Here is a 56296-nt window from a genome sequence, read left to right as displayed (position 1 = left end):
CCTCGGTGCGCCGCGTGATTGTAACGGAGCACCTGGGCTGGCCCGTGCACATGCAAGAAGGCCGCGACGTATGGTACCACGAGGAAGCCGAGGGGGTAGCCAAAACCTGCCCCGCCGAGGAAATGGACGCCGAAGATCCGCTGTTCATCCTCTACACCTCGGGCAGTACGGGTAAGCCCAAGGGGGTAGTGCACACCACGGCCGGCTACATGGTGTGGGCCGATTACACTTTCCGCAACGTGTTTCAGATTGAGGAAAACGACGTGTACTGGTGCACCGCCGATATTGGCTGGGTGACCGGCCATACCTACCTGCTCTACGGGCCGCTACTGGCTGGTAGCACCTCCCTCATGTTCGAGGGCGTGCCGACCTACCCCAGCCCCGGTCGCTTCTGGGAGGTAATCGACAAGCACTCGGTTACTATTTTCTACACCGCGCCCACCGCCATCCGGAGCCTGATGGCAGCTCCGCTCGACCACGTCCTGAGCTACTCGCTGGATTCGTTGCGGGTGCTGGGCTCGGTAGGGGAGCCGATTAACGAGGAAGCCTGGCACTGGTACCACACCCACGTAGGCAAGGAGCGCTGCCCGGTGGTGGATACCTGGTGGCAAACCGAAACCGGCGGCATCATGATTTCGGCCCTGGCCGGCATTACGCCCTCGGTGCCAGCCCGCGCCGGCCTACCCCTACCCGGTGTGCTGCCCGTGCTGCTCAACCAGGATGGCTCCGAAATTGAAGGCAACGACCAGGAAGGCTACCTCGCCATTAAGCAGGCCTGGCCCGGCATTATCCGCACTACCTACGGCGACCATGAGCGGGCCCAACAAACCTACTTTGCCCCGTACCCCGGCTACTACTTCACCGGCGACGGTGCCCGCCGCGACGAAAACGGCCTCTACCGCATCATCGGCCGCGTGGATGACGTGATTAACGTATCGGGCCACCGCTTCGGCACCGCCGAAATTGAAAACGCCATCAACCAGAACTCCCACGTGGTGGAGTCGGCGGTAGTAGGCTACCCCCACGACGTGAAGGGACAGGGCATCTACGCCTACGTTATCTGCCCCGAGGGCGTGCCCGAGGCCGAGGTGGAGCGCCAGCGCATTGAGGCCAGCATTATAGAAACCATTGTGGCGGAAATCGGCAAAATCGCCAAGCCCGACAAGATTCAGATTGTCTCGGGCCTGCCGAAAACCCGCTCCGGCAAAATCATGCGCCGCATCCTGCGCAAAGTAGCCGAGGGTGACACCACCAACCTCGGCGACACCACTACCTTGCTCGACCCCCTGGTAGTGGACGAAATAATCAGCGGCCGGAAGTAGACTTCTCTTCTCTTTGCTTACAGCGCCGGCCTGTACAGGCCGGCGTTTCGCATTGTAACGCTCTGCCTTCTCGCTAAAAGGAGCTGTTTGTTCGAGCGGAAAAAAAGAGTGAATTTGAAATTAAATGAGCTGATAGATAATGACTTATATTTTATAGTTGAGATTTTTTGCAAGCTGCTTCCGTATGCAGAGTTACCTAGTAGTACTGCAGTATGAAATCAGAAAATGCACAAGCAGCTGCACCTCCGGCCGGTAAGCCTAGTATGGCGCGGGTGGTGGAGCGCAATATTGAGGCGCTGCTAAAACGGCAGCAGGAAGAGGACCAGCAGAAATGCTGGCAAGACCGCCTGGCCGATGCCGTTACGGCCTTTACGGGCAGCATTACCTTCGTTTTTATTCACCTGGTATTGTTCGGCCTCTGGATCTTTTGGAACCTGGGCTGGCTGGGCCTCAAACCCTTCGACCCCTCATTTGTGGTGCTGGCTATGTTCGCATCGGTAGAGGCCATTTTCCTGTCCACTTTCGTGCTGATCAGTCAAAACCGCACGGCAGCGCTGGCCGAAAAGCGGGCGGAGCTGAACCTGCAGGTAAGCCTGCTGGGGGAGCACGAAATCACGCGGCTAGTGATTCTGGTAACCGAAATGGCCCGCAAGATGAACATTGAGGCCGCTAATGACCCTGAAATACCTGAGTTGGCAAAGGACGTGCAGCCCGAGCACGTTCTGGAAACCATTGAGAAGAAGCAGGAGCAGATGGAGCAAACGAAATAAGCTACTCGCATCACCCGCACGGTAGCCTGACCCAGGCGGCCGCTCTTACCTACAGCAGACATGCTCGGATACTATAGAAACGCCCGCCCTGCGTAATAGGGCGGGCGTTTCGGTATAGGTTAAAAACTCTTCTTTCGTCTACTGGCCCTGCACCCCCGTAAGGGCTCTTACAGCTGCGGAGCAGGTAGGACTTTGCCGGTTACTTCGCCAAACCCGATGCGCAGGCCGTCCCGCTCGCAGTAGCCGCGCATGGTCACGGTGTCGCCGTCGAGCAGAAACTTGCGCTCCGAGCCATCAGCCAGGGGCACGGGGCGGGTGCCGCGCCAGGCCAGTTCCAGCATGGACCCGAGCGAGTCGGGGGTAGGGCCCGAGATGGTACCCGAGGCATACAGGTCGCCGACCTGCATATTGCAGCCGTTGGAGGCGTGGTGGGCTAGCTGCTGGGCCATGCTCCAGTACATGAGGCCAAAGTTGGAGCGCGACACGGTGGTTTCGGGGCCGGCTTCGGGCTGAATGGCTACCTCCAGGTTGATGTCGAAGTTGTGCTGGTCGAGTTGGCGGAGGTAGAGCAGGGGCTCGGGCTCCTGCACGGGGCCCGCTACGCGGAAGGGCTCCAGGGCATCCAGCGTAACTACCCACGGCGACACGCTGCTACCGAAGCTTTTGCCCAGGAAGGGCCCCAGCGGCACATACTCCCAGCTCTGAATGTCGCGGGCGCTCCAATCGTTGAACAACACCAGCCCGAAAATGTAGTCCTCGGCGTTTTGCACCGGCACTGTGTCGCCAAGTTGAGTACTGCGGCCTACCACGAAAGCCATTTCCAGCTCAAAATCCAGCTGCTGCGACGGGCCGAAGGTAGGAGCTGCGGCATCAGGGGCCTTGCGCTGCCCGTTGGGCCGTCGGATGTCGGTGCCGCTCACTACAATGGAGGAGGCCCGGCCGTGGTAACCAATGGGAATGTGGCGCCAGTTGGGCAGCAGGGCGTTGGCCGGGTCGCGGAACATCATGCCCACATTGGTGGCGTGCTCAATGCTGCTGTAGAAATCGGTGTAGTTGTGGGGCTTCACGGGGCGCAGCATCCGCACCTCGCTCTGGCGCACGAGGCAGGCGCGCATTACCTCGTCGGAGCGCAGGGCGTCATTGTCGTGGCGCAGCAGCTCCGAGACGCGCTGGCGCACCGCTCGCCACACCGGCCGGCCCAGGGCAATAAACTGGTTGAGCGAGCGGCGCCGGAAAATCTTCGGCATCTTCGGCCCCAGCTCCAGGTCCTGGAAAAAGCCGAACTGCGACACGGCGTACAAATCCAGCACGTACTCGCCAATGGCTACGCCCAGGCGCGGCCCGCGCTCCTCGGTTTCAAACACCCCAAAGGGCAGGTTCTGAATGGGAAAGTCGCTGCCGGGGGCAATATCAATCCAGGAATGCAGGCTCGGGTCGTTGGGGTTGGCCATAGAAGGTAGGGTAGTGGATGGTCCGGCAAAGGTAGCGGGGTAGGGGGAATGAGGCCCCACGCCCGGGCTCATCCGAAAATTCCGCAAAGCTGCTACCTTGAGCCGCTGCTCCTATTTCGGCTTACCGCCACAGGCGCGCGGGTAGCAGCCTCAGTAATTCATCTGCCGCTGGTTGGGTTGACGATACTAACGATGCGTTAAGTTTCGTCAAGATAAATGTTGCCTATAACTCTACTATAACGAACTGAGATAATGAAATTTATCAAGCGACTATTGCTGGCAATTCTAGTTCTGGTGGCTATTGGGTTGTTGTTTCGCGGGTGGTTATACAGGCATTTGGTGACGTATAGATCTATTGGTCAAAGAACAAACTATTCAGTGGTAGACGACAAGCTTGTTGAATACATAAACGAAAATACTCATAAGACTATCGATAATAATATTGAGCAAGTTGTTAAAACAGGTCTTTCCATAACCTCGAAGCAGTTAAACTTTACTGCAGCCAAAAACGACGTAGATCCAAACAAACTCATAACGTCCAAGTCAGCACATTGCGTTGGGTATGCTGCATTCTTCGCTGCAACTTGTAATCATATGTTAAGCAAGTATAATCTTGCAGACACATGGACGGCGAAGCCCCAAGTAGGACAGCTTTACTTTCTTGGTACTAACATTCACAAGTATGTAAATACGGCCTTTCTTAAGGACCACGACTTTGTGATAATTGAGAATAAAAAGACTGGAGAGGTTTATGCAGTTGACCCTACACTAGATGATTACCTAAGCATTGATTTTGTGACCTATAGAAATGGTCAGTAAGGAAGAATAGTAAGCAGTAGGGAGTATCGATTTTTCTTGTCTATATATTTATAACAATAGTTGATAATTCGTTTTTGTTTAGGCGCATTGTAAGCTTCCCCGTGCGGTAGGCCAGTGAAAAGTAGAGGAAGGGGATATCTTTTCTCTTTCTTTCCCTACTGCCCCATGAAAAAGAGCCGCTTTAGCGAAGCCCAAATCATCGGCATCCTGCGCCAGCAAGGCCAGGGCCAGACGGTGACCCAGATCTGCCGCGAACACGGCATCAGTGAGCCCACGTTCTACCAGTGGAAAAGTAAGTACGGTGGCCTGGAAGTCACCGAACTACAGCGCCTCAAACACCTGGAAGAAGAAAACCGCCGCCTCAAGCAGCTGGTGGCGGACCTGAGCCTGGAAAACCAAGTAGTCAAGGAGGTACTGCGAAAAAAGTAGTAGCCCCAGCCCAGCGGCGGGCCGTGGCCCAGCACGCGGTAGCCCAGGGGCTAAGCCGACGCCGGGCCTGCACCCTGGTAGGTCTGGCGCGTGCGAGCTACGCCACGCCGTCCGGTCGGGGCGACCAGAGCGCCCGGCAAACGGCCGATGCGGTGGTCGTAGACGCGTTGCTGGCACTGGTCAACCGCCATTTGGGCTGGGGCTTCTGGAAGTACTACCACCGCCTGCGCAAAGACGGGCTGCTGGTCAACCACAAGCGGTTGTGGCGCCTTTACCAGGCCCAGCGCCTGCAACTGAGCCAGCGGCGGAAAAAGCGCCGCTTGCCCAAGCGGGTCAAGCAGCCGCTGCAACTGCCCGAGGGGCCGAACCAGTGCTGGTCGATGGATTTCATGAGCGACGCCTTAACCGACGGGCGACGTTTCCGCACGCTGAACGTGGTCGAAGATTGGAACCGCGAGGTGCTCGGCATCGAGGTAGACTTCTCCCTGCCCGCCGCCCGCGTCGTGCGCCTGCTCGTCCAGTTGGTCGAGCGCCACGGCCCGCCCGAGCGGCTACGCGTGGACAACGGCCCGGAATTCATCAGCCAGGCCTTACAGGATTGGTGCCGCAGCCAAGGCATCACCCTGCACTGGATTCAGCCGGCTAGCCCTACCCAGAACGCCTATGTTGAGCGCTTCAACGGCTCGTTCCGCCGCGAACTGCTCAACGGCTATCTCTTTGCTACTTTGCAGCGGGTGCGTGAACACTGCCGCTTGTGGCAGTACGATTACAACCACCTGCGCCCCCACCAGGCACTGCATTTTATGACCCCAACCGAGTTCCGTCAAGCCGCCTGACCTCTACTTTTTCGCTGGACTACTTGCTGGGGAAACTTACTTCTAAATCCTACCCTCTCTACAATGAGCACAACCTTGTCTCGGAAATTACTTTTGAAATACGTGCTCATCGCGGAAGCACTTTTGTATTTGACCGCTGAAGTTTTTGATAAATTTGATACAGCAAGGCCATTTATAGAACACATGAATGCCTGGCTTTTGGGCCCTGGGTTTCTAGGAACTATGTTTCTTTTGCTTTATCACGATCATGAAAATGCTATGATTTTTAAGAGATTATCAATGTTTTTTATGATTATTTCTGCGTTTGTATACGCACTTCTGCTCTACCCAGTATTGAAATTTGGATTTACAGAAACAACGCCTCTTAATATACCATTTATTATAATTCTGAATATTAATTTGATACTTAATATAGTAGTTGTATTTCAGTATAAAAAATAATTAAAATATATAAATTTAATAATAATTTTTATGTCTTGGAAGTTAATTACTGAACACTTGCCTAATCTACCATGGGTGTTGGCAGGCCCTATCGTTCGCCGGGTCGAAAAAAATAGTGTTTATGTGTGGGTAGCCCTTAAAGAAGGTCGTAATGCATCTACAGACTTACTTACCCTGACATTGTACAATGATGCTGATGAGTAATAACGGCTGTTCCTAGCACTTTATAACCCCAACCGAATTCCGTCAAGCCACCTGACCTCTACTTTTCGCTGGACTACTTGCTGGGGAAGCTTACAGCATAATGCTGCTTGTTTAAATAAAATAGTAGTACACAACTAACTTGAATACTAGATAAAAGAAGCCACATGACTGAGAGCAACAAAGCCGTTTTAGAAAAGGCAAACGCCGCCGTCACTGCGGGTGACAACGAGGGTTTCCTGTCTCATTGTACTGAGGATACCAAATGGGTATTTGTAGGCGAGAGAGTACTACAAGGCAAAGAAGCTGTTCGGCAATGGATGAAAACGGCGTATGCAGAGCCGCCCAAGTTCATGGTTGAAAACCTGATTGCTGAGGGTGATTTTGTTACCGCAATCGGCAAAATCAATCTAAAGGATGAAGCAGGAGAGGAGGCTAGCTATGCATACTGCGACGTATGGCGCTTCCAAGATGGCAAAATGGCCGAGTTGCAAGCTTTCGTCATTAAAACCAAAGAATAGAGCCTCTTACGGCTTAGCCAGAGCTTACAGAATATGAGCCGTTGTTACCACTGCCAAGCATTTTAACTCTAGCTACTAGAAAGGCCGGCTTCTCAGAAGAGAAGCCGGCCTTTTGACTTATTGGAACTCGGAAATTAAAACTGCGGAGTTGGCACCGGGTTAGGCTGCACGGGGCGGCCGGTTTGGCCGGCGGGCTGCTCGTCCATGGGGGTGGAGTTGATGGCCTGCACGGCCCGGATTTCCGGCACGGCCTTCTTTACTGATTCTTCTACCCCGGCTTTCAGGGTCATCGGCGACATGGGGCAGGTGCCGCAGGCGCCCAGGAGCTCCAGCTGGAGCACCATGTCCTCGGTGATATCCAACACGCGCACGTTGCCTCCGTCGGCGGCGAGGTAGGGCCGGATGGTGTCCAGGGCCTGCTCGATGCGAGGGAGAAGCGGGTGGTGTTCTACGGCGGCGGAATGCGTCATGGAGCTGGTGTTGGGCTGCTAATCCGGTCGGGAAACACGCGAATAGCAGCGGAGTAGTATGCCAAAGGTAACGCTTTTGGGGCGTATGAGGGCAACACGTGGTTTGCTGGTAAAGTTGCCTGATGCTAGGGTCGAGCTTACGCCAGCCCCCAGGCAAAGTTGCTGGCCACTGGTAGTTCTGCCATAAGCCGAGCCCCCAGCGGCCAGTTGCCGCTACGACTGCATCTGCACCACGTTGGTGCGGGGCGCTACGGCGTTACGGATGGATACCTGGCGGGCCAGGTCCTCGGCCAGCTGCTCGAACACGGCCGCGGCCGGGGAGCCGTCCTGCAGGATGGCGGGCGTGCCCTGGTCGCCGTTTTCGCGGATGCTCTGCACCAGCGGGATATGGCCCAGCAGGGCTACCCCGTGCTTGTCGGCCAGCTGTTGCCCGCCGCCTTCGCCAAAGATGAAATACTTGTTTTCGGGCAGCTCGGCGGGGGTAAACCAGGCCATGTTCTCCACGATGCCCAGCACCGGCACGTTGATCTGGGGTAGGCGGAACATCTGCAGGCCCTTCTCGGCGTCGGCCAGGGCTACTTTCTGCGGGGTAGTCACGATGAGGGAGCCGGTGACGGGCACGGTCTGCACCATCGTGAGGTGAATGTCGGAGGTGCCGGGGGGCATGTCCAGGAGCAGGTAATCCAGCTCGCCCCACTCCACTTCCGTGATGAACTGCTTCAGGGCCGAGGAAGCCATGGGGCCACGCCACACAATGGCCGACTCGGCCGGAGCCAGGAAGCCGATGCTCATCAGCTTCACGCCGTGGGCCTCTACCGGTTGAATCAGGTTGCGGCCCTGCTCGTTCTGGTACACGTGGGGGCGGGCATCTTCCACCCCGAACATCAGGGGCATGGAGGGGCCCGAAATATCGGCATCCACCAGGCCTACTCTGGCGCCGGTTTTAGCCAGGGCAATGGCCAGGTTGGCCGTCACGGTGCTCTTGCCCACGCCCCCCTTGCCCGAGGCAATGGCAATGATGTTTTTCACGCCGGGCAGCACATCCTGGTTCTGGCGCATGGTAGTCACGCGCGAGGTCATCACAATCACCACCTCAGCCTCCGCGTCCACCATTGTGTGGATGGCCCGCTCGCAGGCGTCGTGAATAAGCTGTTTCAGGGGGCAGGCGGGGGTAGTGAGCACCACCGTGAACGAAACGCGGCGGCCCTCAATGGCCACGTCCTCAATCATGTTGAGGGTTACGAGGTCCTTGCCCAGGTCGGGCTCCTCCACGTAGCTCAGGGCCTTCAGGACGGCTTCTTTGGTTATGGTTGCCATTATAGTCAGGGGAAGAAAGTGCGAATGCAAAGCGCAAAGATAACCCGGAAACCGGGGCAGAAGTTGACTGGACCCGTCCTGGCAGCCACGGGCCGGGAGCCAGGGGCCCTTTAGAAAACAAAAACAGCCGCCGCAGCGCCAGAATTCTATCTTCGGGCCAGCTTTTTTCTGTCCGCTATTTCTGTTGCATGATTTCTTTCTGCTACCCCGCGCTCCGGCGCCGCTACTATCCGAAAGCCCTTGGGCTGGCGCTGCTGCTGGCCGGAAGCCTGGCCGCCCGCGCCCAGGCTCCCACCGATACCACCTTCGCGCGCTTGCTGCGCAGCAACCAGCTTACACTCACCGCCGAAGGAGCCCGCTACAGTGGCCCGGGCTGGGATAAGCTACGGGCCGACGTGCAGAAAAGCACCATGGTGCTGGTGGGCGAAGACCACGGCATGGCCCAGATTCCGCCCTTCACCCAGGCCCTGGCCCAGGTGCTCCGGCCCAAAGTATACGTGGCGGAAATTGACCGGTACCAGGCCCAGGACCTGACCCGGCTGACGGCCCAGTCCGGCCTGCCTACCGCCTTCAGCCGGCAGTACCCCATGGCTTTGTCGTTTTACAGCTGGGCCGAGGAGTTTGAACTGGCCCGTAGCCTACGCGCCCAGGGTGCGGCGCTGGTGGGTATTGAGCAAGCCGGGTTTGCTTCCACGGGCCGCCTGCTGGCGCTCATGGCCGACCAGGTGAAAAGCAGGACTACCCGCGACTACCTCCGCCGGCAGGCCACTGCCATCCAGGCCCACGACCGGGCCGCGCTGGTGGCCGGCGACTACGGCCGCGTGAGCGTGAACACCCTGCGTACCACCCTGCTTGATAGTGTGCGCCTGCTCACCCGCGCCGAAAGCCCCCAGGTGCAGCAGGTACTGCAGGACCTGGAAGCCAGCGTGGCCATCTTCAAGACCAACGCCGCCGGCAAGCCCGGCGGCCACCAGGCGCGCATCAACCTGATGAAGCGCAACCTGCTCCGGGAGCTGGCGCCCTACCAGCGAACTGAGGAGCCGCTGCCGCCCATGCTGTTCAAGTTCGGGGCCAACCACATGGGGCGCGGCCGTAGCGTGTGGGGCGACATCTACGACGTGGGCAACCTGGCTGTAAACCTGGCCGACGCCCACGACCAGAAAACCCTGCATATTTTCATTATCGGCAAGCAGGGCACGCAGGTAGGCGGCCAGAATCCCGAAGATTTCAGCAAGAACGTAGCAGCCTATTCCAACGCCGAGGCCGCCATGCTCCGGCCCTTCATGGCAGCTACTCCCACAGGTCCCGCCTGGCAGGTATTTGATGTGCGCCCCCTGCGCCGGGCCCTGCTCCGCCAGGGGATGATGGTGGCCACGCCTCAGCTGCAGGCTACCATCCTGGGCTACGACTACGTGGTCATTATTCCGGAAACCACTGCCAGCCACAATTACTAGGCATGACAACAGCCATAGCTGATACCTAGCCTGAGTATGTCCTGCCCGATCTGGCGTCCGCGCTGCCGAAGCAGCTCTACCGTCCCCTGCTCACGGCTAAGAGGTAGCCGGCGCCATAGGAGCTTCGGCAAGCCCAGCAGGACGTTCGTTTTAATCCACTCCTGTAGCTTTCGAATCATCCTACGATCTACGAAGCAGGTCATGCTGCGCGAAGACGCGGCCGCAGTCGACGAAGCCTGTAGCCCTCTGGCTACCTCAACTCGTTCAGGGCTAGGCGCTCCGTAGGGCAGGGGATACACCTTGCCTTGCCCTACGGAGCACCCGCGCGCAGCAGCAGAGGCAGCAGAAGCTAGGCAGGCCGTGATGCTGGGGGCAGATTGGCAGCCCTGTGCTGAAGGTGGAGAAGCTTCGCGCTACTTCCTGCCTACCTTTGCGGGTAGTATGGCCCGCATTCCGAAAGAAACCGTAGATCAGATCATCCACCACGCCGATATTGTGGAGGTAGTCGGCGACTTCGTGTCGCTCAAGCGCAAGGGCCAGAATATGTGGGCCTGCTGCCCCTTCCACCACGAAAAATCGCCGAGCTTCTCGGTGGCCCCGGCCAAGGGCTTGTACAAGTGCTTTGGCTGCGGCAAGGCCGGCGGGGTAGTGCAGTTCATCATGGACATTGAGGGCACCAGCTACGTGGAGGCCCTGAAGTACCTGGCCAAAAAGTACGGCATTGACGTTGAGGAGGAAGAAAAGACTCCGGAGCAGCAGCTGGCCCAGAACGAAAAAGACTCCCAGTTCATCGTCTCGAACTGGGCCAAAGACCACTACCACAAGCTGCTGCTCAGCACCGACGAGGGCCAGGGCATCGGGTTGAGCTACCTGCGCCAGCGCGGCCTCAACCAGGCAACCATCAAAACCTTCGAGCTGGGCTACTCCCTCGACCAGTGGGACGATTTGCTGAAGTCGGCCACGGCGGCAGGCTTCGAGCAGAAATACCTGGAAAAAACCGGCCTCATCATCCGGCGCGAGGACGACCAGGGCCAGGACACGGGCCGGCGCTACGACCGGTTTCGGGGCCGCGTAATGTTCCCGATTCACAACGTGTCGGGGCGCGTGATTGGGTTTGGGGCGCGCACGCTCAAGCCCAACGACAAAACGGCCAAGTACCTCAACTCGCCGGAGTCGGAAATCTACCACAAGTCCGATGTGCTCTACGGCCTTTACCAGGGGCGGCAGGCCATCCGCTCGGAGGAGCTGTGCTACCTGGTAGAAGGCTACCTCGACGTGCTGAGTTTGCACCAGGGCGGCATCAAAAACGTGGTGGCCTCGTCGGGTACTTCCCTCACCGACGGGCAAATTCGCCTTATCAAGCGCTACACCGATAACGTGACGGTGCTCTACGACGGCGACGCGGCCGGAATTCGGGCTTCGCTGCGCGGCATTGATATGCTGCTGGAAGGCGGCCTGAACGTGCGGGTGGTGCTCTTTCCCGATGGCGACGACCCGGACTCCTACATCCGTAAAGTCGGGGACCAGCGCTTTAAAGACCACCTGGAGCAAGCCAGCCAGGACTTCATCCAGTTCAAAACCGACCTGGTAAGCCGCGAGGCCGCCCAGGACCCGGTGAAGAAGGCCGAGGCCATCCGGGAGGTGCTGCAAAGCATTGGCAAAGTGCCCGACCCCATTAAGCGCCAGGTGTTTTTGCAGCAAACCTCCCAGGCCTTCAGCATTGATGAGCAGGTACTGATTTCGGAGTACAACAAGATTGTCCGCAACGCCACGGGCAAAGCAGCCGGCGGCAGTTCGGGCAGTGGGAGTGGGGTAGGGAGCGGGGCCGCCCCCAGCGGCGGGCCATCGGCGCCGGCTACGCCGCGCCCGGCCCCGCGGCCCATGAGCCCGGAGGAGGAAGCCGAGGCCCTGATGTACGGTGCCTCGCCCGAAGACCTGATGGGCGGCGGCGGAGACCTCCTGACCATGACGAAGGAGGAGCTGGAGCCCGTGCCCGACGTGCTGGAGCAGTGCGAGCGGGAGGTGGTGCGCCTGCTGCTGCTGTACTCGCCCCAGCCCTTGGCTCCCGACGTAAGCGTGGCCCAGTACCTGTTGCAGCAGCTTGATGACACGCCCTTCAAAACCGGTATTTATGCCGATTTGCTGCACCTGTGCCAGGAGGAGCTAAACCAGGGCCGCTGGCCCGAAGTGCGCACCCTCATCCAGCACGGCCGCTCCGATATTCGCGCCTTGGTGGCGGAGCTGGCCACCGAGAAGTACGAGCTGAGCCCCAACTGGACTACCCACCAGATTTACGTGCCCCGGGAGCTGGATCTGCTGCAAACTGCCTGCGACAACGCCATTCTGCGCCTGAACAAAATCAACGTGGAGCGGGAGTTGGCCACCCGATTGGAGGCGCTGCGGCATCCGTTGGATGATGCTACCATGATGGAGCACCTGCAAACTATCCGGTTACTCAAGCAGATGGACAATCAGTTGGCCAATATGCTGGGTACCGTTATTCCGCGAGCTGCCATGTAGGGCCCGCCCGGACGGGTTGGCATCCCCAACCCCGAGAGGAAGGTGTTTTCTACACCAGACGCCAGCCCAGATTCCTCACGGCATTCGGGTTGGCAGCTGTTCTATTTGGCAGCCCCACCCTGGGTGGCGTACCTTTGGCTATGCCCGAATCCCTATCTCCACCGCTGCGCTCAAATGCCCTGCGCTACGTGCGCGACATCTGGCACCGTTTTAACCTCAGCCGGTTTGTAGGAGCGCTGGTACTCACGGCGTTCAGCTTTGCCGTGGGGGTAGTCGGCTTTATGTGGATTGAGAAATTCACGTTTGTTGATGCCTTCTACATGACCATGATAACCGTCTCGACGGTAGGCTTCGGGGAGTTGCACCCGTTGTCGCCGCCCGGGCGGCTATTCGTGTCGTTGTACATTTTCTTTAACCTCTTAATGCTGGCCTACCTGTTGTCGGTGCTCACCACCTACATCTTCGACGGGGGCCTGCGAACCATGTTTTCTATGCTGCGCAACGACCAGGCCATCCGCGGGTACGCGGGCCACGTTATCGTCTGCGGCTTTGGGCGCAATGGCCGCAAAGCCTACCACGAGCTGCGCGCCAGCGGGGCCGATGTGGTGGTGGTAGAGCAAAACGAGGCCCTGGTGAAGGAAGACACCGACGCCACGGGCGAGGCTATTCCGGCCGTTTTCGGCGACGCCACCCTCGACGAAACCCTGCGCGCTGCCGGCGTGGCCCGGGCCCGGGCCCTCATCACCGCCTTGCCCAAGGACGCCGACAACGTGTTTGTGGCCCTCACGGCCCGCGAGCTAAGCCCCGACATTACCATCATTGCGCGGGCTAGCCTCAAAAGCTCGGAACCCAAGCTGCTGCGCGCCGGCGCCGACTCGGTGGTAATGCCCGATGAGATTGGGGGCTCCCACATGGCCAACCTCATTACCCGGCCCGAGGTAATTCGGTTTCTGGACATGATTTCGGGCCTGGGGCCCAACAAGCTGCGCCTGGAAGAGCTGCGCTACGAGGAATTACGGCCGGAGTGGCGCGGGCGCAGCATCCGCGAGCTGGATATCCGTTCGCGCACCGGAGCCACCGTTATCGGCCTCAAGCACCAGGTAGGCGGCTTCACCGTTAGCCCCGCCGCCGATACTGTACCCGACCCCGGCGACGTGCTACTATTTCTGGGTACTGACGCGCAGATTATCAGCCTACTCGACCAGTTTCGGCAGGTAGGGTAGCGCCCTTTGGCTGCCTCCTGCGCCGCTCTGGCTGCTGGTCCGCCGCCGGGGCCGTGTCCCGCTGCCCAACTCGTAGCTGATGCCGTGCAGTCCGAGTGCGCCTCGTGCAGCGCGGTAGGAAGCGGTAGCTTCGCCCTACCGGCCCCGCCACCGGCCTGTGGTTCTACTGCCGACATTCGTAGCTTTGCCGCGCTAACCCTGCTTTCCGTCTGTGCATATTCTCCAGCTCTGTCCGCGCGTTCCGTATCCGCCCACCGATGGCGGGGCCATTGCCATGTACGATGTAACGGCGGGCCTGAGCCGGGCCGGGCACCGGGTAACCGTGCTGGCCCTGAACACGCCCAAGCACTACCAGCCCACCGACGTGCTTGACCACCTGGGCCCGCTGGTGCGCTTGGTGGCCGTGGACGTGGATACGCGCCTTTCGCCCGTGAAGGCCCTGCGTAACCTGCTCTTCAGTGAGCTGCCCTACAACATTGAGCGCTTCGTGAGTGCGGCCGTGGAGGCCCAGCTCCAGGAGCTGCTGCGCACCGAACCTATTGATGTTATTCAGGTGGAAGGCGGGCTGGTGTCGTGGTACGTGGACGCAGTGAAGCGCCTGGCCCCAGGCGTGCCCGTAGTGCTGCGGGCTCATAATGTGGAATACACCATCTGGCAGATGCTGGCCGAGCGGGAGCGACATCCGCTCAAGCGGCTCTACCTCACCCACCTGGCCCGCCGGCTGCGGCGTTTCGAACACCGTACGCTGCCGCGTTTCGATGCCGTAGCCGCCATTACCGAGCCCGACCAGCGCCGCCTGCGCCTGCTGGGCTGCCAGGAGCCTGTGGTCTTTGTACCCGCCGGCGTCGACCTCAACCGCTTTCAACGGGACCCGGCCGTGCAGCCCCGGCCGCGCACCCTGTTTATGATTGGCTCCCTGGACTGGCTCCCAAACCAGGAAGGCGTTGACTGGTTTCTGCGGGAGGTGTGGCCCCAGGCCCGGGCCCTGTACCCCGAACTGGAGCTGCACATTGCCGGCAAGGAAACGCCCGCCCATATTCGTAACCTCAGCTTGCCCGGCGTGACGGTGCACGGCTTCGTGGAGTCGGCCGCCCGGTTTATGCAGCAGTACGAGGTGATGCTGGTGCCCCTGCTAAGCGGGGGCGGCATGCGCATCAAGATCATTGAAGGCATGGCCCTGGGCAAGTGCATCATTAGTACGGGCCTGGGCTCAGAGGGCATCCACGTGCGCGACACGGTTGATATTGTGCTCTGCGACGAGCCCTCGGAGTGGGTGGAGCGTCTGGGACGCTACTACCGCGGGGAACTGCAGCAGCAGGACATTGGCCAGGAGGCCGCCCGCACCATTGCCCGCCTCTACGACAACCGCCGGGTGGTGGAAAGCTTCCTGGACCTGTATGCCATCCTGATGCCCCAGCACCGTGCCGCCACTCGTTGATGTTCTGGTAGCGGCAGTGCTTTGGGGCAGCCTGTTGCTGGTGGCGCACACCTACGTGCTGTTCCCGCTGCTGCTGGCCCGCCTGGCCCGCGGGCGGCGGCAAAACCAGCAGGTTTACCTCCGCACCGACCCCGACCTGCCCCGCATCGATGTGCTGCTGGCCGTCTACAACGAGGAGCAAGTGATAGAAGAAAAGATTCGCTCTACGTTCACTACCACCTACCCCCTCGACAAGCTTACCTTCTACATTGGCTCCGATAATTCCCGGGACCAGACCAATGCGCTGGTACAACGCTTGGCAGCCGAGCATCCCGGCCTGCAGTTCCGGCCCTTCCATCAGCGCACGGGCAAGCCCGGCGTGATGGAGGCGCTGTCAGCTGAGGCTACCGCCCCGGTGTTGGTACTCACCGACGCCAACGTGTTTTTCACCCCCGATACGCTCTATCACCTCGTCAAGCACTTTCGTAATCCTGGCATCGGGCAGGTAGGAGGCCATATCCTCAACCTCGACCACCGTCCCGCCGGCATTTCGGGTCAGGAAAAAGCCTATCTGAAGCGCGAAAACCAGATCAAATACCAGGAAGGCATCGTGTGGGGCGCCATGATGGGGGCCTTCGGAGGCTGCTTTGCCGTGCGCCGGAGCTGCTACCACCCGGCCCCACGCTCCTTTATCGTCGATGACTTTTTTATCTCAATGGCCGTGCTTCAGGACGGCTACCAAGCCATCAACGAGCTGGATGCCATTTGCCACGAAGACGTGTCGGACAAGCTGCCGGAGGAGTTCCGGCGCAAGGCCCGCATTTCCACCGGCAACTTCCAGAACCTGGTGGCTTTCCGGCACCTGCTGTGGCCGCCCTGGCGGGGCCTGAGCTTCGCCTACTGGTCACACAAAGTGCTGCGCTGGCTTACGCCCTTGCTGTTACTGCTCATGCTGCTGTGCAACGTGGTGCTGGTAGCGCGCGGGGCCGGCTGGTTCTACCAGCTGCTGCTGCTGGGGCAGGTAGGCGCCCCGCTGCTGCTGCTGCTCGATGGCGCCCTACACCGCGTGGGGGTGCATTCGCGCCTGCTGCGCTTTATTACTCACTTCTACGGCATGAATGCGGCGCTACTGCTGGGGCTCTGGCGTTTTTTAGGTGGGGTGAAAACCACCGTCTGGGAGCCTACCCAACGCTTTCAGCATAAGCGGTAAGGCAGAGCCGAGGAAGTAAATCCGAAAGCGGAATGCGGTTCTCCTTTGCTTCCGTATTCTGCAGGACCCGGGTAGATTTTGTTACTTACTGCCTCACTACCTCTGCCACGCATGAAAACCCTGCGCATTGCCATCCTGGGCTGTGGAAATATGGGCATGGCCTTCGCCAAAGCCTTTCTGCACTATGACCTGGTGGCCCGTCCTGATTTGCTGCTGCTCGGCCGCCACCAGGCGCACTGCCAACGCTTGGCCGCAGCTCATCCCGGCTTACCGACGGCCGAGCTGACGGCGGCCGTGGGCACTTATGATGTAGTGCTGGTAGCTGTGAAGCCCCAGGATTTTGGCAAGGTAGCCGAAGAGCTACGCCAGGTAGTGCAGCCCGGGCAGGTGGTGGTTTCCATCATGGCCGGTATTCCCATTGGGCGGCTGCAGCGGGAGCTGGGCCACCAGCAGGTGCTGCGGGCCATGCCTAATACGCCAGCCCTGCTGGGCATGGGCATCACCGGGTTTTCGGCTGCGCCGGAGGTAGAGCGCAGCCGCCTGCACCAGGTCGAGAACCTGCTCAATGCCACCGGCCGCTCTATTTTTCTGGAGGATGAAAGTCTGCTCGACGCCGTAACGGCCGTGAGTGGGAGCGGGCCGGCCTACTTCTATTACATTGTGCAGGCCATGATGCGGGCCGGGCAGGAGTTGGGCTTTTCCGAGTCGGTGGCCGGGCTGCTGGTGAAGCAAACCATGCTCGGGGCCTACCACCTGCTCAACACCTCCGACAAAACCCCCGACGAGCTGATTGCCGCCGTAGCCTCCAAGGGCGGCACCACCGAAGCTGCCCTGCGCGAGTTCCGCGCCGGCCAACTCGCCGAAACCCTCTCGGCCGGCATCAAGGCCGCCCAGCACCGGGCCACGGAGCTGGCGAAGGAGTAGGCAGCCAACAGGTGAGGTTGCCGTTCCACTGGCGCTGAGTGCGCAGACAGAGCGGCAAACTCACCCGTTCCTTATTTCACCATCTCACCTTTCGTAACTTCGGGCGGCCGTTGCTGGTTGTAGCAGCAGCTTCGTACTTGTTCCTGCCGGAACAGCCCCGCGAAATCCAATTCATCTGTTTATATCCGCTATTCATGCTGGATTCCATCGAAGACGCCATTGCCGATATCCGCGCCGGAAAGGTAGTGGTAGTTGTGGACGACGAAGACCGTGAAAACGAAGGCGACTTTATCTGCGCCGCCCGTTGTGCCACCCCCGAAGTCATCAATTTTATGGCCACCCACGGCCGCGGCTTGGTGTGCGCCCCGCTCATTGAGCAGCGGTGCGAAGAGCTGGGCCTGGAGTTGATGGTCGGCCGCAATACGGCGCTGCACTCCACGCCCTTCACCGTCAGCATCGACCTGCTCAAGAATGGCGTAACGACTGGTATTTCCGCTTCCGACCGCTCGAAGACCATCCTCGCCCTCATCGACCCGGAAACCAAGCCCGAGGAGCTGGGCAAGCCGGGCCACATCTTCCCCCTGAAAGCCCGCAAGGAAGGCGTGCTGCGCCGGGCCGGCCACACCGAAGCAGCCATCGACCTGGCCCGGCTGGCTGGTTTTGAGCCGGCGGGGGTGCTGGTGGAAATTCTGCGCGAAGACGGCGAAATGGCCCGGTTGCCGGAGTTGCGCGAGGTAGCCACCAAGTGGGGCCTCAAGCTGATTTCGGTGCAGGACCTGATTAAGTACCGCCTCGAAAAAGAAAGCCTGATTGTGCGGGAGATTTCTGTGAAGCTGCCCACCGACTACGGCGACTTCGACCTGATTGCCTACACCCAGCGCAGCACCAACGCCCAGCACCTGGCCCTGGTGAAAGGCGACATCTCGGGCCCCGAGCCCGTGCTCGTGCGCGTGCACAGCTCCTGCGTGACTGGCGACATTTTTGGCTCCTGCCGCTGCGACTGTGGCCCCCAGCTACACCGCGCCATGCAGCAGATTGAGCGCGAAGGCCGCGGCGTTATCGTGTACATGAATCAGGAAGGCCGTGGGATTGGCCTCCTGAACAAGCTGCGCGCCTACAAGCTGCAGGAACAGGGCCGCGACACGGTAGAAGCCAACATTGAGTTGGGTTTCGGCATGGACGAGCGGGATTACGGGGTAGGCGCGGCCTTGCTGCGCGACCTGGGCATCTCGAAGATGCGTCTGCTTTCCAACAACCCGCGCAAGCGCACCGGCCTGATGGGCTACGGCCTCGAAATTGTGGAGTCGGTGCCTATTGAGGTGGAGCCCAACGAGCACAATGAGCGCTACCTTACCACCAAGCGCGACAAGCTGGGCCACACCATCCTGCACAAAGACCGTACCCCGCACCCGGATGTTGACGCTACCGTGACCGGGCTATAAGCGAAAGGTGTAGCAGAAACCAGGTAAGACAGGCCCCTGGCGGAAATATTTCCGCCAGGGGCCTGTCAGTTACCAGAAATCGGTGACTATTACATCTGAAGACCCAAAGTGCAACCCTTATTTTCTTATGACCCGATTATTTACAGTCTGTGCCGTGGTAGGTGGGCTGCTGGCTTCCCCGGCGCAGGCCCAACAAACCGCCAGGAAAACACCAACCGCCAGTGAGGTGAAAAAGGCCGTCGAACATCTGGCTAGTTTGCCGCATGGAGAAGGGGATAATGGAGAAGCGGTAGGGTACGTGGCTCGAAAGGTAGTGGCTTACCTGAAAGCACATCGGCTTGATGATGATCAAGCCAATGAGCTAGGCCTTACAATATGGGCCGCATCAGACGATCAGGCCCAGTTATGTGTGTACTATTTCTCGCACGACTCTGGTGGTACCCGCGGCACCGTGGATAACGTGGTGCTGCAGTGGCAAAATGCGGCGGGTAAGCTGTTTGCTTATCACTTGCCGGTAGAATGTGCCTTTACTGAATTGCATCCGCTTAAGACTTCAGGCCGCAGGATGTATTTGTTGCTAGGTCGTGAAAAAGCCAACACTTTTTGCCTGGCCTTCACGGCCTACGTGCTGGAGCTTAAAGGAGACTATCTGATTTTAGATAACCAGGTATTCAGTGTAAACGGATATAGCAACAAGAATGAGTTGTCGGCCTGCAACGTGGAAATGACCTTTGACCCGGTCCAGCAGCTTCTGTCAGTGGATATAGATGACGGTATTCCGGAAAGGGAAGAGGGAGACGGCTATTCCACCGAGCCGTTTAAGCCCTTTAAACTTCTCTTTCAGCACGGACGGTTTGTGCCGCTGCGGTAGCCGACAGTGAGCTGATTTTCGTATTCTTCCAGTATGAAACGAACTCTTGGCTATCTAGTGCTCCTAGCGCTCCTTCCCGTTTCCGCCCAGGCTCAGCGCAGTGGGCAGGGGTTTACCCAGCAGTTCAACCACGCCACCGTGTTGCTGAGCACCGGCGACACCATTGCTGGCCCGCTGGCCCTGCACCGTTCGGAGGAAATACTCACGATGACGATGGCCGACAATACGGTGCGTACGCTACCCGCGGTAAACGTGCAAAGCTTTGCCGTGCAGGGCGAGCGGTACGACCGAAGCCGGGAGCGGTATTACTACGACGACTTTTACTCCATGCGGCAGGGCTACTACTACGGCAACCCCTACTTCAACACCCTGCCGCCCCCGCGCCGCCGCGAGCGGCCCGATACGGCGCTGGTGCGCGTGTTCCGGACCTACCGCTGGAACCGCGACAACGACTACAGCGACTTCCGTGCCCCCGGCTTCTTTGAGCAGCTTAGTGGCGGGCCCATTATCCTGCTGCGCCGCGAAGGGCTAGTTGAGCGCCCCGTTACCTACAGCGGGCCGTACGGCTACGGTGGCTATGGGTACGGCATGCCGGGCCGCACTATGGGCTATTATACCGATGTGAAGGATAATTTCTTCCTCGGTCTACCCAATGGGAATGTGCTGAGCCTGCGTAATCCCAAGAAGGACCTACTGGCTTACTTCCACGCGCACTCCCGCCAGATTGAGCAATACGCCAAGCAAAACAAGCTAGACTATACGGATGCCCGCGAGTTGGCCTATATCGTGAACTATGCCAACTCACTGGGGGCCGCCAAGAAATAAATAGTGCTACCCCCTTACCAGCGTGAAAGGGCCCCAGTACGCAAGAGCAAGGTCGTTCGTACGATCTTATTTCTTGGGTAGTGGGGCCCTTTCTTTGCGGGAAGGGGGTAGAGCGAACCTTACCCTATAACACTCGCAATACGGGGTAGCGCAGATGGCTGGCCTCATAGTGGTCAGAGTGGCGGTACACCCAGTCGAGTTGGGCCTGGGCGCTGGCGGCAAAGGCAGGCTCGGCTTTCTTCTTGGCCTCTAGCTGGGCCCGCAGGTCGGGCTTTTGGCGCAGTAATTCGGCCGCTACGTCCTCGAAAACATAGTCAGAGAAGTACTCTTTCTGCTGCAGGATGCTGTCAAAAAATCCCCAGGCAAAAAAGGAATCCGTGGCCTGAGGTTCCAGGGTTTCGATGAGGTAGCGGGCGGCGGGTTGGGCCAGAGTGACCACGTAGTCGCCGCGCAGGAAGGGGCGGGCTTGGCGTACTGTGCGCACTTGCACTTGGTTATGCAGGTAGTGACCTTCGTAAGGACGCGGGCCGGTTTTATAGTCTTGAATGTAGTAGACCTCGCCGGTAATAGTAGAATCGGTGGTGAGCTCTCGGAGCTGTACGCCGGAGAGGCGCAGGCGGTCGACTACCTCGCTCCAGGCTTGCGGAATAACATAGGCCGTAGGCCGCTGGATGGTGATAAGAGGGCGGAACGTGTTGTAATAAGGAATAGAGGTGGTGTAGGGGGCTTTCCGGTCGTAGTATAAGCGGGGCAGGCCGCTTACCTCACTGGCCTTGGTTTTGCCCTCGAAGCCCCGGAAGCTGAAGCGCTCGGCCTGGGTAGTATCTAGCCGCCACCCGAGGGCAAATTGCTGCTGGGTGCGGGTTTGCTCGGCGGCGGTGGCGCGGGCCTGGCCAATGGCTGCCCCGTCCTGGTGCACGGTTTTAATCAGCAAGTCCAGGAAGTCATAGGTAGCTTTTACCCGCGGGGTGTACGTTTTCAGCATGTGGGTTTCCGTCACGAACCCAATGGTATTGAAGAGGGTAGTGTAGCCGGTAGAATAGCGCGGCGTTTCCAGGAAACCAACCAGACCGCGGGCATCGGGGGTGCGGCCCTCAAAATCGACGTAGGGCGTTAGGTACCACTTTTTCTTGTCCATGCCGCCGTAGAGCGCGGGCAGTAGCTTCTGCTGCATATACTGGCTCAGGGCGGGGTGCAGCTTGTCCTTCTGCGTGGCAATGAGCGTCATGGTGTACTGGTAATCAGCGCCGTTGGAGGTATGCGTGTCCACGTAAATGTCGGGCTGCCAGCGCTGGAACAGTTGGGCAAAGGAGCGGGCGTTGCGCGAGTCCTGCTTGATGTAGTCCCGGTTCAGGTCGAGGTTGCGGGCGTTGCCGCGGAAGCCGTAGCTCTCCGGTCCGTTCTGATTGGTGCGGGTAGTGGAATTGCGGTTCAGGGAGCCATCGACGTTATAAATCGGAATGAACACCAGTACCACATCGGCCAGCTGGCGGCGCAGCTCCTTTTTCTGCACGTAGTCGCGGGCCAGCATCATGCTGGCATCAATGCCCTCCGGCTCGCCCGGGTGAATGCCGTTCTGGATAAACACAATGCGCTTGCCCTTGCCGCGAAGGGAAGCCGGCTCAAAATCACCATCTAAGGACACGACTACCTCGTGCAGTGGCCTTCCGCTGTCGGTGAGGCCGGCTTCCCGCACCTGAATTTCGGGGTAGGCGGCGTCGAGCTGCTGGTAGTAGCTGATGCACTCGGCGTGGGTGGTAGTGGTGTTGCCGTTGCCCTTCTCGAAGGGGGTTCGCCAATCGGTAGGGGGTAGGGCGGGCCCGGCAAAGAGCACAGCGGAGAGCAGCAGGGAAAGCATAGAAGAAAGGCTGACGAAGAATCTAAGGCTGCAAATAGCCTAAAAAACACGTCATCCTGCACAAAAGGTAGGATCTTCTTCCCTGAGCTTCAGCCGCAGCAGTGGCCGGTTCATATGGAAGAAGATCCGGCCTTTTGCGCAGGATGATGCCATTGCAGCCGCCGGGGCTACTACTTCCTGTACCTTAGTATAAACGTCGGGGGGCAGGAAACAGCAGCTGATCAACGCTGTATTTACCAGGGCCAGCAAAGGCTAGGCCCAGAAAGAGAAAAGCCGCTTCCAGCGCGTGCGAGTACGTATTGAAGTCGTGGCCGCTGCTCAGGTGCATGAGGGTTGCCATCAGCATTGTACCCAGCAGAAGTACGCAGGCAACCCGGAAAAACAGGCCAATGGCAATAAGCTGCCCGCCTACTGCCTCGGCCACCGCCGCCAGAAACCCCCAGAACGCGGGCGCGAAATTCAGGCCAACGAGCTTCATGGTTCCGCCTACCTGCGTCCAGGCCTCGGGCCCGCCTATTAACTTCGGATACCCGTGAATGGTAAACATAACCCCAATTCCCACGCGCAGGATAAGCAAGCCAAGGTCGTGGGTGCGGTAGCGGTTTTCAAACAAGGCCATAGGCAGGTAAGATGGCAGGCCCGGCAGGTAAGGTCGACAGGAAGGAGGTAAGCTACTAGGCCAGGCGTTGCCAAAGTACAAGATTTGCGGCGTAATGCAACGAACTCAGCAAGTAAGCTACTGGTAAAGTAATACCCCCGTGATACGCGCCGCCGGCGGGATTTCCGCCGAGCTGATTTCTTCCGGGTGCTTAGCCGGCAAAGAGTTGGGGTCAATTACCCAGGCCATCTGCACCTCGCCCGACACGGCTGCAAAACCAGCCGGGGTGTTGCGCACCTTGGTCAGGCCCAGGTTTTGGCGGGCGGCCCCGAACGGTGAGCCGACCCCGATGCCTTCCGCCGTTCGGTACTGGGGGTCGTAGATACGGATGCGGCGCAAGCGAAACCCAGTGGCGGAGTCGCCGATGAGGTGCAGAATAGTTGGCGGCGCATCGGGCCGCTGGGCATCGCGCATTTCGTAGGCCGGCAGCGTCTTGGTGCCATCTTGATAGGTAGTAGCCCGCAGCAAGTGGGCTGGCACCAGGGCCGTGATGCGGTCTGCGCGCATACCCAACCGCAACCGGCCTGCCCGGCCTGGGCTAAGCAAATGAAGCGAGTCGGGGGTGGGGGCTCCGGGGGTAGTACCGGGGATGCTGGCATTCTGTGCAACGGCCGACGCACCAGGCGAGGCGGTGGCTCCAGTGCCAGCTGCCGATGTAAAGGGCGGCGTGCCAGGGTCAGTGGCATTGCGGGTAGTAGAGGAGTCGCACCCTACAAGGCTTGCGGCTAAAAAGCTAATGACCAGCGCGGTACTTGCTGGCGAAATCGGATGTTGCATGCTGGCTATACGCAGCCTGGAGCGTTGGTGTTGAAAACCCGCTTGGCTGTAGGGGCGTTAGTGTTGCAGGTAGGAGTGGGGTAGCGCCGCTATGCCAGCCTGATTTCTACCTTTGCCCAGCCTTCCTCTCATTTAACTTTCCTTGCCCGTGCCTGCTGAAGCCCGCAAACCATTAATTCTGATTTCCAACGACGACGGCATCACGGCCCCCGGTATTGCTACGCTGGTGCGCGTGATGCGCCGCTTGGGCGAGGTAGTAGTGGTAGCGCCCAACTCGCCCCAGTCGGGCATGGGCCACGCCATTACCATTGGCACTTCTTTGCGCCTCGACCCCAGCACCATTTTCGAAGGCATTGAGGCGTATGAGTGCAGCGGAACCCCCGCCGACTGCGTGAAGCTGGCCAAACACCATGTACTGAAGGACCGCCGCCCCGACTTGGTGGTGTCGGGTATTAACCACGGTTCCAACTCTTCCGTGAACGTGTTGTACTCCGGCACTATGTCGGCGGCTATTGAAGCAGCAATTGAAGGCTTGCCCGCTATTGGCTTCTCTCTCTGCGACTATGGTCACAGCGCCGACTTCTCGCACGTGGAAGAATGGGTGGAGCACCTCACCCGGCAAGCCCTGGAGCACGGCATTCCGAGCGGTACCGCCCTGAACATCAATATTCCCAAAAAATCGGCCCAGCCTATTGCTGGCGCCCGGCTGTGCCGCCAGGCCCGTGCGAAGTGGCAGGAAGAATTCGACCTGCGCTATGACCCCTACAACCGGCCGTACTACTGGTTGCTGGGCAACTTCGTGAACGAAGACCAGGGCCAGGACACCGACGAGTACGCCCTGGCCAATAACTACATTTCCATCGTACCCTGTCAGTTCGATCTTACGGCCCTGCACGCTTTGCGGGAAATGAATACCTCTTGGCAGCTTAGCTCCGGCCCAAAGGCAGCCGAGGTTCCGGCCCCGCAACTGGGTAGTGCCCAGCCCGGGCCGGGCGAGTCAGTGGACGGGTTGGGGTAGAAAATTCGGCCCAGTATGGAATCCGTCGATGCCCGGTACGCCTCGGCAGCTTCCGGGCCAGCCTCGGGCACCAGGCCGCACCCCACGGATTGGCAGGATGGCGCCGCCTTTCTGCGGCGTGGTGGCGCGAAATCCAACCGGGCGCCCGAAGAAACGGATACCGCGGGGCTACTTCGGCCACTGCCGCTGGCGCGCCGGTACGCTTCCACCGAAACACGCAAATACCCGCCTCGTAAATAAAGGCCCCGACCAGTACTGGTCGGGGCCTTTGTGCGGAAAAACTCCTGATTAGGGAATGCGCGGGCACGTTCGGGGGTGATGCGGCGCTAGTGCGGAAACGTGCTTATGCGGTTCCGGAACGTGCCGCCGAATAACGGGGACCGAGGCCAGAGGCCGGACTGGGGCTGGGGGCTGGTACCAGCCCCGGAGGCAGAACAGTACGGCTGCTACCAGCAACGCCCCCAACAGTAACTTTTTCATAACGAGCACGTCGTAGGATAGTCGTCAAAGCTACTCCCGGCCGTATGAAGACCGCGTGAACTCCAGCCCGACTAGCGGGAGCCGCTGTGCCGCACGGTGTTGGTGGTGCGCCGAACAGTAGTTTGCTTTTTCACGGGGGGCACTGCTTTATTAACCGTCTGGGTGCGGGTAGTAGTGTGGGTGTTGCCGCTGGGCGTAGCTACGCTGTGGGTGCGCGCCGTAGTCTTCGACGACTGGGTGGCAGTAGCAGTGCTGCGGGTGGCCGTGGTTTTCTGCTGCACGGCCTGGGCGTGAGCGGCACCGCCGAAAGCAGATAGAAGCAGGAGGGCGAGAAGCTTTTGCATGGATGGGAAGGGGTAAGAGTGAAACTACCCCTTGTACGCAGCCCCCGCCCTACGGATGTGCTTGGGCACCACCTATGGAAACCGGAGGGTAAACGTAGTGCCCTGCCCAACTTCCGATTCTACGGTCAACTCACTCTTGTGAAACTCGGCAATGGTTTTGGCAATAGGCAGGCCCAGCCCGTAGCCTTCCGGGGCCGAGGCCCCGGCCTGGAACCGCCGGAACCGGTCGAAGAGGTGGGGCAGGTGTTCGGCCGCAATGCCGGGCCCGGTATCCGTCACGCGGAGCAGGTAGCCGCCCAGGGGGCCGGGGCGGCCCTCCACCGTAATGCTACCCCCCCAGCGGTTATACTTAATGGCGTTGCTGATCAGATTGAACAACAGCGTAAACAGCAAGGTGCGGTTGGCCTGGGGTACCACGTAGTCGGGGCGCAGGTCTTCCAACAGCCGCAGTTCCCGCTGAGCCAGGCGGTCATCCAGCTCATTGGTGACGTCAGCCAGCACCGCAGCTACTGACACGGCCTCGTCGCGCAGGTACTGCTCGTTTTCAATGTTGGCTATCAACAGCAGCGTTCTTACCGTGTTGCGCAGACGGTAGAGCGTTTTCTGCGAGTCCACAATCTTTAGCGAGTGGGTGTGACTTAGCTCCGGGTCCTGGAGCATGTTCTCAAACCTGGACTGCAGGATGCTCACCGGGGTAAGCAGCTCGTGCGACACGTTGGACATGAATTCCCGCTCCTTCTCGAAGGCCGACTGGATTTTGCGCATCATCTCGTTGAGGCTATTATCAAGCCGGCGGAAATCGGTGGTGTCCGTATCCAGAGGGGCGTAGGAGAAGGCCGAGGGGTGGTGCACGCCGCGCAGCTTGCGCACAATAAGCTGGCGCAGGGGGCGCAGCAGGTAATGGGCAAAGGCGGCATCCGTGACAATGGTGAGCAGCGCCCCAATGACGAGCACCCACAGGGCCATGCGCCGGAGCGTGCCGGTCAGCAGCTCCACCGTGGCCAGGGAGGAGCCGATTTCCAGTCGGTAGCTACGGCCGCCCTCGGCAAACTGCTCGCTCAGAATTCGGAAGTCCTCGATTTCATTGTCGACCTGGCGCGGCTCGTTGAAGATGCGCGGGCTGTGCGCGACCGTGTCGGCGGTAGCGGGCAGGGGCGTGAGGGTAATGTACTCCTGCTTAAGAAGGTTATAGTCGGCGTAGGCCTCGCCTTGCACGAAGGTAGAAATGCCGCTGCGATGAATAAGCTGCACCACTTCGGCCTGCTTCTCGCGTAGACGCTGGTCAGTATGAGCCACGGCTACCCGGCTCACAATGGGCGGAATCACGACGGCCCCCAACAGCACCAGCAGCAGCTTAGACAAGGCATTAAACAGGGCCAGCTTGGCTTCGAGGCGCATTCTTTTGAATTCTGGAGTAAGAAGTAGAAGTTAAAAATTGACACTCGCCGATGCGCTGTGGCAGCGCATTGCTTTAGTGCGTAGGGAGCAAAAAGTCACCAATTTGTACTTCCTGATTTTTAACCAGCATCCGCCACTCTATACCCAATGCCGCGCACAGTTTCCAGGAAGTCAGTGGGCGCGAACTGGCTGAGCTTCTTGCGGATATTTTTGATGTGCACGTCGATGTAGTTGGAGTCAGAGTCATCCTCCAGCACGTTGCCCCAGAGGTGCTCGCCCAGTTGCAGGCGCGTGAGTACCCGGTTTTTGTGCAGCAGCAGGTAGTGCAGCAGATCGAACTCTTTCTTGGTCAGGGCCACGTCCTGATCTTGGTAGCGCAGAGTGCGGCCGGTAGCGTCCAGTTGAAACCCATTGCCGAAGGTCAGTTCCTGGCGCTTGAGCCCGAACTTGCGGCGCATGATGGCCTGCATGCGGCTTTGCAGCTCCAGCAGAGAAAACGGCTTGGGCAGGTAGTCGTCGGCTCCCAGATCCAGGCCTTTCACCCGGTCGTCGATGGCCCCGCGGGCCGTGAGAATAATAAAGGAAGCCTCCTGACGCTCATTCTGGCGGGCTTCGCGCAGCAAATCCAGCCCGTCGCCGCCGGGCAGCCCCAGGTCTAGCAGCACGAAATCGTAGCTGTTTACAAAGATTTTCTCTGACGCCTCCGCGTAAGTGTACGCCGAGTCGACGAGGTACTGGGACTGGAGCAGAAACTGCCGGACTTCCTGGTGCAGGCTTTTTTCGTCTTCTACAATGAGCACGTGCATAGCAAACGTCGGGGGCTAGGTGGTGCTGCAACATACGCAGCTCCGGGGTGAAGGGAGCATGAAGCGCCGGCGGCACAGGCGCCTGCGCCGCCGGCAGATCTTCATTTTCCTAACTTACCGGTTCTCGTGGCCTCAACCATTCTCTTCTCGTTGAATACCTCTCCCGTCTCGGTCAGCATCATCATCCCTACCTACAACGAGGCCACCAGCCTCGGGGCCCTGCTTGCCCACCTGCAAGCTGCCGCCGACGCAGCGACAGAGCTGCTGGTGGTAGACGGCGCCAGCCCCGACGGCACGGCCGCCGTGGCCGCTGCGGCCGGGGTGCGGGTGGTGCAGAGCCCCCGGCGCGGGCGGGCTGCCCAGCTCAATTACGGTGCCCGCCAAGCCACTGGGCAGCTCTTGTATTTTCTGCACGCCGACACCTACCCGCCCGCGGATTTCCTACTACGGATTCGGGCGGCGGTGGCTGCCGGCACGGGCAGCGGCTGCTTCCGCCTGCAGTTCGACGACCCCCACTGGTTTCTGCGTCTCAATGCCTGGTTTACCCGCTTCGACGTGGACCTAATCCGCTTCGGCGACCAAAGCCTGTTTGTTCAGCGCCGCGTATTCGAGCGGGCCGGGGGCTACGAGGAAAAGCTGCTGGTGATGGAAGACCAGGAAATCATCGGCCGCCTGCGCCGCCACGGCACGTTTCGGGTGCTGCCCCAGGCCGTGGTTACCTCCGCCCGCAAATACCGCGACAATGGCGTGTACCGGCTGCAGCTGGTGTTCACGCTGATTGCTGTGCTGCACTGGCTGGGCGTATCCCAGCCCCGGCTCGTGCAGCTCTACCGGCAACTGATCCGGCAGAACAAGGTGTGAGCCCACTGCGGGCCCTCGTTTGTCCTGCCGGATCGGGCGGCTATTCGTGTACCAGCTTCAGGTAAGTGACCTGGCCATCCAGCACTACCTTGGCTACGTACACGCCGGCGGGTAGGGTAGGCAGTGCGGGCAGCTCCGTCCCGGGCTGCCGGAGCCAGGCCGTAAGGTCTTGCTCGTATACTACGCGCCCGGCTAGGGTAGTCAGCTGCACCCGGCCCTGCGTTGGCCGCGCCCCGGCCGCTGCCAAGCGCAGCTGCAAGGAAGTGTGGAAGGGGTTAGGCGCCAGCGTAACCTGGGCCGAAGCGGCAGCCGAGCCTTGCACGGCCAGCGGCAGCACCGAGGAGTACGTGCTGCTGCCATCCTCATCCACCTGCCGCAGGCGGTAGTAGCGCGGGGCCGTGCCGGTTACCGCGTGCTGAAAGTGGTAGTGCCGGGTCTGGGCCGAGGTGCCGGCGGCTGCCACGCGGCCTACCTGGCGGAAAGCACGGCCATCGAGGCTGGCTTCCACCTCGAAGGCCGCCGAGTTGAGTTCCTGCGCGGTTTGCCAGTGCAGCTCGGTACGGGTAGGGGTGGCCTCCCCACTGAAGGCCGTTAGCTGCACAGGCAGGGGGGCGGCCACGGTAGCTGCCTCGGAGTTGTAGGCCACGAAAGCCACGTCGCTGTTGCCGCTGAGCAACACCTTGAACTTGCGGATCTGGCCGGCGTTGGCGGCCGTAATGCCAAACGTGCTCAGGTCGGCCGACCAGAGGCGCAGCGGCCGGCTGGTTTGGGTAAAGCCGCTTTCCAGCTTCATGGGGTCTTGGGAGGCCTCGTAGAAGTCGGCTACCCACTCGCCCACCGGCGGAATATCCGTGAACACCACCGTCACGGTGTTGCCGATGACGTTGTCCTGGGCGTCGGTGAACTGGTACTGGTCCCGGGCGTCGGCAGGGTCGGCAAACTGCGTTACCAGAATATCGGGAACCTGGTCGCCCACGAAGCTGGTGCTAATAGAGTTGACCGTGAACGTAAGCGTGCCCTTGGGGATATTGGCCGCTCCGGTGCCCAGGTTCAGGCCGCGGCGTCCATCACGCAGGTAAGTGGCCAGGCCGTTGGCGGGGGGTGGGCTGCTGGCCCCGTTGGTCACTTTATCGAAGCGGGCGCCCACGCCCACCTTGGTATTGCTGGTTAAGGCGCTGTTGATGGCGGCCACGGGCAGGGCGCGGTAGTCGCCGGGCGTAAAGGCTAAGCCACGGCTACGCAGCAGGGCATCGTCTACCCCCGTGGAGTAGCGGGTGCCGTTAACCTCGAAGGAAAGCAAATCGTGTGAGTCGTCGGGTAGCACGGGGCTGATAGCCTTGGCTGAGCTTTGCCAGAAGCCCCCGTAATCGGTAATAATTTCAGTGACGTTCGTAACTGTTTGCGCCTGGGCTTGGCGGCTCAGACCCAGCAGACCAACGACAGGCAGAAGTAATTTTCGCAGCATGTAAGTGTAATAAGTAGAAGCAGGTAGAAAAGGAAAGAAGCTAGCAATACGCACCTTCGCTGCCCGACCGGGCGGCTCAGGGCGAGTAAAAGTATTGCAGGGAAGATGGAAATGCCGGTAAGAAATCAATAAATTTTCTCTATCCGGGAAGCGGCGGCGGCCTGCGCCCGGCCCGGAAAGTTGCGTTGCCGGGGTATTCTTCCTTGCTTTAGCCCATGAAACGACTTGTCCTGCTACTGCCCTTCGTCCTGAGCTTCCTGCCGCGCCTCGGGGCGGCCCAGGTATATACCGCCTCTGACCCCCTGGCCCACACCTACAGCATCGTGGCCCGCGACCCGCAAACCGGCGACTTGGCCGTGGCGGTGCAGAGCCACTGGTTTTCCGTGGGCACCAGCGTGAGCTGGGCCGAGGCCGGGGTAGGGGCCGTGGCTACCCAGTCGTTTACCAACAAGTCGTTCGGGGCCCGTGGGCTGGCCTTGTTGAAAAGCGGCAAAACGGCCCAGCAGGCCCTGGATGAGCTGCTGCGCACCGACGAAGGCCGCGACGTGCGCCAGGTGGCCATCATCGACAACCAGGGGCGGGTGGCCACTCATACTGGCAGCAAGTGCATCGACATGGCCGGCCACCAGCAAGGCAAGCAGTTTTCGGTGCAGGCTAACATGATGCTTAACAGCACTGTGCCCGCGGCCATGGCCAAAGCCTACGAGCAAAATAGCAAGCTGCCGTTTGCCGAGCGCGTCGTTTCGGCCCTGGAGGCGGCCCAGGCCGCGGGCGGCGACATTCGGGGGCGGCAGTCGGCGGCCCTGCTGGTGGTGCGGGGCACGCCCGGCGCCGGCGTCTGGGAAGACCGTTTGGTTGATTTGCGCGTGGACGATGCCGCCGAACCCCTGCGGGAACTGGCGCGCCTGCTGCGCCTGCACCGGGCCTACGAGCACATGAACGCCGGTGACCTGGCCGTGGAGAAAAACGATGTGCCCGGAGCCATCCGCGAGTACGAAGCCGCCGAAAAGCTGTTTCCCCAGAACCTCGAAATGAAATACTGGCACGCCATCAGCCTGGCCAACAAGCAGCAGGTGCCCCAGGCCCTCAAGCTGCTGGGGCCCATCTTCCGCCAGGACCCCAACTGGCGCACGCTCACCCAGCGCCTGCCCAAAGTGGGCCTGCTCACCGTCAGCGACGCGGAGCTAAAGCAACTTCTGACGGCTAAATAGGCTGACTCGCGGGCCGCGCGAGGCGCAGGCTTCGGCTGGCACTCCTGACCTCTGGGCCTACCCCCTGGGTATTGTTCAATGATACGCGAAGCCCGTGCTGCGCGCCACCTAGTTCTCTAGCTATGCTGACTTGTACATCATCGTTTTTGCGGCCGTGGCTGCTTTCCTTACTGGTACTTCTGCTGGCTGCCGGCTGCGCTTCTTCATCCCAGAAAGCAGGTAAGCAGCCGGCCACCATCGTCTACGTTGTGCGCCACGGGGAGAAGGAAACTGCCCCCGGCCTGCCCGACCCGCCCCTGACGGCCGCCGGCCAGCAACGTGCCCAGGCCCTGGCCGATACACTGGCGGGGCGCGGGGTAAGGGCCATTTTCTCGACGGCCACCACCCGCACCCGCAGCACGGCCGCCCCGCTGGCTACAGCCCGTCAGCTGCCCGTTCAGCCCTACGATGCCCGGCAGCTCAAGGCTCTGGCCGCCCGCATCCGTCGCGAGTACCCCGGCCAGGCGGTGCTGGTAGTGGGCCACTCCAACACCATTTTGGAAACAGTAGAAGCCCTGGGGGCTCCGCGCCCGGTGCCGACGGTGCAGGATGCCGAGTACGACTACCTGCTGGAGGTGCGCCTGCCCCGCGATACTACCCAAGCGGCTACCGCTGTGGCCCGGCGCTACGGCACTACGGGCCGCTAAGTGCTCCCGAGCTTGCAACTAGCCTGACCTTTTCCGCTACTTTTAGCCGTCCCGTTTTGCCGAAGGCACCGCGGGGCGGCTTTTCTCTGCTACCCACTTTTCGTCTCATGCGCACTTCCTTTCGCCGCCTGACCATGGGCGCCCTGGTGCTACTCGGCTCCGCCGGTGCGGCTACGGCCCAAACCTCTACCTCCAAAATCGACTCCGTCGTGATTCGTAAGCTCTACGATGAAGCCCTGGCCCGCGGGCAGAGCTACGAGAACCTACGCTACCTTACTACCCGCATTGGCGGGCGCCTGAGTGGCTCCCCACAGGCCGAGCAGGCCGTGCAGTGGGGAAAAACGGTACTGGAAAAGATGGGCCTCGACCGGGTGTACCTGCAGGAAGTGATGGTGCCGCACTGGGAGCGGGGCGCGAAGGAAAAAGCACAGGTAAAAAGTGCTAAAGGCAAGGGCCTTGACCTGAGCGTGTGCGCCCTGGGCGGCTCCATCGGGACCAACGGCAAGCTCAAGGCGCAGGTAGTAGAAGTGCAGAGCCTGCAGGAGCTAGCCGCCTTGCCTGCCGAGAAGGTGAAGGGCAAAATCGTGTTCTTCAATCGCCCCATGAACCCGCTCTACGTAGAAACCGGCCGGGCCTACGGCGAAGCCGGCGACCAGCGCCGCAGCGGGGCCACTGAGGCCGCCCGGCGCGGGGCCGTGGGGGCGCTGGTGCGCAGCCTAAGCCTGGCCCACGACGACTTTCCGCACACTGGCATGATGAGCTATAACGAGCAGGTGCCTAAGGTGCCCGCCGCCGCCGTTAGCACTAACGATGCCGATGAGCTAAGCCAGTTGCTTAAGGCCGACCCCGCCCTGACCGTGGAACTGGAAATGCACTGCCAGCAGCTGCCGGAGGTGAAAAGCTACAATGTGGTGGGCGAAATTAAAGGCTCGAAGTACCCCGACGAAATCATCACCGTGGGCGGCCACCTCGACTCCTGGGACCTGGCCCAGGGCGCCCACGACGACGGCACGGGCTGCACGCAGAGTATGGAGGTGCTGCGGCTGCTGAAAGCCACCGGCTTGCGCCCCGAGCGCACCATTCGGGCCGTACTGTTTATGAACGAGGAAAACGGAGTGCGCGGTGGTAATAAGTACGCTGAGCTGGCCAAGGCCGCCGGCGAAAAGCACGTGGCCGCTATGGAATCGGACGGCGGCGGCTTTACGCCCAGGGGGTTCAACATTGAGGCCGACCCCGCCACGGTACGCAAGGTGCAGCAGTGGCAGCCGCTGTTTGTGCCCTACGGCAGCGGCGAGTTTTCCGCCGGCCACGCCGGCACCGACATCGGCCCCCTGAAAAGCCAGGCCAAAGCCCTTATCGGCTACGAGTGTGACTCCCAGCGCTACTTCGATATTCACCACACCGCCGCCGATACCTTCGATAAGGTGAACCGCCGCGAGCTGGAGCTGGGCGGGGCCAGCATGGCAGCCCTGGTATATCTACTCAGCAAGTACGGGTTATAGCAGGCCTCTTGTGGCCGGCCGCCCCTAAACGACCTGCCTCTCCTCTGCGTATTAAGTGAAAGGCCCGCCGGTGAGTTGTCTTGCCCCTGCAAGGGGTAAGCAAAACTCGTCGGCGGGCCTTTTTTACTACTTGTTGGGTCTGGTTACTCCCTTGCGTATGAACTTATACCTTGTTGCCCTGCTGCCTCCCGAGCCTGTTCGGGGTGAGGTATGGGCCCTGAAACAGGAGGTGCACGAGCGCACCGGCAGCCGGAACGCCATAAACCTGCTCCCGCATATTACCCTGGTGCCGCCCTTGCGGCAGCCTCCCGAGTTTGCCGCCGTGGCGGCCGAGTCCCTGCGTGCATTTGCCGCCGGACAATCAGCCTGCCAGGTTGGGTTGCAAGATTTTGCGTGGTTTCAAAGCCGAACCTTATACGTGCACGTGGTACAGGCCGCCGCCGTTCAGCACCTGCACGCCGCCTTGTCGCGCTGGTGTGCCGCTCACCTGCCGGCCGTGCCCCCGCCCTCCCGTCCGTTCGTGCCCCACGTGACGCTGGCTACCCGCGACCTGCCCCCTGCCATGGTACCGGCGCTTCGGGCCGAGTTTGCTAGCCGTACCTACGCCGCCCAGGCCATCTGGAACGAGTTGGTATTGTTTCGCCACGATGGGCGTAGGTGGCAGGTGCAGGAAACTGTGTACCTGCCGGCACGTCCTGATACCGAAATGTAAAAAAAGCCCACGCCTTCAGAAGAAGGTCGCGGGCTTTTACCTTGTATAAGGGGCAGAAACCGGATTATTCGGCGCTGGGGTTTTTCTTGGGGCGGCCCGGGCGCTTGCCCGTGCTATTTGCCGCGCGGGGCTTGCGCTCTTTCTTTTCTACCCGGAAGCCAGGTTCGAGCATAGCATTTAACTCAGTCATCAGCTCGTTTACTTTTACTACGTGCTTCCGAATTTGAGTTAATACAGCGTCATTTTCTTCGGCATTGGCCAAAATCTGTTGCAGTTTGTTAAGGTCAGCAGTTGCCATGATTACGGTTTATTGTAGGAGAGAGGTAGTACTCAAAGGTGGCGGTTTTTCTTTAGATCAAATGCGTAACCATGTTACCGATGCCAATAATGCATTGGCGAATACATGAGTTGGCGAATGATAGACTAGCAGAAAATAGAAATGATTTACCATACGAATATATGTTTTATTGGTTGATACCTGCTAAAAAAATTACTCGGTGCATGTGACTGGTGCTGCCAGCTTCTGAAAATGCATCCGCAGGCGGGTAATTAGCCTAAATCATAATTTGTTGAGGTATAGCCACGTAGTAACCGGGAGCTGCTAAAAATAGAAACGGATGCTAGCCCTGTATGCTAGCATCCGTTTATTAAAAAAAGGCTATCCGCTACTTAATTCTGCTCTAGAATCTGAAATAGCTCGTCTAGCTTTGGCGTTAGAATTATTTCTGTCCGCCGGTTTAGGGCTTTATTCGTGGGCGTGTCGTTTTGGGCAACTGGTACATATTGAGCGCGCCCGGAAGGTGTAACCTGCGAGGCAGGTAGGCCGGCCTGGGTGAGAATGCGCGTAATTTCGGTGGCGCGCAGCACACTCAAATCCCAGTTGTCACGCATGCCAGCGGTGCCTTTGGCAACGGGTACATTATCGGTGTGGCCCTCCACCAGCACGTTTACATCCTGATTGCCTTTGAGCGCCGTAGCCAGTTTACTCAGGGCTTCCTGCCCTTTGGGGTCTACTTTGGTGGAGCCGGATTTAAATAGTAATTGTTCGGAAAGAGAAACATATACTTTTCCGTTGCGCACATTTACTTGTAAATCCTGTGCATTAAACCCGAGTAGCGCATCGCCCACTTTCTGGCGCAGTGCTTTTACCGCCGCGTCTTTTTGGTCGAGGATGCGTTGCATCTCGGCAATGCGCTGTTCTTTACCACGCAAATCGGCCGAGAGTTGGGAGTTTTCCTGCTGGGCACCGCTTAAGCTGGCATTTAGTTGGTTTACCTGTTGGTTTTTGGTCAACAGGCTGGTGCGAAGCGCTTCCTCACTTCGTGCTTTTTCTTCTTGAAGCGCAGTTTTTTCGGTTTGCAGCTGGTCACGCGAGCGGGTGGCGTCGGTGTACTGCGTTTGTAGTGCCGCATATTTTTTTTGCGACACGCACCCGGTAGCGCTTATTACCAGGAAAGCACCGTGTACAACTGTCCGAAAAGGAGAAGCAAGGAAATATTTCATGACCGAAATAGCAGATGGAAAATGGCGTAGCTGTAAAACGAAACCCACCTGTTGGGAGTTACGAATGAGCCCGCCGGAACCCAAATGTCCGGGACTGGTAGCAGTTGACACTATGTTTCTTGTACCTTAGGGCAGTATTAAATATTTCGTATTTCTGGCTTGCGTTTGTTTTTTTGTCTCGCTTTCGTGGTGCTGCTACTGAAGGCAAGTGGTAGCGCCTGCGGGCAGGTGCCTACCTCCCTCGCTACGTCGGTAGCCACCCGGTACTGGGTCTCCTTCCGCGACAAGGCCGGACAGCGCCTGCGGCCGGCCGCGTATTTCAGCCCGGCTGCCCAGGCCCGGCGCCAGCGTCAGCAGCTGCCCGCCGCCGATAGCACCGACTTTCCCGTTCGGCCCGACTACGTAGCCCGGGTGCGAGCCATTGCTGACACCGTGACGCTGGTGAGCCGCTGGTTTAACGCCGTGGCTTGCCGGGCCACGCCTGCGCAGGCGGCGCGGCTGCGGCAACTGCCGGGCGTACAAGCGGTGCTGGAGTGGCCGGAGGCACCCCTGCTGCCGGCCGCGCGCCCGCGCCGTGCCGCGGCTGGCCCGCTCACGCCAGCCGACCGTTCCCTGGCCCGGCGGCAAACGGCCAGCCTGGGGGCAGCCACTTTCCGGCGGGCCCACCTGAACGGGCGCGGCCTGCGCATTGCTATTTTCGACGTCGGTTTCTCCGGTGCCGACCAGCACCCAGCCTTCGCCCACCTGCGGCGGCGCGGAGCCATTGTGGCCACCTACGACTTTTTGCGCCGTACCCCCTACGTGTACCAGGGTGGCAACCACGGCACCGAGGTGCTCTCCTGCATTGCCGGCCGCCTGCCCGACAGCACCCGCCTGGGGCTGGGCGAGGGCGCCGAGTTTCTACTGGCCCGCACTGAGCAGATGTACCGCGAAAAATACGCTGAGGAAGAGGCCTGGCTGGCTGCCGCCGAGTGGGCCGACCGCAACGGGGCCGACATCATTAATTCCTCCCTGGGCTATACCACCCGCCGCTATTTCCCGGAGCAGATGAACGGGCGCACTAGCCTCGTGGCCCGGGCGGCCGAGCTGGCCGTGCGCAAGGGCATGCTGGTAGTGAATGCCGCCGGCAACGACGGTGACGATCCGCAGTGGCGCACCGTGGGCACCCCCGCCGATGGCGACTCGGTGCTGGCGGTAGGGGGCATAGACCCCGATACCTATCTGCACCTGGATTTCAGTAGCTACGGTCCGGCCCCTGGTCAGCGGCTCAAGCCCAACGTGGTGGCCTTTGGGGTGGTGGTAGCCGCTGCTCCTGGTGGCTATGTGCGCACGGAGGGCACCTCTTTTGCCAGCCCGCTGGTAGCCGGCTTTGCGGCCTGCGTGTGGCAGCAGCAGCGGCAGCTCACGGCCATGCAGCTATTTGCGCGCTTGCAGGAGTCGGCGGCCCTATACCCGTACTTCGACTACGCCCACGGCTATGGACTTCCCCAGGCCTCCTTCTTTACCACTTCTGCCCCCGCTCCACCCGCCTCCTTTGATTTGGTGCGGCAGGACTCGGTGCTGGCCGTGATAATTCGGGTGGAGGCGGCCCGTGTGCCCGCCCGCACGTTGCCGTTGTTTGCCGATTCCGTGCAGGCTGCCCCCGGCCTGGGTACCTCCGGCGTAGCGCCCGTCGGGCAGGAACAGCCCCGCGCAACCCCCACGCCGGCCGAGGAAGTTGCAGGGCCCACGCCACCCACCTACCTGTACTGGCAGCTGCTGGACCGGGAGGGCGGGCTGCGCCGCTACGAAGTGCTGGAGGTGCAGCAGCGCGCCGTGCTGCGGGTGCCCCTGCACTTGCTGCGCCCCGGCGACGCCGTGCGCGTCCACTACCGTGGCTACACTCAAACCTACGCTGCCCCATGAGGCTAGTTCCTGTGTCCGCCGCCCTGGGCGGCCTCCTGCTGCTATCTGGCACGGCCTGCGTGCAGGCCCAACGAGTAGTACTGCGCGCAGACCCCCCGGCTGATTCTGCGCGGGCGCGTTACGGCCCAAACCGCGCCGTCTATCGGCATTTGTACGTGGGCTACATGGCCGTAGTGGGCCGGCCTGCAGGTCCGGGCGCCGCGCTACGCTACGGAAAATCAGGGGAGTTCCTGGTTGGTCTGCGCCACAAGTACCGGCTTACGGGTGCCCTGGCTACTGGATTCGATATGCGCTACGCCCGCCTGGCGTATCACCTGGCCCAGAACAGCCAGAAACTACTGCCTACGCCGGCGCAGCACCACTCCGAGTCGCTGGTCGTTTCCCAGTTTCAGCTGGAGCCCTACCTGCGGCTAAGCCTGGGCCGCCGGGGCAACGTTATCGGGCGCTACCTCGATCTGAGCGGCTGGGGCGGCTGGGCCGTGGGCACCTCACATCACTACGAGGATCGGCCGGGTACCGGCGGCGGGAAGCGCACCGTAGTAGTGGAGCGCGACTTGGCCTACGTTCGGCGCTGGTCTTACGGGCTCGGCACTCGCCTGGGCTCGGGACGCTACGCGGCCACGGCCCACTACCGGCTCTCTGATACGTTCACGGACCAGGCTACCCCCGCCTATGCAGAGCTTCCGCGGTGGCTGCTGGGACTGGAAATCGGGCTTTTCTAGTTGAAGAGAGCAGAATAAGAGGGTTGCGGCAGGGGGGCGGCCCTGCAGGAAGCAAAGCCGTATGTCCTAGCCAGCAGGGCAGGGCACTGCCGTACCGCAGGGCGAGGCTGACTTGGCGCAGAACGTTAAATTTCCAGGGCTGGTGGCACAACCTCCGGCTTGCTTTTGCGGTACACGGTGTCACTGTCCCCCCTTACGAATAGGCCTGACAAAGCTACCCAGTTTCGCCGCTAGCTGCCGGTTGTTTTGTATTTTGGCGAACTGAATAGACGATGGCTGACTTTCCCTTCATGAAAAAGCTTTTACTCCCCACCGCCGGGGCTTTGTTTTTACTCCAGCTAGCCTCGTGCATCAATACCGAGCGTGAGGTAGGTACTTCCAAAAACTCGGACCGCGTCTTTACTCCTACTCCCGAAGCCAACCGGGGGCGGGTGTCGGAGCGGACGGTGTTGCGGACGGTCAATACCACCCATACGTTCTCCAGCACCAAAAGCAAAGATAACTTTGTGCTGCAGCTACGCGGCCCTAAGATTGCTACCTCGCAGGCATACTTCATGATTATCAATAGTGCCGGCGACACGCTGCGCAAGGAGATTATTCCGGCCACGGCCCTGATAAACGAGCGGGACCTGGACGACCCACAGGCTGCTACCGTCCGGGATAAGGAAATAGCTATTCTACAGGGGATGAATAGCTTCTTCCGCGACGACCGGTTTGTGCAGCCCGCCGTGCCCCGCGCTGCCACCCAGCCCGAAAATGTGGATGCGCAAACCTGGTCTTCCGTGAAGGAAGACGCCCGCGCCGTGGGGTTCGACTACCCTTCTGCTGGTGGCCGGGAGCGTCGCGTTGCGTATTCCAAAAAGCTGGGCCGCGCCGTGGTTATTGCCGAGTAGCATCGTACGCTGAATAAGAAAGGCCACCTAAGTAGCTTAGGTGGCCTTTTTATGTTTAGCTCCCGGTGTGTGCGGAACAGCCTGCTGGAAAACAGGGAGCAGCTTCCGTAGAAGCTACTCCCTGTTTTTACTCCAATCACCGAGGCAAACCTAGCTTCCGCTGCATGAACAATGCGTGAAGATTCGGGGAAGTAAGCGGGTACAGAAATCTTGCCTCCTAAGTGCGCAGCAGCCCTGCTAAGAAGCCGAGGCTGCCAGCCAGCCGGTGCGGCCGTTAGGCTGGCGTACCAGCCGGAACTTACCATACTCACCTAGTACGGCCACCGTAGTTTGGGCCGGCAGCGCAGCAATGGTAAGGGCGTCGGGGGTGGGCAAAGCGCGCAAATCCGTGGGCAGGGCTAGATTTTCCCGGCGCAGGGGGGTAGCCGTCAGCACCGATTTAGCCGGCACATAGCCTGTGCGGCCAGTGGGCAGCTGCACCCGCAGCCACTCGGTGGTAGCGCCCAGCACCAGCAGTGGGGTGGGGCGGGTGGCGGTGGCCGCCGCTACGCCGGTAGCAGTGGGGGTGCGGCGCAAGGTCAGGCGCGTTTCGCGGGCGCGCACCCACTGGCCCAGGCGGCTGGGTAATACCTTCGGTACGGGCGGCAACGCATCCGCGTGGCGCACGAAAGGATAGGGGTCCACGGCACCGTTGCGGTACACGCCAAAGTGCAGGTGGGGCGAGGTAGTGCGGGCGTTACCGGTGTTGCCCACCAGCCCGAGCGTGTCGCCGGGTTTCACCTGCTGCCCAGGCTGCACCAACTGCTTGTCCAAGTGAGCATAGTACAGGTGCTGACCATGGTCGGTGTCGGCAAGCCACACCACGCGGCCGCCCAGGGTGGTTTCACCTACGCGGGTGATGTAGCCGTGCGCGGCGGCAACGGCCGGGGTACCACGCTTGGCAAAGATGTCAATGCCCTCGTGGCGGCGGGCTCCCCCGTCGCGTGGCATGCCCCAGAACGAGCCCACGGCTACGTCGGTCTTGCCCTTTACCGGAAAGCTCAGGCTCGGCTCGCGCCGAATACGCAGGGTATAGCGGCCACCGCGCAGCAGCTCGGGCTGCACCCGCAGCACGTGCTGGCGGTCGGCTTCGGCCACGTAGCGAAACGAGAGGGCGGCCGTATCAGCGGCGGCCAGGTGGTGGGGCTTGCCGCGGTCGGGGCTTAGCTCATAGGCATCCACAAACACCTTGGGCGCCTGGGTGCCGGGAGCCAGTGCCAGGCTGATGTGGATGGTTTCGCCGGCCCGCACCAGGTAGCGCAGACCGGTGGCCACGGCGCGGTCGGCAGGAAAAAAGCCACTTTCCTGGAAGGGCAGCTTCACTACCAAGGAGTCGCGCAGGGCCTGATCGGCGGCCCGGAGCCAGTCGCGGCCCAAGGCCGTTTCGGCCAAGCCCGCCTGTTTGAGCTTGCGGGCGTAGGCCTCGTGGGGAGTGGACTGCTGAAAGATGCCTTGCAGCGTCTGGCTTTGACTGCAGGCGGTAAGAAATAGGACGACAAGAACGGCCGGCAGGGCACGCAGGCGAAGCAGCATCGAATGAGGTTAGGTAGACAGGGAGAGGTAATAGGATAAACCCTAGCCAGGCGCTAGTAGTTCGCCCGGGGGCGATAGGGAGATGGTGAAAGGGTAAGGTAGTGAGTTGACGAGTTGGTAAAATGGTCAGATCGTGAGTTCTGGTAGTGCGGGCAAAGCGAGGCAGTCTATTTTTCACGAAGTATTACCCCTCTGAAATGTGACCAGCCCTTGACGCTACTACAGGTCAAGGGCTGGTCATGACGGAAAACTGGTCGTCAAGGAGAGGAAGGATTGCTTTGGTGCACCTCCTTGCAGGGACAATTCACGCACTCACCACCTGACCCTCTCACCGCTTCCATCTCACAATTTTGCACCTTCGCACCTTCGCACCTTCACCACCTGCCACCCATCTTCCATGCTCCACCTCACTGAATGCCCGCGCGACGCTATGCAGGGCTGGCCCACGTTTATCCCTACCCCCGACAAACTAGCTTACCTCAACGCCCTGCTGCAGGTAGGATTCGATACCCTTGATTTTGGCTCCTTCGTCTCGCCCAAGGCTATTCCCCAGCTGGCCGATACTACCCAGGTGCTGGAGGCCCTGGACCTGAGCCAGACCCGTACGCACCTGCTGGCCATTGTGGCCAACCTACGCGGGGCCGAAACGGCCGCCCAATACCAGCAGATCCGCTACATCGGCTTCCCGCTCTCGGTATCCGAAACTTTTCAGCAGCGCAACACCAATAAAAGTATTGCCCAGGCCCTCCACGACGTGGCCCAGATGCAGGAGCTGTGTGCCCGCTCGGGCCAGGAGCAGGTAGTGTATCTGAGCATGGGCTTCGGCAATCCGTACGGCGACGCCTGGAGCCCGGCTGTACTGAGCGAGTTCACCCAGAAGCTGGCCGAGTTGCAGGTAAGCCGCGTGGCTCTCTCCGATACCATTGGGGTGTCCACGCCGGCTACCATTGGCCTGGCCTTCCGGGAACTGACGGCCGAATTTCCCCAAATCAACTTCGGTGCCCACCTGCACACTACCCCCGATACCTGGCGCGAAAAGGTGCAGGCCGCCTACGAGGCCGGCTGCCGCCGCTTCGACGGAGCCCTGGGCGGCTACGGCGGCTGCCCCATGGCGGCCGACCAGCTCACCGGCAACATGCCTACCGAGCGGCTGCTCGACTTTGCGCGCGAACAGGGGGTAGAGATGGACCTGAACCTGGAAGCACTGCTGGAAGCGCGGCAATTAAATCAGCGCATTTTTATGGGGCCTTAACCGTGGAGGAATAATGACCGGAATAGATTTTCACAACAAGACGGCGAATAGTCTGACTCTATGGATAGAGTTGGCCTGCATAGAGTTAGAGCTGGAAAAGCAAACTGAGTACCGGATTGAAGCCGAGGATACCGAGTTCCGGATTGAGTTTAAAGAATCAATGATTGTGCTTTGGCTGCAGCATGCAGGCGGCCCAAAAGTATTTCGGCGGCCTTATTCTACCCATTCAGGTCAAGCCAAGTGGGAGTTGTTAATTGATCTTTCCGCAATTTGATACCAGTTTTTATCCTGCATCTTGTTCAGCCTACTTCCCTCCATCCCTATGCCAGCCCCTCAAGTCGACCTGTTTATTCCGTGCTTTGTAGACCAGCTTTTTCCGCATACCGCCCTGAACATGGTGAAGGTGCTGGAGGCGGTGGGCTGCCAGGTACATTACAACGCCAACCAAACCTGCTGCGGGCAGCCGGCCTACAATGCGGGCTATAAGGAGCAGAGCTGCGAAGTGGCCCGCAAGTTCCTCGATGATTTTCCTACCCAGCACGAGCACTATATCGTGAGCCCCTCGGCCTCCTGCATTGGCATGGTGCGCAACACCTACGCCGATTTGTTCGAGGGTACCCCCGACTCGGGCCGCTACCACGGGGTGCAGCGCCGGGCCTTCGAGCTAACCGAGTTCCTGGTAGACGTGCTGGGTGTCACTTCCCTTCCGAAGGCCCGGCTGGCTGGTAAGTATACCTACCACGATTCCTGCTCGGCCCTGCGGGAGTGCGGCATCCGGGAGGCCCCGCGCCAGCTGCTCGATGCCATTCCGGGTTTGGAGCGGCTGGAAATGGCCGAAACCGAAACCTGCTGCGGCTTCGGCGGCACCTTCGCCGTGAAGTTCGAGGCCATTTCCGTAGCCATGGCCGAGCAGAAAGTGGAGCATGCCCTGGCTACCGGCGCCGACTACCTCATCAGCACCGACACCAGCTGCCTCATGCACCTCGACGCCTACATCCGCCGCGAGAAGAAGCCTATCAAAACCTTGCACGTCGCCGATGTACTGGCTAGTGGGTGGTAGGGCTCAACTCAAGCAGCATGATGAATCAGTTTAGGGAGCATATAGAAGCCATAGTGCCGCTCACCGATGCGGAATTTGAGCTGATATACTCTCACTTTTCGGTCAGAAAATATAAAAAACACCAGTTTCTGATTCAGGAGGGCGAGCCGGTAAAGTACGCCTACTTTATTGTTTCGGGACTTGTGAAGCTGGTGTATGCCGACGCTTTAGGCAAGCAGCACATCGTCTCCTTCGCTATGGAAGATTGGTGGGAAAGTGACTTTGGGGCGTATTACACCCAATCGAAAGCCGCCATGTCCTTGATATGCATTGAAGACACGGAAGTGCTTTGCCTCGCGTTCGACGATTATCATAAGCTATGCGCCACTTTTCATAAAATGGAGCATTTCTTCCTGATGAAGTCAAATTTCGGCCATGTGGGCGCCCAGCAACGCATTTTGTCCCTGCTGACTACCAACGCCAAAGAGCGGTATGCGCAGCTACTAAAAAAGTCTCCCGCTTTATTCCAGCGAGTTTCCAAGACAATGCTTGCCGCCTACCTGGGTGTTTCGCGCGAAACCCTCAGCCGGCTCTCAGCCTAGGCAATACGGGCAGCAAAAGCCCGTAATAGCGCAAGTACCCGCAGGTTTCTGTGATTTACATCACACTGTAATTGTGCGCTGGGTCACGTTTGTTTGCTGAGGCCTTTCGGAGCTTTGCAAGGTCTATTGAACCTAAACAAGCAAAGCAAATGGAGAAGAAAGTAGTTAACCCCTGGCAGTGGCAGGATCAGCGCGGCTACGTACAAGCGGTGGAAGTAAAGCAGGCGCAGAGTACGTTGTATTGTTCAGGACAGGCCGCCGTCCATACCGACGGACAATCAAGCACCGACAACATGGAAACGCAGCTGCTTCTGGCTATCCAGAATCTGGAACAGGTTGTTGCCGAAGCAGGCTATGAGTGCCGCAATATCGTGCGGCTGAATATTTATACCACTTCCTCCGAGGAGCTTTTCGCGTGCTTTGCCACTTTTCAGGCTTGGATAGCCAGGCATTCGATTAAGCAGGCGAGCACCTTAATCGAAGTCAAAAGCCTGTTCGAGACGTTAAAAGTCGAACTGGAAGCTACGGTTGTAAAATAAATGCCGGTCTGGCAAAGAACTGTGCTAACCGGAAGGGGGGAGTTAGCGAGGAAAACTCAGCTTCTGTTTGCCTTTCGAGCTGATTACCTTCACCGAAATAGTATCAGAGGAAGAGCCCGGTATGATGGTAGCCTGCGTTATATCGGCAAGGTTATTAAGGCCCAGCTCATCTCGGCTCACGGTGCCGTAATGTTTCTCCAGCGGCCCTATCGGGGTTACAAGAGCTACTTGAGGAGGCGCTAAGAAACCTTTGGTTGCCGCGCGCAGGGAACAAGCAGAGCCAGAGTAAAACTCGGTGTTGGGCAAAAAAACCAGAATAGGCAGAGAAACGAGTACAAAGAATATCCGGTCCAGCAGATAAGCTACGGTCAATAGCCCAGGGTATAAGAACCAGCCCCCGAAGTACAGCTTACCAATGGTATTTAGCTGCCGACGGTGAAGAGCGAAATAACTGCCGCCCGCAAGCCAGGCTACCCCGAAAGGAACCGCATCGGCCCATTGGCCTCGCAAGGAAATATTGAAAATCTCAAAAACTATAAGCTGCAACAGAGAGAGGCCCCAGCCACCCAAGTGAATCCACTTGAGTAGCTGGGGCTTTTGCTGGGCGGGCCAATAGCGGCTAACAGCAAGCACTGGCACGTAAAAGCCGAGCAGGCAAACCGGTATCAGGAACGCGCCAAGTAACACGTTTACACTAACTGTCCAATCCGCTGCTTCAAGCTCTCTGAGCCTTCTACCAGGGGTAGGCGCACGGCATCGGCGCAGAGGCCTTGGGCGGCCAAGGCGGCTTTCACGCCTACGGGGTTACTCTCCTCGTACATCAGCGGGTTTAGCTCCACGAAGCCGAACAGCAGCTCACTGGCGGCTTTGAAGTCGCCCTGCAGGGCGTGGCGGGTCATGTCGGAAAAGCGGCGCGGAAAGGCGTTGGCCAGCACCGAAATGATGCCTACGGCCCCGAAGCTGATGAGCGAGGTCGTCATCATATCGTCGCCCGAAATCAGCAGGAAATCGGCGGGCTTGGCGGCGGCAATGGCAATGCACTGCTCCAGGTTGCCGCTGGCTTCCTTGATGCCGATGATGTTAGGGTGCTGGGCCAGCGTGAGGGTAGTAGCGGCCGTCAGGTTAGAGCTGGTGCGACCGGGCACGTTGTACAAAATCACCGGTACCGGCGAGGCATCGGCCAGCTGCTGGTAGTGGGCAATGATGCCGCGCTGGCTGGGCTTGTTGTAGTAGGGCGAGGCCGACAGCAGGGCTACGATGCCCGTCAGGTCGGTGTTCTGAATGGTGCGGACGGTAGCGGCCGTGTCGTTGCCGCCAATGCCGTACACCAGCGGCACCCGGTTGGCTGCCTGCTCGCGCACTACGCGCAACACTTCGGCCTTTTCGTCGGTGGTAAGGGTAGCCGATTCGGCGGTAGTGCCGTTGATGACGAGGTACTCCACGCCGCCTTCAACAGTGAAGTCGACGAGGCGGCGCAGGGCGGCGTAGTCCACGGCGCGCTCGGGAGTAGGAGTGAAGGGGGTAACGAGGGCTACGCCAGTGCCACGTAGTTTGTCCATGCGGGAAATTAGCGGTTGATTTGTAAGGGGAAGACCCGCGGCGAAGGTACAATACCCGCAGCGAAGGTCGGCCCGTTTCTTTCAAAAGTACGGCTGCCCTGGTGTCGGCCGCGTTCCTCTCCCTCATGAAATTTACCCATTACCCGCTGCTGGCCGCGGTTTCTCTGGCCAGCCTCGGCGCCCTGACTGCCTGCAGCGACGCCAAAAACGCCACGGCCGCCGAAAGCAGCGCCGCCAGCGCTACCGCCCTGGCCGCCGACTCCGCCGAAACGGCTACCATTACCACGGCTGGCAACGCCACGGCCGCCAGCATCGGGGGCACTCCGGCCACCATCCCGGCCGACAAGCGCGCCGATGCCGCTACCATCACGGCCCGGCCCCAGGTGCCCATTCTGTGCTACCACCAGATCCGCGACTGGCGCGCCCGCGACTCCAAGGGCGCCAAGGACTACATCGTGCCCGTGGACCAGTTCAAGGCCCAGATCAAGATGCTGGCCGACTCGGGCTACCACACCATCTTGCCCGATCAGCTGTTTGCCTACCTGACCACCGGTGCCCCGCTGCCCAGCAAGCCCGTGATGCTGACCTTCGACGACACCGACCTGGACCAGTTTACCGTGGCCCGCCCGACGCTGGACAAGTATGGTTTCAAGGCCGTGTACTTCATTATGACGGTAAGCCTGGGCCGGCCTAACTACATGAGCAAGGCCCAGGTTAAGCAACTCTCCGACGAGGGCAACATCATTGGCTCGCACACCTGGGACCACCACAACGTGAAGAAGTACCAGGGCCAGGACTGGGTAACGCAGATTGAAAAGCCCACCAAGCAGCTGGAGGAAATTACGGGCAAGAAAATCAACTACTTCGCCTACCCCTTTGGCCTCTGGAACCCCGAGGCTATTCCGGAGCTGAAGAAGCGCGGCATGGATGCGGCCTTTATCCTGGCCGAGAAGCGCGACCCGCAGGATCCGCTCTACACCATCCGCCGCATTATTGCCAGCGGGTACTGGAGCCCCCGTACCCTGCATAACAGCATGGTTAACAGCTTCTAAGAAACCAGTTAATACAAAGCGCGAGAAACTCCCTGAGCAGGAAGCCAGGGAGTTTCTCGCGCTTTTTTCTGCCCATCCAGAGCAAAAACTAGGGTGCGGGAAGGCGGGCTTGGCAACTAAGGATAAGAGCCCCATCTAGGGGAGCACCGTTCCTGTACTACGTCAGCTGGACCGGTCTGCTGCGCAGCGAGGCTGGCGGGGCGCTCCTTGGTAGAGCATCTGCACTTCCAGCGTACCTATTGGAGTACAGCACGGTGCTCCGGCTACCCGGTCCTACCTCCCGGCCGCGAAAAGCTAGTAGCTAAGCACTACTTCCTTGGATTGCCTGGGGGTGGGTAGGCTGAACAGCAGTGCTTTTACCTCAGGATAGGCCTGGGTGAAGCGCCGCGTCTGGGCTTGCAGTGGTTGCGTGCCGTGCGGGGCAAGCAGCAGCAGCACGGGTTTGCTGTTTAGTTCGGCTCGCTCGGCTAATTGCAGCCGCAAGGGGCGGTAGCGTCTGGCCAGGACTACGTCTGATAACGGGGGCTCCGCACTGAAATCGGCTGCTACCCAATCAACATAGGCCGCGCCCGGAAAGTACGCCGCCACCGAGTCGGGGCGGGGCGGGGTCCAGACCCAGGCGGCGGTGCTGTCGCCGGCGGCGCGGCGCTGCGTTACCAGCTGCCGCCAGGCTGCCCGGTACGCGGTGGGCGTCTTGGCGGCAATAAGCGGACGTAGCAGCCGCGGGCCGGCCGGCCGCGGCGCGATGGTAGTGGCAAGTTGGCGTGGGGCGGGGCGTAGGCGCGCCGCCGACGGCACCGGCCAGCTCAGCAGCGGGATGCGGCCCTGGGTCATAAGCTGGCGGAGCGTTGCCGGCTCCACCCAGGGGCTGGGGCCTGGCGGGCAGCGCAGTTCCACGAGGGTAGCAGGCGCGCCAGCATCAGCCAGCGTACCCGAAGAAGCGGCCGTCGGCCAAACAGTAGCAGGCGGGGCACTGTAGCCAACCCGCACGGGGCCGACGCCCGTGTGCGCCCAGATAACCGCCGCGGAAGGCGTCATTTGGTGGGCCCATACGCTTACGCCCACACTAAGCAGAGTGTGGGTTGTGAAGAGCAGAAAAGCCAGCTGCACGGCGGCGGTCCGGAGCCGGGGTAGGAAAGCCGTAGCATTCCCGACGGCTACCCGCTCTACCCACCCCAACAGCCGACGTATTGGCGGGCGGGAAGTGAAAAAACGCCGGATGCCTGCCAGCAACTGGTGTTGGGCCATCAGTACGGCCGCCAGCAAGATGCCTGCGTTCAGCAGCGCCAAGGACATCATCAGCAGGGCGTAGGGCGTTTGGGCCAGGTAGTGCCCGTAGCGCGCCGCCGCCAGGCACGCGGCGGCCAGCAGCAGATTCGGCAGGCTCAGCTTCCACTCATTATGTAGCTCTCCTTCCTTGGGCGTGGGGATGTAGGGCACGCGCACGCCCACCAGCGTATACACTAGCCCCAGCGTGTACACCCACCAGGAGCCCGTGCGCAGGATGCCCCCGGCCACGTGCAGACCCGCTTCCTGCGGCTCGCGCAGCCACCGCTGGGCGTTATAGCGAATCAGCAGAGACATGGCCAGTACCGGGGACAGGTGCAGGGCAAACTCGGGTAGCGAGAGGTGCCAGGGAAACTCAACCAGCACCAAGGAGGCAATGGGAACGATGATATCAATGAGGGTGATGAGGCCGGCCAGAAAGTAAAGGGGCAGGGTGGCGTAATGTAGCTGCTGACGGAAGGAGAAGCGGGCAAAAAGGCGGGGGTAGACGTACAACAGCAAGTCGAAGGCCCCGCGCGCCCACTTCAGCTGCTGGGCGTAAAAGGCTCCGAGTGTGCTGGGTACCAGCCCGCGGCTGACGATGAGAGGGGCGTAGACGGACTTCCAGCCCTGCGCGTGCAGGCGCATGGCCGTGTGCATGTCCTCGGTCAGGCCGGCCGCGTGCCCGCCGATGGAGTCGAGGGCGGTACGCCGGAAGGTGCAGTTGGCCCCAATGGCTTGGGCCGTGTTATACGCGTGCATACCCATCATCAGGGGACCATAGAAGTGGTAGGTCTGCTCGGCCGCCCCGCGCGCCACTAGGCTCTCGGCCTGGTTGCCGTAGGCCTGCACCACCTGCACGTAGCCCACCTGTGCATCGGCAAAGTAGGGTACCACCTGCTCCAGAAAATCGGGGGCGGGTACGTGGTCGGGGTCGAGCACGAGGCAGAGCTGGCCGCAGGCTTGCTGCAGGGCGTGGTTGATGTTGCCGGCCTTGGCATCTACCTTAACCTGGCGCGTGACGTGTACCACGCCTAGTTGCTGGCAGAGCTGGCGCAGGTAAGGGTCGTCGCCCTCGTCACAGAGGTAGCTGGTGTGGGGGTAGCGCATCTGCTGCATAGCTCGCAGCGTCTGCTCGATCATGGCCCGGGGCTCGCCCGGACAGGCCGTTGTGAGCACGTCCACCGTCAGGGCCGGCGCCGGGCCGGCCGGGGCCACCGGCTCGCTGACCTGCACGTAGTGGTACCACTCGTGCAGCATGCGCAGCAGTTTAAAGCCGAGCGATACGCTCAGCAGCCAGAACAGCGGCGCGTACCCCACGTGGGCCTTGTCGCTAAACCACCACAAAAAATGCCCGGTGAGCACTACCCCAATGCCTACTAACACCCGCATGGTGGGAGCGTGCGCGGCCAGTTTGTACCCAACCCGCGGGAGCCCTACGCTCAGCGGAACCGGAGAATACGGAACAGGAGGCGGAGCAGCAGGAGAAGTGGCCGCATGTAAAGTCATGGTGTGACTGACGTAGCGTGGACAGACGAAGAACAGGCCACACAACGTCGGCGAGAACCAGAAAACGGCGCGCAGCTCGTCCGTAAGGTAAGGGTCTTGTTGCGGGGGGTACAACAATAGTAGTTATAAATTATAAAATACTTTTATTTATTTGTATTTATTGGATTGTGCCTACTATACAGATCTTGCTCTGATGCTAGTTTTTTGCCTGCTATACTGGAGACGATGTGCCGCCGGCCTGCTACTGTTGCTGGCAGGCTGCCAGTCGGCTTCGTCCTCCTCTGCCTCCCCGGAGGAGGTCCCTCCGCCTGGCGTACTGCCCGTGCGCGTCGTCAGGACGGGCAGCCGCTACCAGCTGCTGCGCAACGGCAAGCCCTACTATGTGCAGGGGGCCGCGGGCGTCCAGCACCTGGATAGGGTGAAGGCGCTGGGGGGCAATTCGGTGCGGGTATACACCACCAACTACGCTGACGTCATCCTCGACCAGGCCCAGCAGCGGGGGCTAACCGTGATGCTGGGCGTGTGGATGAAGCCTGAGTACGAAGACTTTGACTATTTCGACCGCGAGGCAGTGGCTCGGCAGCAGGAGGAAATCCGGCAGCAGGTGCTGCGGTTTCGCTCGCACCCGGCCTTGCTGCTCTGGAACGTGGGCAACGAGTTGGATAATCACACGAACAACCCGCGGGCTTTCCAGGTGCTTAACGAGATGATTCGCATGATTCACGAACTGGACCCGTACCACCCCGTCACGACTACCCTGACGAGCAACTTCAACATGGTGTCCGCCGTACGCCGGTTCTGCCCCGACCTGGACCTGCTCACCGTCAACATCTTCAGTGGCCTGGGTTCCCTGCAAACCCGGCTGGTGCAGGATGGCTGGGACGGGCCCTACCTGGTGGGCGAGTTCGGAGCCCGGGGCTGGTGGGAGGCGCCCACCACGGCCTGGAAGGCCCCGCTCGACCAAAGCAGCAACGCCAAAGCCGAGTACCTGCGCACTCGCTTCGAGAAAAGTATCCGGGGCCAGCCCGACCGGTGCCTGGGTTCCTACGTGCTGTATTGGGGCCAGCGCTTCGAGCAGACGGATATGTGGTTTAGCTTATTCACGGCCGCGGGGGAGAAAACCGCCGTAGTTGACATGATGCACTACCTCTGGACCGGCCAGCAGGTTTCCAACAAGGCGCCCCAGCTTAGCAGCCTCCGCCTCGGAGGCCTGGACGACAGCTGCAGCACGGTGCTGCGCCCCGCCGCTACCTACCAGGCCAGCGTGCGGGCTACGGACCCCGAGGGCGACCCGCTGACCCTGGACTGGGCGGTAGTGCCTGAAGTAGATGAAAACTACGTGCTGCCCCAGGACCGAACTGCCCCGGAGCCTCTACCGCATGTGGTTAGGGAAAGTCACGGCGAGCGGGTACTGGTGCAGGCTCCCGCTACGAAGGGAGCCTACCGCCTGCTCGTTACGGCCCACGATGGGCAGGGTAGCGTAGCCACGCACAGCTACCCCTTCTACGTGGGGCCTCTCACGGCTACTGATGTAGCTGCCAAAAGCCAGGGCAGCTTTACAAAAAGACTACCCCGGTAGGCGTGCAGGGTATGCCTACCGGGGCAGCTGGTGCCTTCCATACGGATTTTTCCGAACGCGGGCGCTATTGTACGGGCAAGCCGCTGGATTTCAGGGTTTCAAAGCCACCGGCGTTTACCACCTTCGTAAACCCCTGGCCTTGCATCAGGACGGCGGCCTTGCCGCTGCGGTTGCCGGAAGCGCAGTACAGCACGTAGGTCTGGTTGGGGTCGAGGCGGGCAACCTGGCCGGCAAAGTCGGCGGCGCGAAAGTCCAGATTGCGGGCGCCCGTCAGGTGGCCGGCCGCAAACTCCTCGGGGCTGCGCACGTCGAGCAGCACGGTATTTGGCTGGGTTAGCTGCTGCTGAACGGTGGCCGGCGGCGTAATGGGTAAGCCCGGGCCGGTCTGGGAGCAGCCGGGGCTGGCCAGGCTCAGCAGAGCGGCGGCCACATACAAACGGAGAAGCATACGCAAAACAAAGTTTTCCAGAGTAGAGAATGAGAGTAGAGAAGCTGCTGCGCGGCAGTGTGGGTAGCTACCTTGCCAGAAGCTCCCGGTCCGGCTTAAAACAACGAGCCCTGCTGTCCGGAACCAGGGGCTTCGGTGGTTGGGGGTAGGAGAGTAGGGGACGTGGTCGGGGTATCGAGCATCTGGTCGAGTACGGCTTCGGTGGCATCGAAGTCAGTGGGAAGCATGGCCAGCAGCTCGGTTTCGGAGATGATAGGCACGTTCAGCTCGGTGGCTTTTTCGCGCTTGGCGGGGCCCATCTTGTCGCCGGCCACCAGGTAGCTGAGCTTCTTGCTGATGCTGCCCGTAATTTTGCCCCCGTTCTGCTGAATCAGGTGCTGCAGCTCCTCGCGGCTGTGCTGCTCAAACACCCCCGACAGCACAAAGGTAAGGCCGGCCAGCCGGTCGCTCTGGGGCTGCGGGGCCTCACCCGTGAGGGCCAGCTGCACGCCCGCAGTTCGCAGCCGTTCGATCAGCTGCTGGTTTTCCGGTTCCTGAAACCAAGCCGCCACCGACTCGGCAATCACGCCGCCTACCTCCGGCACGGCCGCCAGCTCCGTGGCCGACGCCGCGGCCAGCGCGTCGATGGTGCGGTAATGGGCGGCCAGCTTCTCGGCCACAGTTTCGCCCACGTAGCGGATGCCCAGGCCAAACAGCACCCGGTCGAAGGGTACCTGTTTGCTCTGCTCCAGGCCGGTAAGCAGGCGCTGAACCGATTTTTCGCCCATGCGTTCCAACTGCTCCAGCTCCGGCGCTTTGGCCGGCAGATCGTAGAGGCTGGCTGCATCTGACACCAGGCGCAGGTCAAAGAAGCGCCCCACGGTTTCGGCGCCCAGCCCGTCGATGTTCATAGCCTTGCGGGATACAAAGTGCTCCAGCTTGGCTTTGCGCTGGGGCGGGCAGCCCCGCTCGTTGGGGCAGCGGTAGTGCGCCTCCCCGGCGGGCCGAATCAGCGGGGTGCCGCAGGCCGGGCAGTCGGTGGGGTACACAATGGGCACTGCTTCGGCGGGTCGGGCCACCAGGTCGACGCCGGTGATTTTCGGAATAATCTCCCCGCCTTTCTCTACGAATACCAAGTCGCCCAGGCGCAGGTCGAGGGCGGCAATCTGGTTGGCGTTGTGCACCGAGGCCCGCTTCACTACGGTGCCGGCCAGGGGCACGGGGTCCAGGTGGGCTACGGGCGTTACCGCGCCCGTGCGGCCCACGTTGTACTGCACCTCGCGCAGGCGGGTGCGGGCCGCTTCGGCCGGGTATTTATAGGCAATAGCCCAGCGCGGGCTCTTGGCTGTGAAGCCCAGTACTTCCTGTTGGCGGAAATCATTCACCTTGATTACAATGCCGTCGGTGGCGACTGGCAGGGTAAAGCGCTTTTTGTCCCACTCGTGCACGAAATCCAGCACCTCGTCTATGGTGCCGCACATGCGCCAAGTATCCGACACAGGCAGGCCCCAGGCGCTCAGGGCTTCCAGCGAGGCGCTGTGGGTAGGAAACTGGTTGCGGCCGGGCATCAGGAATGAGTACGCGAAGAAACGCAGCTTGCGGGCCGCTACCTGCGCCGAGTCCTGGAGCTTGAGCGTGCCACTGGCGGCGTTGCGTGGGTTAGCCAGTAGGGCCTCGCCGTTGGCTTCCCGCTCGGCATTCAGCTCCGCGAAAACCGGCAGGGGCATAAACACCTCGCCCCGCACCTCAAACTCCGGGGGCTGGGTAGGACCCCCGGCCCGCAGGTGCAGGGGCAGGGTCCGGATGGTGCGCACGTTGCTAGTGACCACGTCGCCGCGGGTGCCGTCGCCGCGGGTCACGCCCTGGGTCAGCTGCCCATCCTGGTAGGTTAAGCTCATGGCTACCCCGTCGAACTTTAGCTCGCAGACGTACTGCACCTCGGCGCCTTCCAGGCCGCGGCGCACCCGCTCATCAAACTCGCGCAGGTCGGCCTCGGAGTAGGTGTTGCCCAGGCTGAGCATGGGGTAGCGGTGCTCGGCCGTCGGGAACTGCTTGGTAATGGTGCCGCCCACGCGCTGGGTAGGCGAGTTGGGGTGGGCAAACTGCGGATACTCCCGCTCCAGCCGGGCCAGTTCGGCCAGCATCTGGTCAAACTCCTGGTCCGATACTTCGGAGATGTCGCGCTGGTAGTACTGGTGGTTAAGGTGGTGGAGGCGCTCAGTAAGAGCCGTTATCTGCTGCTGGATGTCGGTCGTCATGGGTAGGGAAGGTAGCACAGCCTGCCGGGCAGGCAACTGGTCGGCCCGGGCATAGCGAGCTGAGTTCAGATACGCAAGCTACGGGTTTCTAGGGGTTCGGAAAGGCAAAACCCGCCTGCACGTTTCTACAGACGGGTTTTGCGGGGTAGCAGGCCGGACGCAAGGCTGGGGGGGCGGCTAGCGCTTAGCCTCCACCAGCACCCCGTCGGCCTCAAAGTTGAGCTGCTCCTGGGGGTGGGTGATGGCCGCAATTTCCTGGGCCGATTTGCCGGCATCCTTGGCGTAGTGCTGCTGGGCCGCCACCGACACTACCTCGCGGTGGGCCCAGCCATTGACGACCACCCGGCGGCCGGTAATGTCTTTGGGCACGAAGAAAGCGTAGTCCTTGAAGCGCACCCGCATTTTCTGCCCGTCGGGCAGGGCCATGGTCAGCCAGCAGCCTTTGGCCTGGCATACGGCCTCGGCCGTGCCCACCAGCTTCACCTGGGCCGAGTCGCGGGTACCCAGCAGCTGGCGTAGCTCGCCCACGGGCCGCGCGCCCGCCGCCGCAAAACTGGCGCCGTAGACGCTGCTGGGGGTCGTTTGAGCTTTGGCCTGGGCCGCCGTTTCGGCCTTTTCGTCGCAGGCTTCCTTGGGTTTGGCGGGGCTTTTCTGCGCGCTAGCGCTAGCGCCCAGGGTCAGGGCCAGCAGAGTCAGCGCGGCTTTCCACGAAAATGGCTTCAGCATGGTAGTAAGCAGTAAGAAGGAAGAAAATCCGGGAGCGGAAATTACGATTTTTTCACCTTAATTTTTTCCTTCACCTTCTGCGCGTCGGGGCCGGCGGCCGGCGACTGGTTGATGGCCGTCAGCACGCGGACTTGTTCCAGCTTGCCCTTCCGGTCGTACACCTCCGACTTGACGATGCCCACGGCCGGCGAGTAGTAATCCACTACCCGCACTACGTTGCGCATCACCATGTCGGCGCGGGCGGCGGTGGCGCTTTCCCGCTCCGCTTCCACCTTGTAGCAGGAGAACGTGCCGGCCGGGGTCGTTACGCTTTCGTTGCCCGTTACGCGGCGCTTTTGCACCGTGGTGTACACCTTGGCAATGTCTACGGCGGTGCTGCTAACCTGCACCGAAATACCGCCGGCTGGCAGCTCCGAGCCGACGGTGGGCTGATTGGGCCAGGCCAGGGGCACGGGAGCGTAGGCAAAGCGCCGGTCGCGGAAGGAGCGTAGGCTTTCGGGGTTCAGCTCGTTGGAGCCGTCGGTAAAACTGGTGTCCTGGCGGCAGCGAAAAGTGAGGTCTTGCAGGCGCAGCAGCTTGTTTTTGGGGTCGTAGGTGCCACTCTTCAGCAGCACGGTGTTGGTAGTTATCGTCTGCTTTTTATTCTGCTCCGAGCCCAGGCTAACCACCCGGTTGCGAATCAGGCCGGTGGCGTTTCCGCGGGCGTCCTGGAGCTGGTAGACCAGCTCCATGTTGTCGTACAGACCAAAGGGGTGGGCGCAGTCGAGTGGGGCAGGTGTTTGGGCGAAGGTAGAAGTAGCGGCCAGGCCCAGCCCGGCTAGTAGGAGCTTACGCAGTGACATAGAGCGAAGAAAGAAGGGTGGAAAACCAACCATTGCGCAGCATACGCAGATGGTTGAGTTTGGGTGCTGCGGCCGGAACCGCTGGGTGTAGCGGAAAAAGGCAAAGGTCTTGCCAACGTTGCACTGTAACTTGCCCCGCCCTGGTCCGTTTCCTAAGAAGTGGTCCGGGGTGAGGCAGTTTCCCCTCGGTCCAAATTCGTCCGCTGTTTTTACTTTGCAGGTATGCCAGAACAACCTACTTCCTGGGCCGATACGGCCGCTTCCTTATTATCCAAGCTCTCGGGTGGGGTAGAGGTAGCCCTTAACTTTGAGCACATGGAGCTGCAAGTACCCAACCCCCAAACTCCCGGTACGCCCACCACGTGGCGGCTGAATGGCTCGTTGCGCATCCGTACCCGCGGGGAAAACCCGCCCTCCGGTGCGTTGCCGCCCGCAAACCCCGGTACCCTTGGCTAACGGCCTCGACATAGAAGCCCGGCTGGTAATTACCCTCGATGGGGACGACGTGCAGGTAGCGGGCTCGGGCGGCTACCTCATCATCAATTTTCCTAGCCAGCGCGTATTCGACAAGATTACCAGCGGCCCACCAAAGGACCCCAACGCGCCCCCCAAACCCAAGGAACGCGCCGCCGCCGCCGTCGACCCCCTGCAGCAGCTCAACGACCTAGCCCGGCAGCTGGGCCTGGTGCTGGACCTGCGCGTGGGCGGCAAAACCCACGTCACCTTCGGCACGGGGCGCTCGGCTAAGATTACCCTGAACGCCGTGCTCGGCAAAATTGGGTCGTTCTTTTCGCGGTAGCCCGCCGGGGCGC

General features: G+C 60.6%; 53 protein-coding genes (1 of these 53 only partly in view). 34 read left to right on the top strand and 19 right to left on the bottom strand.

Annotation, left to right across the window (positions count from 1 at the left end; genetic code table 11):
• Positions 1-1322 carry the 3' portion of an acetate--CoA ligase gene (acs, locus tag K3G63_RS05530; RefSeq protein WP_310794572.1) on the top strand. Its footprint begins 622 nt before the window's first position, so 1322 of the gene's 1944 nt are visible here — the last part of the coding sequence; the start codon falls outside the window, past its left edge; it ends in the stop codon at positions 1320-1322.
• 212 nt (positions 1323-1534) lie between these two features.
• Positions 1535-2092, top strand: a complete 558-nt coding sequence (locus tag K3G63_RS05525; protein ID WP_220613069.1) for a DUF1003 domain-containing protein — start codon at positions 1535-1537, stop codon at positions 2090-2092.
• A 167-nt stretch (positions 2093-2259) separates the two neighbouring features.
• Here K3G63_RS05525 and fahA read toward each other — a convergent pair whose 3' ends face one another.
• Entirely contained in the window at positions 2260-3543 is a 1284-nt protein-coding gene (gene fahA / locus K3G63_RS05520; protein ID WP_220613068.1) for a fumarylacetoacetase, read from the bottom strand.
• Positions 3544-3795: 252 nt separating this feature from the next.
• Here fahA and K3G63_RS05515 point away from each other — a divergent pair, with 252 nt between their 5' ends.
• The 4 genes from K3G63_RS05515 (at position 3796) to K3G63_RS05500 (ending at position 6790) form a co-directional block, all read left to right on the top strand.
• A complete protein-coding gene (locus K3G63_RS05515; RefSeq protein WP_220613067.1) occupies positions 3796-4362 on the top strand; it encodes a hypothetical protein in 567 nt (188 codons plus the stop codon).
• A gap of 165 nt (positions 4363-4527) precedes the next feature.
• Positions 4528-5627, top strand: a protein-coding gene (locus K3G63_RS05510; RefSeq protein ID WP_220613066.1) for an IS3 family transposase whose coding sequence is annotated in 2 segments (ribosomal slippage) — positions 4528-4780 and positions 4780-5627 — 1101 coding nt in all. Because the reading frame shifts where the segments join, the coding sequence is not laid out codon by codon here.
• 63 nt (positions 5628-5690) lie between these two features.
• Complete coding sequence (locus tag K3G63_RS05505; protein ID WP_220613065.1) at positions 5691-6068, top strand: hypothetical protein; 378 nt, start codon at positions 5691-5693, stop codon at positions 6066-6068.
• Positions 6069-6436: 368 nt separating this feature from the next.
• Positions 6437-6790, top strand: a complete 354-nt coding sequence (locus K3G63_RS05500) for a nuclear transport factor 2 family protein (RefSeq protein ID WP_220613064.1) — start codon at positions 6437-6439, stop codon at positions 6788-6790.
• 134 nt (positions 6791-6924) lie between these two features.
• On the opposite strand, the gene K3G63_RS05495 is transcribed toward K3G63_RS05500, so the two are convergent.
• A complete protein-coding gene (locus K3G63_RS05495; RefSeq protein ID WP_220613063.1) occupies positions 6925-7260 on the bottom strand; it encodes a NifU family protein in 336 nt (111 codons plus the stop codon).
• Between the two features lie 213 nt (positions 7261-7473).
• Positions 7474-8577 carry an Mrp/NBP35 family ATP-binding protein gene (locus tag K3G63_RS05490; protein ID WP_220613062.1) on the bottom strand — a complete coding sequence of 368 codons (1104 nt, stop codon included), beginning with the start codon at positions 8575-8577 and terminating at the stop codon, positions 7474-7476.
• 188 nt (positions 8578-8765) lie between these two features.
• On the opposite strand from K3G63_RS05490, the gene K3G63_RS05485 reads away from it, so the two are divergent.
• From K3G63_RS05485 to K3G63_RS05445, 9 genes are all read left to right on the top strand, one after another.
• Positions 8766-10031 carry a hypothetical protein gene (locus K3G63_RS05485; RefSeq protein ID WP_220613061.1) on the top strand — a complete coding sequence of 422 codons (1266 nt, stop codon included), beginning with the start codon at positions 8766-8768 and terminating at the stop codon, positions 10029-10031.
• Positions 10032-10472: 441 nt separating this feature from the next.
• Complete coding sequence (gene dnaG, locus K3G63_RS05480; protein WP_220613060.1) at positions 10473-12551, top strand: DNA primase; 2079 nt, start codon at positions 10473-10475, stop codon at positions 12549-12551.
• Between the two features lie 140 nt (positions 12552-12691).
• Entirely contained in the window at positions 12692-13774 is a 1083-nt protein-coding gene (locus K3G63_RS05475; protein ID WP_220613059.1) for a TrkA family potassium uptake protein, read from the top strand.
• 211 nt (positions 13775-13985) lie between these two features.
• Entirely contained in the window at positions 13986-15212 is a 1227-nt protein-coding gene (locus K3G63_RS23030; protein WP_220613058.1) for a glycosyltransferase family 4 protein, read from the top strand.
• Positions 15196-16401 carry a glycosyltransferase gene (locus K3G63_RS05465; RefSeq protein ID WP_220613057.1) on the top strand — a complete coding sequence of 402 codons (1206 nt, stop codon included), beginning with the start codon at positions 15196-15198 and terminating at the stop codon, positions 16399-16401. Before K3G63_RS23030 ends, K3G63_RS05465 begins: the two co-directional genes overlap by 17 nt.
• A 120-nt stretch (positions 16402-16521) precedes the next feature.
• Positions 16522-17325, top strand: coding sequence for a pyrroline-5-carboxylate reductase (gene proC, locus K3G63_RS05460; protein ID WP_220613886.1), 804 nt, complete (start codon positions 16522-16524; stop codon positions 17323-17325).
• A 194-nt stretch (positions 17326-17519) separates the two neighbouring features.
• Complete coding sequence (locus tag K3G63_RS05455; protein ID WP_220613056.1) at positions 17520-18767, top strand: bifunctional 3,4-dihydroxy-2-butanone-4-phosphate synthase/GTP cyclohydrolase II; 1248 nt, start codon at positions 17520-17522, stop codon at positions 18765-18767.
• Positions 18768-18894: 127 nt separating this feature from the next.
• Positions 18895-19638, top strand: a complete 744-nt coding sequence (locus tag K3G63_RS05450; RefSeq protein WP_220613055.1) for a hypothetical protein — start codon at positions 18895-18897, stop codon at positions 19636-19638.
• Positions 19639-19671: 33 nt separating this feature from the next.
• Positions 19672-20463: a hypothetical protein gene (locus tag K3G63_RS05445; RefSeq protein WP_220613054.1), complete on the top strand. Its 792-nt coding sequence runs from the start codon at positions 19672-19674 to the stop codon at positions 20461-20463.
• Positions 20464-20587: 124 nt separating this feature from the next.
• On the opposite strand, the gene K3G63_RS05440 is transcribed toward K3G63_RS05445, so the two are convergent.
• The 3 genes from K3G63_RS05440 to K3G63_RS05430 form a co-directional block, all read right to left on the bottom strand.
• Positions 20588-22321: a M14 family metallopeptidase gene (locus K3G63_RS05440; protein WP_220613053.1), complete on the bottom strand. Its 1734-nt coding sequence runs from the start codon at positions 22319-22321 to the stop codon at positions 20588-20590.
• Between the two features lie 184 nt (positions 22322-22505).
• Positions 22506-22940 carry a DoxX family protein gene (locus K3G63_RS05435; RefSeq protein ID WP_220613052.1) on the bottom strand — a complete coding sequence of 145 codons (435 nt, stop codon included), beginning with the start codon at positions 22938-22940 and terminating at the stop codon, positions 22506-22508.
• A gap of 117 nt (positions 22941-23057) precedes the next feature.
• Positions 23058-23756 carry a hypothetical protein gene (locus K3G63_RS05430; RefSeq protein WP_220613051.1) on the bottom strand — a complete coding sequence of 233 codons (699 nt, stop codon included), beginning with the start codon at positions 23754-23756 and terminating at the stop codon, positions 23058-23060.
• Between the two features lie 148 nt (positions 23757-23904).
• On the opposite strand from K3G63_RS05430, the gene surE reads away from it, so the two are divergent.
• Together surE and K3G63_RS05420 are read left to right on the top strand one after the other, a co-directional pair.
• Entirely contained in the window at positions 23905-24774 is an 870-nt protein-coding gene (gene surE / locus K3G63_RS05425; RefSeq protein ID WP_220613050.1) for a 5'/3'-nucleotidase SurE, read from the top strand.
• A 15-nt stretch (positions 24775-24789) separates the two neighbouring features.
• Positions 24790-25014 carry a hypothetical protein gene (locus tag K3G63_RS05420; protein WP_220613049.1) on the top strand — a complete coding sequence of 75 codons (225 nt, stop codon included), beginning with the start codon at positions 24790-24792 and terminating at the stop codon, positions 25012-25014.
• Between the two features lie 311 nt (positions 25015-25325).
• Here K3G63_RS05420 and K3G63_RS05415 read toward each other — a convergent pair whose 3' ends face one another.
• The 3 genes from K3G63_RS05415 to K3G63_RS05405 form a co-directional block, all read right to left on the bottom strand.
• Entirely contained in the window at positions 25326-25598 is a 273-nt protein-coding gene (locus tag K3G63_RS05415; RefSeq protein ID WP_220613048.1) for a hypothetical protein, read from the bottom strand.
• Between the two features lie 72 nt (positions 25599-25670).
• Positions 25671-26996, bottom strand: coding sequence for a HAMP domain-containing sensor histidine kinase (locus tag K3G63_RS05410; RefSeq protein ID WP_220613047.1), 1326 nt, complete (start codon positions 26994-26996; stop codon positions 25671-25673).
• Between the two features lie 119 nt (positions 26997-27115).
• Positions 27116-27802: a response regulator transcription factor gene (locus K3G63_RS05405; RefSeq protein WP_220613046.1), complete on the bottom strand. Its 687-nt coding sequence runs from the start codon at positions 27800-27802 to the stop codon at positions 27116-27118.
• Positions 27803-27928: 126 nt separating this feature from the next.
• On the opposite strand from K3G63_RS05405, the gene K3G63_RS05400 reads away from it, so the two are divergent.
• Entirely contained in the window at positions 27929-28663 is a 735-nt protein-coding gene (locus K3G63_RS05400) for a TIGR04283 family arsenosugar biosynthesis glycosyltransferase (RefSeq protein ID WP_310794562.1), read from the top strand.
• Positions 28664-28703: 40 nt separating this feature from the next.
• Here the strand turns inward: K3G63_RS05400 and K3G63_RS05395 are convergent, their stop codons facing one another.
• Positions 28704-30128: a T9SS type A sorting domain-containing protein gene (locus K3G63_RS05395; RefSeq protein ID WP_220613045.1), complete on the bottom strand. Its 1425-nt coding sequence runs from the start codon at positions 30126-30128 to the stop codon at positions 28704-28706.
• 215 nt (positions 30129-30343) lie between these two features.
• On the opposite strand from K3G63_RS05395, the gene K3G63_RS05390 reads away from it, so the two are divergent.
• The 4 genes from K3G63_RS05390 to K3G63_RS05375 all read left to right on the top strand — a co-directional run bounded on the left by K3G63_RS05390 (position 30344) and on the right by K3G63_RS05375 (position 34239).
• Positions 30344-31339, top strand: a complete 996-nt coding sequence (locus K3G63_RS05390) for a DUF1028 domain-containing protein (protein ID WP_220613044.1) — start codon at positions 30344-30346, stop codon at positions 31337-31339.
• A gap of 122 nt (positions 31340-31461) precedes the next feature.
• Positions 31462-32025 (top strand): phosphoglycerate mutase family protein, encoded by a 564-nt coding sequence (locus tag K3G63_RS05385; RefSeq protein WP_220613043.1) that lies wholly within the window; start codon positions 31462-31464, stop codon positions 32023-32025.
• Between the two features lie 107 nt (positions 32026-32132).
• Positions 32133-33527 carry a M28 family peptidase gene (locus K3G63_RS05380; protein WP_259404271.1) on the top strand — a complete coding sequence of 465 codons (1395 nt, stop codon included), beginning with the start codon at positions 32133-32135 and terminating at the stop codon, positions 33525-33527.
• Positions 33528-33684: 157 nt separating this feature from the next.
• Positions 33685-34239, top strand: coding sequence for a 2'-5' RNA ligase family protein (locus tag K3G63_RS05375; RefSeq protein ID WP_220613042.1), 555 nt, complete (start codon positions 33685-33687; stop codon positions 34237-34239).
• A gap of 64 nt (positions 34240-34303) precedes the next feature.
• On the opposite strand, the gene K3G63_RS05370 is transcribed toward K3G63_RS05375, so the two are convergent.
• Positions 34304-34537 carry a hypothetical protein gene (locus tag K3G63_RS05370; RefSeq protein WP_220613041.1) on the bottom strand — a complete coding sequence of 78 codons (234 nt, stop codon included), beginning with the start codon at positions 34535-34537 and terminating at the stop codon, positions 34304-34306.
• Positions 34538-34908: 371 nt separating this feature from the next.
• Complete coding sequence (locus K3G63_RS05365) at positions 34909-35853, bottom strand: OmpA family protein (protein WP_310794561.1); 945 nt, start codon at positions 35851-35853, stop codon at positions 34909-34911.
• 54 nt (positions 35854-35907) lie between these two features.
• On the opposite strand from K3G63_RS05365, the gene K3G63_RS05360 reads away from it, so the two are divergent.
• The 3 genes from K3G63_RS05360 to K3G63_RS05350 all read left to right on the top strand — a co-directional run bounded on the left by K3G63_RS05360 (position 35908) and on the right by K3G63_RS05350 (position 39262).
• Positions 35908-37647, top strand: coding sequence for a S8 family serine peptidase (locus K3G63_RS05360; protein WP_220613040.1), 1740 nt, complete (start codon positions 35908-35910; stop codon positions 37645-37647).
• Positions 37644-38369 (top strand): hypothetical protein, encoded by a 726-nt coding sequence (locus K3G63_RS05355; protein ID WP_220613039.1) that lies wholly within the window; start codon positions 37644-37646, stop codon positions 38367-38369. The genes K3G63_RS05360 and K3G63_RS05355 overlap by 4 nt, the downstream gene beginning before the upstream one ends.
• A gap of 290 nt (positions 38370-38659) precedes the next feature.
• Complete coding sequence (locus tag K3G63_RS05350) at positions 38660-39262, top strand: hypothetical protein (protein ID WP_220613038.1); 603 nt, start codon at positions 38660-38662, stop codon at positions 39260-39262.
• A gap of 237 nt (positions 39263-39499) precedes the next feature.
• Here the strand turns inward: K3G63_RS05350 and K3G63_RS05345 are convergent, their stop codons facing one another.
• A complete protein-coding gene (locus tag K3G63_RS05345) occupies positions 39500-40834 on the bottom strand; it encodes a M23 family metallopeptidase (protein ID WP_220613037.1) in 1335 nt (444 codons plus the stop codon).
• A 397-nt stretch (positions 40835-41231) separates the two neighbouring features.
• Here K3G63_RS05345 and K3G63_RS05340 point away from each other — a divergent pair, with 397 nt between their 5' ends.
• The 5 genes from K3G63_RS05340 (at position 41232) to K3G63_RS05320 (ending at position 44266) form a co-directional block, all read left to right on the top strand.
• Positions 41232-42086, top strand: a complete 855-nt coding sequence (locus K3G63_RS05340; protein ID WP_220613036.1) for a hydroxymethylglutaryl-CoA lyase — start codon at positions 41232-41234, stop codon at positions 42084-42086.
• 13 nt (positions 42087-42099) lie between these two features.
• Complete coding sequence (locus tag K3G63_RS05335; RefSeq protein WP_220613035.1) at positions 42100-42360, top strand: hypothetical protein; 261 nt, start codon at positions 42100-42102, stop codon at positions 42358-42360.
• 48 nt (positions 42361-42408) lie between these two features.
• Positions 42409-43146, top strand: coding sequence for a (Fe-S)-binding protein (locus K3G63_RS05330; protein ID WP_220613034.1), 738 nt, complete (start codon positions 42409-42411; stop codon positions 43144-43146).
• Between the two features lie 17 nt (positions 43147-43163).
• Entirely contained in the window at positions 43164-43727 is a 564-nt protein-coding gene (locus K3G63_RS05325; protein ID WP_220613033.1) for a Crp/Fnr family transcriptional regulator, read from the top strand.
• A gap of 149 nt (positions 43728-43876) precedes the next feature.
• Positions 43877-44266, top strand: coding sequence for a RidA family protein (locus K3G63_RS05320; RefSeq protein ID WP_220613032.1), 390 nt, complete (start codon positions 43877-43879; stop codon positions 44264-44266).
• 689 nt (positions 44267-44955) lie between these two features.
• Here K3G63_RS05320 and dapA read toward each other — a convergent pair.
• Positions 44956-45825, bottom strand: a complete 870-nt coding sequence (gene dapA / locus K3G63_RS05315; protein WP_220613031.1) for a 4-hydroxy-tetrahydrodipicolinate synthase — start codon at positions 45823-45825, stop codon at positions 44956-44958.
• Positions 45826-45950: 125 nt separating this feature from the next.
• Between dapA and K3G63_RS05310 the strand changes: the two genes are divergently transcribed.
• Positions 45951-46877 (top strand): polysaccharide deacetylase family protein, encoded by a 927-nt coding sequence (locus tag K3G63_RS05310; protein ID WP_220613030.1) that lies wholly within the window; start codon positions 45951-45953, stop codon positions 46875-46877.
• Between the two features lie 294 nt (positions 46878-47171).
• Here the strand turns inward: K3G63_RS05310 and K3G63_RS05305 are convergent, their stop codons facing one another.
• Entirely contained in the window at positions 47172-49652 is a 2481-nt protein-coding gene (locus K3G63_RS05305; RefSeq protein ID WP_259404270.1) for a glycosyltransferase, read from the bottom strand.
• 193 nt (positions 49653-49845) lie between these two features.
• Between K3G63_RS05305 and K3G63_RS05300 the strand changes: the two genes are divergently transcribed.
• A complete protein-coding gene (locus K3G63_RS05300; protein WP_220613029.1) occupies positions 49846-51231 on the top strand; it encodes a glycoside hydrolase family 2 TIM barrel-domain containing protein in 1386 nt (461 codons plus the stop codon).
• Positions 51232-51295: 64 nt separating this feature from the next.
• Here the strand turns inward: K3G63_RS05300 and K3G63_RS05295 are convergent, their stop codons facing one another.
• The 4 genes from K3G63_RS05295 to K3G63_RS05280 form a co-directional block, all read right to left on the bottom strand.
• Complete coding sequence (locus K3G63_RS05295) at positions 51296-51679, bottom strand: rhodanese-like domain-containing protein (protein ID WP_220613028.1); 384 nt, start codon at positions 51677-51679, stop codon at positions 51296-51298.
• Positions 51680-51774: 95 nt separating this feature from the next.
• On the bottom strand, positions 51775-53916 hold the full coding sequence (ligA, locus tag K3G63_RS05290; protein WP_220613027.1) for an NAD-dependent DNA ligase LigA: 2142 nt from the start codon (positions 53914-53916) through the stop codon (positions 51775-51777).
• 177 nt (positions 53917-54093) lie between these two features.
• Positions 54094-54642, bottom strand: coding sequence for a DUF4920 domain-containing protein (locus tag K3G63_RS05285; RefSeq protein WP_220613026.1), 549 nt, complete (start codon positions 54640-54642; stop codon positions 54094-54096).
• 41 nt (positions 54643-54683) lie between these two features.
• A complete protein-coding gene (locus K3G63_RS05280; protein WP_220613025.1) occupies positions 54684-55484 on the bottom strand; it encodes a hypothetical protein in 801 nt (266 codons plus the stop codon).
• 222 nt (positions 55485-55706) lie between these two features.
• Between K3G63_RS05280 and K3G63_RS05275 the strand changes: the two genes are divergently transcribed.
• Positions 55707-55940: a hypothetical protein gene (locus tag K3G63_RS05275; RefSeq protein ID WP_220613024.1), complete on the top strand. Its 234-nt coding sequence runs from the start codon at positions 55707-55709 to the stop codon at positions 55938-55940.
• Positions 55933-56283 (top strand): hypothetical protein, encoded by a 351-nt coding sequence (locus K3G63_RS05270; protein WP_220613023.1) that lies wholly within the window; start codon positions 55933-55935, stop codon positions 56281-56283. Before K3G63_RS05275 ends, K3G63_RS05270 begins: the two co-directional genes overlap by 8 nt.
• The last annotated feature ends 13 nt before the right edge of the window (positions 56284-56296 follow it).

Source organism: Hymenobacter sp. HSC-4F20 (assembly GCF_019599275.1).
In the GTDB taxonomy this organism is placed as follows: domain Bacteria; phylum Bacteroidota; class Bacteroidia; order Cytophagales; family Hymenobacteraceae; genus Hymenobacter.
The sequence above is the reverse complement of the archived record's forward strand: the minus strand, read 5'-3'. Positions and strand labels throughout refer to the sequence as shown.

Bases quoted from the DNA above. Each gene is read 5' to 3' on its own strand.
- K3G63_RS05370 (WP_220613041.1), bottom strand. From the start codon at position 34,537: ATGGCAACTGCTGACCTTAACAAACTGCAACAGATTTTGGCCAATGCC.
- K3G63_RS05440 (WP_220613053.1), bottom strand. From the start codon at position 22,321: ATGCTTTCCCTGCTGCTCTCCGCTGTGCTCTTTGCCGGGCCCGCCCTA.
- K3G63_RS05295 (WP_220613028.1), bottom strand. From the start codon at position 51,679: ATGCTTCTCCGTTTGTATGTGGCCGCCGCTCTGCTGAGCCTGGCCAGC.
- K3G63_RS05355 (WP_220613039.1), top strand. From the start codon at position 37,644: ATGAGGCTAGTTCCTGTGTCCGCCGCCCTGGGCGGCCTCCTGCTGCTA.
- K3G63_RS05525 (WP_220613069.1), top strand. From the start codon at position 1,535: ATGAAATCAGAAAATGCACAAGCAGCTGCACCTCCGGCCGGTAAGCCT.
- K3G63_RS05325 (WP_220613033.1), top strand. From the start codon at position 43,164: ATGATGAATCAGTTTAGGGAGCATATAGAAGCCATAGTGCCGCTCACC.
- K3G63_RS05490 (WP_220613062.1), bottom strand. From the start codon at position 8,577: ATGGCAACCATAACCAAAGAAGCCGTCCTGAAGGCCCTGAGCTACGTG.
- K3G63_RS05495 (WP_220613063.1), bottom strand. From the start codon at position 7,260: ATGACGCATTCCGCCGCCGTAGAACACCACCCGCTTCTCCCTCGCATC.
- K3G63_RS05285 (WP_220613026.1), bottom strand. From the start codon at position 54,642: ATGCTGAAGCCATTTTCGTGGAAAGCCGCGCTGACTCTGCTGGCCCTG.
- K3G63_RS05505 (WP_220613065.1), top strand. From the start codon at position 5,691: ATGAGCACAACCTTGTCTCGGAAATTACTTTTGAAATACGTGCTCATC.
- K3G63_RS05385 (WP_220613043.1), top strand. From the start codon at position 31,462: ATGCTGACTTGTACATCATCGTTTTTGCGGCCGTGGCTGCTTTCCTTA.
- K3G63_RS05330 (WP_220613034.1), top strand. From the start codon at position 42,409: ATGCCAGCCCCTCAAGTCGACCTGTTTATTCCGTGCTTTGTAGACCAG.
- K3G63_RS05320 (WP_220613032.1), top strand. From the start codon at position 43,877: ATGGAGAAGAAAGTAGTTAACCCCTGGCAGTGGCAGGATCAGCGCGGC.
- K3G63_RS05375 (WP_220613042.1), top strand. From the start codon at position 33,685: ATGAACTTATACCTTGTTGCCCTGCTGCCTCCCGAGCCTGTTCGGGGT.
- K3G63_RS05445 (WP_220613054.1), top strand. From the start codon at position 19,672: ATGAAACGAACTCTTGGCTATCTAGTGCTCCTAGCGCTCCTTCCCGTT.
- K3G63_RS05305 (WP_259404270.1), bottom strand. From the start codon at position 49,652: ATGACTTTACATGCGGCCACTTCTCCTGCTGCTCCGCCTCCTGTTCCG.
- K3G63_RS05345 (WP_220613037.1), bottom strand. From the start codon at position 40,834: ATGCTGCTTCGCCTGCGTGCCCTGCCGGCCGTTCTTGTCGTCCTATTT.
- K3G63_RS05310 (WP_220613030.1), top strand. From the start codon at position 45,951: ATGAAATTTACCCATTACCCGCTGCTGGCCGCGGTTTCTCTGGCCAGC.
- K3G63_RS05455 (WP_220613056.1), top strand. From the start codon at position 17,520: ATGCTGGATTCCATCGAAGACGCCATTGCCGATATCCGCGCCGGAAAG.
- K3G63_RS05335 (WP_220613035.1), top strand. From the start codon at position 42,100: ATGACCGGAATAGATTTTCACAACAAGACGGCGAATAGTCTGACTCTA.
- K3G63_RS05340 (WP_220613036.1), top strand. From the start codon at position 41,232: ATGCTCCACCTCACTGAATGCCCGCGCGACGCTATGCAGGGCTGGCCC.
- K3G63_RS05435 (WP_220613052.1), bottom strand. From the start codon at position 22,940: ATGGCCTTGTTTGAAAACCGCTACCGCACCCACGACCTTGGCTTGCTT.
- K3G63_RS05350 (WP_220613038.1), top strand. From the start codon at position 38,660: ATGAAAAAGCTTTTACTCCCCACCGCCGGGGCTTTGTTTTTACTCCAG.
- K3G63_RS05500 (WP_220613064.1), top strand. From the start codon at position 6,437: ATGACTGAGAGCAACAAAGCCGTTTTAGAAAAGGCAAACGCCGCCGTC.
- K3G63_RS05430 (WP_220613051.1), bottom strand. From the start codon at position 23,756: ATGCAACATCCGATTTCGCCAGCAAGTACCGCGCTGGTCATTAGCTTT.
- fahA (WP_220613068.1), bottom strand. From the start codon at position 3,543: ATGGCCAACCCCAACGACCCGAGCCTGCATTCCTGGATTGATATTGCC.
- dapA (WP_220613031.1), bottom strand. From the start codon at position 45,825: ATGGACAAACTACGTGGCACTGGCGTAGCCCTCGTTACCCCCTTCACT.
- K3G63_RS05475 (WP_220613059.1), top strand. From the start codon at position 12,692: ATGCCCGAATCCCTATCTCCACCGCTGCGCTCAAATGCCCTGCGCTAC.
- K3G63_RS05405 (WP_220613046.1), bottom strand. From the start codon at position 27,802: ATGCACGTGCTCATTGTAGAAGACGAAAAAAGCCTGCACCAGGAAGTC.
- K3G63_RS05300 (WP_220613029.1), top strand. From the start codon at position 49,846: ATGCTAGTTTTTTGCCTGCTATACTGGAGACGATGTGCCGCCGGCCTG.
- K3G63_RS05410 (WP_220613047.1), bottom strand. From the start codon at position 26,996: ATGCGCCTCGAAGCCAAGCTGGCCCTGTTTAATGCCTTGTCTAAGCTG.
- dnaG (WP_220613060.1), top strand. From the start codon at position 10,473: ATGGCCCGCATTCCGAAAGAAACCGTAGATCAGATCATCCACCACGCC.
- K3G63_RS05515 (WP_220613067.1), top strand. From the start codon at position 3,796: ATGAAATTTATCAAGCGACTATTGCTGGCAATTCTAGTTCTGGTGGCT.
- K3G63_RS05395 (WP_220613045.1), bottom strand. From the start codon at position 30,128: ATGCTGCGAAAATTACTTCTGCCTGTCGTTGGTCTGCTGGGTCTGAGC.
- K3G63_RS05280 (WP_220613025.1), bottom strand. From the start codon at position 55,484: ATGTCACTGCGTAAGCTCCTACTAGCCGGGCTGGGCCTGGCCGCTACT.
- K3G63_RS05485 (WP_220613061.1), top strand. From the start codon at position 8,766: ATGATTTCTTTCTGCTACCCCGCGCTCCGGCGCCGCTACTATCCGAAA.
- ligA (WP_220613027.1), bottom strand. From the start codon at position 53,916: ATGACGACCGACATCCAGCAGCAGATAACGGCTCTTACTGAGCGCCTC.
- K3G63_RS05450 (WP_220613055.1), top strand. From the start codon at position 18,895: ATGACCCGATTATTTACAGTCTGTGCCGTGGTAGGTGGGCTGCTGGCT.
- K3G63_RS05380 (WP_259404271.1), top strand. From the start codon at position 32,133: ATGCGCACTTCCTTTCGCCGCCTGACCATGGGCGCCCTGGTGCTACTC.
- K3G63_RS05420 (WP_220613049.1), top strand. From the start codon at position 24,790: ATGGAATCCGTCGATGCCCGGTACGCCTCGGCAGCTTCCGGGCCAGCC.
- K3G63_RS05390 (WP_220613044.1), top strand. From the start codon at position 30,344: ATGAAACGACTTGTCCTGCTACTGCCCTTCGTCCTGAGCTTCCTGCCG.
- K3G63_RS05275 (WP_220613024.1), top strand. From the start codon at position 55,707: ATGCCAGAACAACCTACTTCCTGGGCCGATACGGCCGCTTCCTTATTA.
- K3G63_RS05415 (WP_220613048.1), bottom strand. From the start codon at position 25,598: ATGCAAAAGCTTCTCGCCCTCCTGCTTCTATCTGCTTTCGGCGGTGCC.